We start from the raw sequence: 57,671 nt of genomic DNA on the forward strand, positions 1-57,671 counted from the left end.
GAAAGGAATTATGCCAGCATGTTATCGCTGGCATTCATGTTAATGTGGCTACCGATGTATTGTTGAACACGAAATGTACAGCAAAGATCAACACGCCCTAGTTATTCTACAATCAAAAAATCTAACGACGTTATCGAGATTTTTAACAAGCTAGGGTGAACAGTTATTTACTACGATTGGTATTAGACTTAGCCAATTAAGTTATCAAAGCTCTCGAACACTTGTGGGCACTTCATTACTCGCCCGTGGCCCTGTCCTTGAGTCGCAATTAAAGTAACGCGACCCATTTCATTAGCCGCACGCTGAGACACATCAAACTTAGTAAACTTGTCTTGCTCATCATGAACGATGATCGTCTGAGACTCACGAAGCGCTAGCTTTCCATAGGGATCAACAGACTGAATCGGGTAGTTAAACTGCTCTTCGACTTCTCCAACTACCGCCTCGAACAGTTTCATTGAGTAGCCAGAACGCGCAACGCTGCCAAATAGGTTTTCTAGATAATCCAGTACAGGTGCAATCAGCAATAATGGCTTGTTTTCCAATTTAACGTGCTTACATTCCAACGCAGAAGCCGTGCCCATACTGTGACCGACCAAACCTGCTACCTCACCCACCGAATCGAGAATCGCTTCAAGGCCGTTCACAAACGCAGGAATATGACCATGTACACCATCACTGCCACCATGAGCAGGGTGATCATAAGCCAGAGCCGTAAAACCTTTAGCGGCGATATGTTCCATCAGAGGGAAAAACTGACTCGCGGTGCCAGACCAACCATGAGTCAGCACCCAAACAGGCCCCGTACCCAAAGAATAGGTTTTTAAAACGCCATCACGACCTTTGATTTCACTCTTGATAAGCCCTTGGGGATCAGCATTTTTCTGCTCAGTACGCATTGGAGTGAGCAGCAACTTACGTGCTGTTTTCTTCGCATGACTCGGCGCTAGGATGTAATGAAGATTGGTTGTTGCGCCAATTAAGCTGCGCTTGAAGCTGAATTTGTTCGATGTATTAAAGTAGATTTTGTCACTCATGACCGGTCCTTGTATCGCCATCATCATTGGCGGATCGAGCTCGGCCCTGAAAATCGAACGACCGTGCTATTTGTTAGTGTAAAAAATGGCGATAGCGCTTTTCATGGCTGCTTGCCGCCACTTCTCTTAAAATTTCTTATAAGCCTTAGTTAAACAAAACTCAGATGCTTTGCGAGCTAAACCTCTTTCCAGCTAGCGATTAAGCGCTGTACACCACTCCAAAAGTGGGTGTGGCTCGCTTGTTGGCCTCGTAACGAGTAGAACAAGTTGGCACTCAAGTAGAGGCCGTATAACTCAAAGGTTGCCTGTTTAGGATCTAAATCGGCTCTGAACTGTTTGCTCTCAACCGCTTTTGCTACCTGAATCGTCAAGTAATCAATCCACACTGAAATGGTTTTCTGCAGTGCTTTCTGAATCACAGACGTTTCACTGCCCGCATCTTTCCATGCATCAATAAACATGCAACTGCCTTGGAATGAATGGTTCCAGCCCAACCAATTGTCGAGCAGCTGTTTCAATTTCGCTTCAATATCACCATCTCCCAGCTCTCTTGCGGGAATGATGACTCTTTCGGTGAATATGGCGTTGGAATACTCCAGTACAGAGAGTTGCAGGTTTTCTTTAGAGTTGAAGTGTGCAAACAAGCCACTCTTAGACATGCCACACTGTTTGGCTAATTCGCCAATCGTCAAACTCTCAAGCCCGTTTTCACTCGCAAGTGCGAATGCATGACTCAAAATATACTCTTTGGTTATCTTTCCTTTACTCATTATTCACCAAGGATAAATCTGATACGTTATTTTTAGCACGTTCGTTCTTTTTTTCAAAGATTTTTACTTATCTATTGGGATTCAATTTCTCTTCTCAAAGAATTGTGGAAAAATGCGACAGTATTCAAAGGAAATTGAAATCGACTAACAAAGGAAAAACAATGAACACACTTTGGGAACAGTTTGCGTTTTCGGCGTCAGTAACAGGCCCTATCTGTTTAATGCTGTTTCTTGGTGTGATGCTCAAACGAATCGGCTTAATCAACGACAATTTCATTGATGTCGCATCTAAGGTGGTCTTTCAAGTCACCCTACCCGCGATGCTATTTCTGAGTATTGTTCAATCGAATCACAACTTTTCAGCCAGTAGCGCGTTAGTTGCCTTTGGCGTCATCGCTAACTTTATCTTTTTCTTGTTCACGATTTTCTCGACCAAGTTAGTATTTAAAGGTTCGAAAGATCAAGGTGTGATTGTCCAAGGTGGATTCCGCGCTAATACCGCGATCATCGGCCTCGCCTATGTAGCTAATATTTATGGTAACCAAGGCGTGGCATTGGCGGCTATCTATGTCGCATCCCTAACCGTGCTATATAACATTCAAGCCGTAATTGCACTGACACCCAAAGGCGAAGACACAGGCGCGAAAGCGATTAAAGTGATCGCTAAGTCGATTACCAAAAACCCATTGATCATCGCTATTTTCTTAGCGGTCGTCTTCTATGCACTTTCGATTCCTATCCCAAAAATGGTCACTGATGCTGGTCAATATTTTGCCAACATGACGTTGCCTTTAGCACTGCTGTGTACCGGTGGGTCGCTCGATATCAGCTCGCTCAAACAAGAAAAGTTATCGACGTGGTTTGCCTCTAGCTACAAGTTAATTGCCTCACCTTTACTGATTACATTGGCTGCTGGGTACTTAGGGTTTGAAGGGCTCGATCTCGGGCTTATCTTCTTGATGAGCGCTGCACCAACGGCAGCGGCAAGCTATGTTATGGCTCGTGCAATGGGAGGAAATTCAACCCTGGCGGCTAACATCATCGCTCTCACGACCGTTGTTTCTCTTATCACTTGCACACTAGGTATTTTTGCACTCACCGCAATGGGTTTAATATAGCTGCGACAGGCTTCAAAAAACCGACACAAGCCCTGAAATAAAGGTCATAAGCCTTGATTTAGGACTAACTGATTGGGCAGAAAGGCTGCTAGATTTCGTAAAAATTTTACTAAGAGATCTGATATGTCTTCCGTTCAACATACGCCTTCACAACACATCGCCAGTATTGAGTTGGGTCGAGTGATTGCTATCTTGGCGATCATTGGCTTACATGGCCAAGTGGCACTTACTTATTGGCAAATAGATGAAGTGCCTTGGATCGGTTATGTACTCAACCAAACCGCTCGTTTTGCGGTACCTCTGTTTTTCCTAATTTCCGGTTATCTTATTCAGCCCAAGCTGACTGCCTCCCCGTGGCAAACCGTCATTAATTACTCTAAACCACTGCTTAAGGTTTGGTTAGCATGGAGCATCATTTGCTTAGTGATGCCATTCAACCTCGCGAAGGTAGAAGAGTTTGGTTACCTAGGTGAGCGCCAAGGCTATTGGGGTTTCTTAATGAACACGCCACTTAACTCTTTCTTAGAGGGTGGATTGGTTCATTTATGGTTTATTCCCGCTCTCGTATGTGCAGTTTTGATCATTGCTTTGATAGTCGAAATGAAACTCGACAAACTGCTATTACCAGCGGCCATTGTACTTTACGTTTATGGTGTTTTAGCGGGCAGCTACGCGAACTTGACCGAACTCTGCGCACCTTTCTTTACTCGTAACGGCCCGTTCTTTAGCACGTTAATGGTGACCTTAGGTTTCCTCATTCGTCAGAATCAATGGAAGGTGTCATCCGCTAAAGCGCTGGCGTTATTAGCGTTAGGCATGTTGATTCACTTTGCTGAGGCGGCGTGGCTCACCACGTTCGACGTCGGATTCAACATGAATGATTTCTTGTTTGGTACGGCACTATGGGGAATGGGCGTATTTATGTGGCTTTTGGCTAATCCAAACATCGGCGACTATGCGTGGGTTCGCGCGATCTCGAATCGTATGTTAGGCATCTACGTTTGCCATTTGCTGATCATTATCGTGCTGTTCAATGTCTGTGGAGTCTTAGGCATTACGGAATTGACAAAAGACGTTACGGTATTTTTTGGCACCGTATTGTTGAGCTTCGGGTTGGTTGTTGGAATCGAAAAAACACCACTGCGACGCGTGCTGCTTCGTTAGTGTTTGTGCCTAACATCATCAGCTAAATCAGTTTTAAAGAGTCACAAAAAATAAAGGCAAGATAACGGATTATCTTGCCTTTATTTCATCATGTCAGTAATGAGACTGTGTCACTCGTTGAAGTGTTATCGGAACGCCATTGCGCCCTTACCAACACCTTCATAAGCGACGATTTGTAGTGATTGGTTCTCTGCTAGGCTCGGTTCAACTTGATCCGCAATATAGCCAGCAAGTAATTCCACCGTAGTATCGGTCGGCAAAATTTCCGTCTCACTCTTAGCAATCGCTAGCTCAAATTCGCCTTGTGGCGCGGTGTAGCGGAAGCCATAGTGACTTTCATCATTCACACTGTTCGCATGTTCACTCAGGTTAAGTGATGAAACTGAAACTTGGTCTTCTTTAGAGCCTAAATAAATGTCTTCCCAACGCTGAGCAAATGCCTGCTCGCGTTGTTCGTCGCGTTGACCATCAACCAAAATTTCAACTGGAGAACGGTGACCATGCGCGATGCGCTGGCAGTTACCATCATGCTTTTTCAAACCGTGAGTATAGTGGTAGAACGCACCATTAATGTTTTCATGGCGAAGGGTAATCTCTAACCCTGTGACGTTACTTGGAAGGTTGTCGCGAAGAATATCATAAACATGAGCGGTCACACTCTCGATGGTGATCGCTTCAGCGTCAATCAGACAGTAAGCTTCATCAGGGCAGTGCAGGTGCAGGCTCTTGTCACCGCGCAACACATCTACCTTAGAGTAACCGGCTTTGCTTGCTTGATGCACGATTGCAGAGTTTTTCATTGGCAGCAGTAAGCGGTGGTCAACATGTTGATCAACCAACTGTTTGATCTGCTTTTTAACCTTACTAAAATCCAGCACCATGCTCATTTCATTAAGTTCACCAGACATGGTGACATCTAAAATCCAACTATCTCCTACGACCCCTCTGTGTTCACAGATGTATGAAGAATCGATAACGGTAAGGTCTCTTACAAATAGGTTCAAGTTGAACTCCTTAATACTTTAATGAGATACGGGAGGCTGAATAATGCTCAGCAGGCACTTCGTCTCATTGGTGTCTAGATAAAATAGGACGAGCAGGATGTTACGACAAGCTTAAAAAGTCCACCTTTTTAGACCCTCTTTTGAGAAAAGAACAAACTCTGCACAATTTCCGCTAAAACATAGACCAGCCCGATGCGAATAGCCATATCTTGGGTAAGGTTGCCGAGCGTTTCACGATACATTTTGCTTTAGCCAAAGGCGCGGTGACACCCCAGCAACATGCTGAAAAGCGCGTGAAAATCCCGAATAGCTGCTGTAACCCACTTCATCAGCGACCCAATTGATGGGCTTATTTTGCAATAACAGGGATTGAGCCACTGAGACTCGCCACTTTTGCACATAATCTCCGGGCGTCTCACCGACTTCTCGTTTGAACGCTTCAATAAACTGAGTTCGAGACATCGCGGCCAGTGACGCCATTTCGGCAAATAAACAATGCAAGGCTGCGACAAATGCCTGTGTTCCGTGTGAGCGCTAGACAAGCTCAACTCCCCCGCGCTCAATACATGAAGGTGGCCCTCTTTACCTTGTTGCGCGTTAAATGACGATACTCCACACAGGTTTCCAGAATAGAAAACGCCAGTGCGTATCGAGAAGTGTTCCATTAGTTGTGAAAGCAGATCCATGCATCCTCCGAACGATTCGCTTAGTTTTTAGTTCTTTTGTCCCTCTATAGACCGGACGAGTGGGCTAAATTATTTCAAACAAGATAACCAACACTGACAAGGAACTTGATATGTCACACATGAAATCGACCAGTCAAAAAATCACTCTAATGGCCGAGTTACTAGGCACCAGCTTTTCGTTAATGGCAGCAGACCTTGATATGAGTGTCGACAGCAATAACCTCGCAATTAAAGGCTATGATCCTGTCGCTTACTTTGCCAATGAAGGTCCAGTAAAAGGCACATCTGAGTTCACAGCGACCTATAAGAATGCGATCTATAACTTTGCGAGCAGTGAAAACAGAGATGAATTTCGAGCCAATCCAGAAGCCTATGCCCCTCAATATGGCGGTTACTGCGCGTTTGGAGTAGCCATGGGTAAGAAGTTTGAAACCGACCCTCTCGCTTGGAAGATGGAAGATGGAAGATGGGAAGTTGTATCTGAACTTAGACAAATCGGTTCAAAAACGCTGGCTGGAGAACACACAAGAGTTCATCCAAGACGCTAACAGCAACTGGACAACCATCAAAACCGTAGAAGCCTATAAGCTCTAAGCTCTCGCCTACAGCACTTATCCATTGCCCATGAATAAAACGGAAGCGACCGAACGCTTCCGTTTTCATTGTGATTTTTCCAAAAGAGGTGAACCCAAAGCGATAGGTAACACCTACCAAGCCCATTTTATTCTATACTCCTAGCAGATAAGCTTTTCTTTTTATGGAAGAATAATGACATTACCTAGGATTTTGGTACTCGGCCTCTGCGCCCTATCGACACTGAGTTATGCCAACCCATGGCAGTTCGTCAAAAGTGAAGATGGCATCATGATTGATAAAAGGCCACACCGTGAAGGCTTGGTCGAAATACGAGCGCAAATGCAAACGCCCACCACTTACTCCGGTTTTTTGTTGTTGCTTGAAGACAGCGAGAACGTGCCAAACTGGATAGATAATGTGTCGCAAAGCCGTGTGTTGATGCAGATATCTGAAGATGAAAACATCGTCTATACCCAATTCAAAGCACCTTGGCCTGCCAGAGATAGAGACATGGTGACTTACTCAAAATACAGTATCGAGGATGGGCAATTTGTCTTGTCGATAAAGGATGCGTCGAACTATTTGGCGAAAGAGTCGGGGTACATTCGAATCTATGATGTGGACGCACTTTGGACACTGCAACCGCTGACTAATGGCAATACCTACATCACCTACACCGCTTATGCGAACGCAGGTGGCATCCTACCGAATTGGTTGATGAACAAGTTATCGATAGGCAGTGCACTGAGCACGTTTAAGGGACTGAAAGAACAGTTACCAAAGTACCAAGGCCAACAGCATCCTAACCTGCCAAGTGAGTCTCGCTAACGGTAAAATTAGACAAGTAAATAGAGGAAATAAAGGTAAAGACTAAGGTCTTCTAGCGAGGTCACGAGCTAAGATAAGCGCCAAACCAAACACCTGAAGAAACAGGGCAATATTCTGATAGAAAGCCATTTTCTCATCAAGCCTTTGGATTAATTCAACTAAGGTCAGGTTATCCAAATAGTAGTCATCGATTCGAGTTCGTTGCGATTCTTGAGCACTGTTTATCAGCATCATCAGTTTCGGCAAGTTAGCCAAAGAGATATTTGGCACTTCGCTACTCACCCAACGCCTAAGTTGCCCGCGCAGTGCTTCATCAAGAACAGTGGTAGGCTGCACCGTTTCTGGTTTATCAAGGTGAATCAGAATCGCTTCGCGCTTGCGCTCTAGGGTTTCGATCGTATTCCAAGCAAGCTGTATTGAGTACACATTGCCGAATTTTCGATCGTTATATTCCGCTTTCTCAGCTTCAATTTTATCGAGCACCAAGCTCGACATGACAATCGCCATGATGTTGAGTATCAAGCCTGCGAGGACAATCGCCCAAGCAGGTGGAAGGCGCAACGCCATAATGCTTCCTAGAACATTTTATCAAAAGGTAGGTAAGCTAAGTTTAGGACAACTAAAGATACCATGCTGGCAAAGGTCAAATACATGCCTTGCTTTCTTCCCTTTAGACTGCGAGCAAGAATACTTTTTCCATGAACAATACGCCCAATAACAAAAGCAATACCAATAACATGGATCAGCCACACATTAGCACCGTTGAACTCTAGCAACGCCATCAGTATCACTGTAATCGGAATATAATCCATAGCATTACTTTGAGCGGAACGAGCCACTTGTAACGATTCAATACCACCATCTGCGTGTGCCACTTGATTCTTTCTTCTTTGCTTAATCACTTCAATGGAAAGCCATAGCATAACCAAAGTGAGCAACGCAGCATATAACGCTGTAACCATTATCATTTCCTACTGGTTAGTTTATTCGGCGGGCTACCTCATAGTATCTGTATTCATAAAATAATGAGCATTCACGCCCGCGCACGTGTAAGAGATCTCTCACAAAAAACGTAAGAGATTACAATCAAGCTTCGCAGAAAAATCCTAGATTACAAACCCAAGCCCTTGTTTTGTATGAGTCCGCACAGTTTTCTTTGGATAAACCTGCAGATTATCTGCTTGAGGTGGATTGTGAGTAAAGCCTCTGCAGTGTTTAATACACATGTCGACAGGGAGTTGGCAGGAACAGGAAAAAGCCTAACGGATTAGGTATCTTCAGGATGAAGATTTGATGGCTTAGGATGAGTTATCAGCAAGGAAGTTATGCTCTAGGATAGAGTCGCTTACCAGGATGATGAGTTTGCAAGGACACCGCTAGGACGGCGATGAATTGGATAGGTTAAAGGATTTAGCCACGTCAAGGAACGATGCAGGGAGCACCAGTTACCTATTGAAAGATAAGTAACGCGCAGTAGCAGGATGGCTACGAAAAGAATAGACCCCGTTTGGTGAAAGCCAAACGGGGTTTCCTTTTTTGTAACGTCTGAAAGCTGTTCGCAGCTAACCGTTCAAAGTCACGTTACAAAATAATGTTCATCAAGAACATTGCACCAAACGCATTCAATACCGAAATCGCGATCATCACCGGGATGTAGCGACCTTCAGTACCAATTGGTCCCATAATACGGCCCATGTATTGCACCTGAGAGCCCATCAAGTAGATAGCTGGCGCCAAGATAGCTATATGGTTACCGTTCAGAATACCTTGGTCAAACAGCGTGATAACCACGCCCACCGCGCCACCCATCGACATCCACGCACCGATCAATACCGCTGCCGCTTCGCCAGGTAAACCAAATACCGCCATAATTGGAGCAAATACACTGCCCATCAAATCCAGCGCACCCGTTATCTGCAATGCCTTGATGATCACAAACGCCATCAGAACATTCGGTACCGTAGAGGTAGTCGCAATAACCCAGCCTTTCTTAGCACCTTCAACGAAAATATCAGTAACCATTGGTTTCTTTGCTTTAACTTCGCTCATTATGCTACTTCCTCTTCCAGTTTTTGTTCTTTGTCTGATTTTGGTTTGTCTTCTTTGCCTTCAGTAATGTTGAGGTAAATACGGAACAGATTCGCGCCGACAAACTTAAAGATAAACATCACAGCGACAGCCAAACCAATTGACGATGTCACCGCTAAAGAGCCGTCCATCGCGGTTAGAGTGAACAGCACCGCACCTGAAGAGAAAAAGTTAACGATCGCCGCACCCGCCGTAAACTGGAACATGGTGAACACATCGGTTTCACGCTTAGTCAGATGTCCTTCGTCTTTCAGCTGACGTGTCATCGCTGCGCCAGCATCGGTACTTTGCAAAGAAGCGATCAGTGCCAAGCCTGAGTTACCCGGAATACCCATCAGAGGGCGAAGCAGAGGTGTCAGTAGTTTACGAGCCGCATCCAGTGCACCGTAGTGCTCAAGTACGTTGATCATACCCAGTGCAAACATCACGGTCGGAATAAGTGTCAAAGCAAAAATGAAACCGTCGCGAGCACCACTACCGCCTTTACCACGCAGTGACGTCGTTGCCGCTTGAATACCATCGGCCGTTTCACTCACATCGTAAGCGACCTTACCGAATGAACCGTTGAGCGTTGTAAAATCGAACACTCCATACCATTCATTGGACTGCATTAAGCCTGAAAAGAACACCATCGCGAACGCGAGTGCGATATAGCTGCCGATCGTGACTTTACGATCGGTTTTGGTTGGATTAGTCATAAGGACCTCTATACATCTCGTTTATGTGGAACAGAACACGTATAGATAGTGCAAACTAATGAGCGAAAGGTTAATGACCAAAATCAAATAGCGTATCGGTTTAAATAAAAGAAGCACAGCAACATATAAAACTGTGATTTGGATTTAAAAGCAGGACCATACGCTAAATAAATTAGAATATTTCACATACAAAACTAAAAAATCTTGCTTCAACAGCGCAACCAAAAACGCACACAATCGCCACACAAGTATGGCTTCTAGTGAGAAGTTTTTACCTAGTGCGATCTCTGATAATGCTGTAAGAGATCTCTTACATTGTTTTTCTGGTCAATTTTAATTCGATTATAATACAGAGACTTAAAAAGTGATTTTGCTTCCAGAACGCAACCGTTTTCCCTTAGTTGATTGAGTTTTGAGCCAAGCGCAAACAGTGAGCCATTTTATAAAGAATTTGAGCTTAATTCGAAATTTCAGCCCTCAGAGGTGCTATAGACTTCGCGCAGCCAATATAGAAGGAGAACGGTGATGACTATGGAAATGAGAACGCTTAAATATCAAGTAATGGGCAAAGGCATGTGGATCACTGCAACAGTATCTCGCGTAGTAGCGGACAAACTTGCGCTTGAATACCAATCCTATGGCTGGCCTGTTGAAGTATGTGCAGCAGAACAAACACTGACGTTTGATCTCAATGCTGCATAATGTTGGCAATTTCGAATAAGCTCTATCGGCACTGAGTCCGGTAGGGCTTTTTCTTTAGTCTTTAGTCTTTAGTCTTTAGTCTTTAACTTAAGTGTGGAAGACAGTAATTTTGAGTATGTAAGACCGTATTTCGTTCACATCACAGTCTATTCCTTTCATTATAATCTATTGAATTATTAAGATATCTATCACACTGCACATGGTTATTTAGGTCTACTCTTTTACCCGTGTTAATAACTTATTAACTTCGGAGCGTAATCCATGTTAGGTATCCAGCTTTCTGCTGTTCTCTCTTTGTTAGTCTTTTCTTCGGTAGCAGGTGCTGCCACTTCTCAGTTGGGAGAACCACTCAAGCTCACCAACTCATTCGCTGGCTACCTATCCCTGACCATTTTCGTTGTCGCCTACATCGTGGTGATGATGGAAGAGTACCTAAAGCTCCGAAAATCTAAGCCAGTGTTACTTGCAGCAGGACTGATCTGGATAATCATTGGTTTTATCTACCAAGAACACAACCTTGTTGAAGTCGCTAAGCAAGCACTCGAACACAACTTACTGGAATACGCTGAGCTGTTACTTTTCCTACTCGTCGCCATGACCTACATCAGCGCCATGGAAGAGAGAAGACTGTTTGATGCGCTGCAAGCGTGGATGGTGGGCAAAGGCTTTAATTTCCGCTCTCTGTTCTGGCTAACCGGTATTCTGGCCTTCTTTATCTCACCGATCGCCGACAACCTCACCACAGCTCTATTGATGTGCGCCGTGGTTCTGAAAGTCGCAGGATCTAACCCTAAATTCGTTAACCTAGCCTGTGTGAATATCGTGATAGCCGCTAACGCTGGCGGCGCGTTCAGCCCATTCGGTGACATCACAACGTTGATGGTGTGGCAGGCTGGTTATGTGAGCTTCAGTGAATTCATTCCCTTATTTATTCCTTCAGTGATGAATTACCTCGTCCCTGCAATGATCATGTCTTACTTTGTTCCCACAACCCAACCCGACACGGTGCATCAGCACGTTGAATTAAAACGCGGTGCAAGACGCATCGTGTTGTTGTTCATCATGACCATCGGCACTGCGGTTGCTTTCCATGCCGTACTCCACTTCCCTCCAGTAATGGGCATGATGATGGGGCTGGCGTATCTACAGTTCTTTGGTTATTTCTTGCGTAAGACCTTACCAAATTCACTGGCGAAGAAAAAAGCGGTGGCGATTGCCAACAATGATGGGGGGGCATTGAAGCGACTCGGTTCAGTCGTGCCCTTTGATGTATTTCGAAGAGTGTCCCATGCCGAATGGGACACTCTGCTGTTCTTCTACGGCGTGGTAATGTGTGTCGGTGGCTTGAGTCTACTGGGATACTTGGAGCTTGCCTCTGGCGTGATGTATAGCCAATGGGATCCAATTTGGGCCAACATCATGGTGGGGATCTTATCTGCGATTGTCGATAACATTCCGGTGATGTTTGCCGTGTTATCGATGGAACCTCAAATGTCGATGGGCAACTGGCTACTGATCACCTTAACCGCAGGTGTCGGTGGTAGCTTGTTATCTATAGGCAGTGCAGCAGGTGTGGCATTGATGGGGGCGGCGCATGGAAAATACACCTTCTTTGGACACCTGAAATGGATGCCAGTGATCATGATTGGCTATGCCGTCAGTATCGCCGCTCACCTATGGCTGAATGGCGATCTTTTCTAATTCGGAGATCTTTTCTAATTCGAACTGTCTTTCAAAGGCTTCTCAACCAGTGTCCAGACGTTACTTAATTGTATCGCTGGGCATTGGTTGCAAGTTAGCATCTCGCCCTGTTGTTGAATGCGCATCACTAGTCTAGAGTCAGTTCGACTGCTTCCAGAATTGAACTCAATGGTGATCAAGTCATCATCAACACGATAGGTTCGAGTAACGGAATTATCCGTTGTTTGATAAGTCACTTGCCCGGATTCAAAAAGTAGATAACTGTCATTATCTGCGTTCTCATACATACCTTTGAACAGAGCAAGTTGTGGTACTTCGAAGGGTCGACTAGTGTCGGTTAAACAGCCCGTCAGCAATAGTGCGCTGCTGCAGCAGAGTATAAGTGAATGATGGCTATTCATTTGGGCATCCTTGCCTAGAGAACATGGTTAAAGGATATGCAACCAAATTGGTATCTCCCAGAAAGCGTTGATTTTAATGCAAAGTCATATTTTAAGAACCACTCGCCTTCACCATTAAGTAGTACGAGATATTCAGCCAGCATCTCGACAGGCTCATGGCTAAATCGCTTGCTAGTCTTGCTCTCTTCCCTCTATCACCAATAAGTGCTGTTTACGTTCTACGCCACCTGCATAACCCGTCAGTTTGCCGTTTTTACCAATCACACGGTGACACGGCACAATCACTGAAACCGGATTTTTGCCATTCGCCAAACCCACAGCACGAACGGCTTTCGGATTGCCTATCGCATCGGCCAGTTGTGCATAGCTCCAAGTCTCTCCATAAGGAATGGTCGTCAGCGCCTGCCAAACCGACTGCTGAAATGGCGTGCCCTTGGCTGCAATCGGCACAGAAAACTGAATAGCTTCGCCCGAGAAATAGCGATTAAGCTGCTCGATAGCCAATGCAAAGATCGGAAAGCTATCATCTTGAACACCCAACGGTTCCGGCTTGGTGGTATGTGTCTCGAACCAAAGGCCGAGCAAGCCTTCATCGTTCGCCTGTAACGTCACGGTTCCCAATGGGCTCTCATAGTAAGTAAAACGGTTGTCCATGATATCTCCTAGCTTAGTATTCCGATTAAGACTGATTCCAACAGTGGAACGTGGCGTAACTACCCCAAGGCGAAACACTCTCCGTGTTGATGGCGGGGCGATGCTCAATAAACTTCTTCACCACCAAGTCACCAACCAACAGATGATTAGGTTCGCTTAACCCGCGAAGCAGTGCATATTGAATAGTCCAAGGCCCAATCCCTTTTAGCTCAATCCATTTGGAAGGATGCTCAGCTTCATTGTCGACCATGTATTCGGCAAAACGCTTTAGGGTCTCTTTGCGGCTTCCCGGCATTCTCAAGAAGCTAACATCAGCGTCCGCTATCTGTTTTGGTGTTGGGAAGCTGGCTTTCTCATGTTCATCAGAAAGCTCTTTGACCAATAAGTTAAGCTGACCAATCGCCGCGGTTACCGAAACTTGCTGTCCTAGAATCGCTCTCACGCCTGCCTCCCAAGCACTCCACACGCCAGGAATACGGATACCACTCTTAGCCACCAAGTTAGGATCGATAGTCGTAAAGAACGTCTCAACCTTGGCAATATCGACATCAAGATCAAACATACGGCGGATATTCGCAATCAAGCTTCTTAATTGGCTTATATCATCCAACTCGAATTCAATATCCAAGCGGTTATCTTTGGCTAAAGTCGCCTTGAACCAACCCTTTGACCCGTTCACATTTACCGTGCGCTTATAATAATCTTCGCCAACGCCTTCTAAGCCCTCAATCATTCTTCGTCGATAAAACCTCAACAAGTGGTTCCAATCTAAGGGTCCATGAAAACCAAGCTGAATATGATTACTCTGAGTGTCACTTGGCTTCGCTCGCCTAATTTGGCTTGGCGAAAGCTGCAGCTCTTTTTGAAAGGCATCATTAAAACGGCGCGTACTATTGAAGCCACTAGCAAAGCCGACATCAGTAATGCTCATGCTACTGGTGTGCAGCAACTGCTTGGCAAACATCAATTGACTGTACAGACTATATTGCTTGGGTGACACGCCGATGTAATTGTCGAATAAGGTTCGTAAATAACGATCTGAAATACCTAACCGCGTTGCAAGGTCGACGATAGATCCTGAATTCAGAGCGCCATTATCAATCAACTGCATCGCACGTAAGAAAGTGGTTTCGACGCCCTTCCAAGCCGGCGAAAAAGGTGCGCTGTCTGGTCGACAACGTAAACAAGGACGATATCCCGCTTTCAATGCTTGAGCTTGATGGGAAAAATATTCGACATTTTCTTCTTTGGGTGGTGTGGCTGGGCAAATCGGGCGACAAAAAATTCCTGTCGTTTTCACCGCTGTAAAAAACATCCCATCAAAGCGAGCATCTCGTGCATATCGAGCCAAATGGCACTGCTCACTGGTTAAGCTGCTGTTGTGATTGATCTTTTTCGACATGCCGTACTCTTCCCACTTACCATAGCGTTTGATCCGATACCTAAAAGTTTACCGTGAACCACCATTGTCGCTAGCCACTTTCGGAAGCGAAGGTCAGATAAATCACAAAAAAGAGTTTTAATTTTATTCAATTCGACTAAATTTAACCTAGAGAAGGCATTCTTCTCACAACGTCAACGATCGGTACTTAGCACGCCAAGATGCAGAGACCTATCGAATATAAAAAGGAAAAGGCTATGGTTCTACACACATGTCGTATTGTTTTATCAAATCAACAGGTTCTCACCAGTCAATCAGTCGAGCAGTCTCTAAGCTTTCTTGAAGACAAAGCGGACAACGGGATTTCTATGATCGAGATTGACGCAACGGATGGCAATCAAATCCATTCGTACATGTCACACTCTCTTGAAGAGTCTATTGAGAATCTAATGAACCTATAGGGCTTTTAATAAAGGCTACACATACCAGGCTTAAACGATATTTATGGAATTAGAAACGATCTCTAGTTCCGAAAAGAAGTACATTTCTGGTTTAAAACAAAAATGGCTCCCAACTATACAATTAGTTGGGAGCCATTTTTTATTGAATCTAATCAGCAAAGCCACTGCTTACCGCGAATGCCGTTACTCAGGTGCTTGTTCAGCGGCTTGCTGCAATGTGTAAGCCGTCGATGGGTCAATCTCATTAACCAACTTCTCAACCTGCATGATCGCATCAACCGAGGTACTGCTTTTACGGTAGCTCAGATAAATTGGGAGATACCAGTCTTCAACCCCTTTCACCTTGTGCAGCTGACCCGAATCGATAAAAGGTTCGACTAGAGACACCGGAAGATACGCACTGCCGCCTTTCTCTAAAATGAAATCGAGGGCGATACGGGCTGTAGAGGTACGTAGGTACGGTGCTGGCACTTTAGGGTGACGTTCTGCGTGTTCAGAACCAAAGCGCGTTCCCCAATCCACATAAACATACTTATGTTGAAATACAGATTCCAGATCATCTTGCTGCGTTGATACCAACACCAAAACCAAGTCAGCGACTTTTTTACAGTTCAGCTCTTCTGCTTTGATCTGATCGAACGCGAAAGCCATATCTAAGGTTCGTTCTAACAAATTACGGTTCAGTTGCTCGCGCCCCATCACCTCTGCCATAAAGCCGTAACCACCAAAAGAGTCGGTTACCACACTTAAACAGTTTTGCAGATACGCATCCCAAATATTCGGCGTGCCGCCCAGCGTTAACTGCAAGGCTTTACCACTCTCTAACGACAGCTCAAATTTGGCTTGTTGTAGGGTGGACACCATCACTTCGGCATAACCAATCAAACGTTCACCGGAAGATGTGAGTTTGATGTTATTGCGGTCACGAATGAAGAGCTGAGTATCAAAATAGCCTTCAAGCTGTTTGATCCGCGCACTCACCGCCGCTTGTGTTAAATACAAGTTTTCAGCTGCACGCCCAAAATGGCGCACCCTTGCAACCTCAAGAAAGGTTCTAAATACTTTCACATCCATCAAATACATCTCTGTAATAAATCTGCTAACTAGCCGATCTAGGATTGTTTATCGTAAAGGCAAAAACATTTTGTTTCCTATTTTAGCCTTTTAACAATATTTTCGCGTGAGCAATAAACACTAATTTCTATCTAACCACATTACTGAGGCTGATATGTCTGAGACCGAATTCCGACACGGAAAAAAACGTTTTTATGACACCATTAAATTCCCGAGAGGGTTCGCTAAGTCGGGTGATTTTACTCTTTCAGAAGAGGAAATCCTAACCTTGTTTGGTGACACTATGCTTGCACTTGAAACTGGTGAACTAGCACCAATCAATGCAGAAGAAAAACACTTCATTAAAGTGTTGTCTCACCCTCATAAGGCAAAGTCCAAGTTAGAGCGTGTTTGGTTGAAGTACATTCAACTGGCTCGTGGACGCCGTCGCTTTCACACCCTAAACGGCTGCAAACGCGGCGACGTATCTAGGGAAGAATACGAAAGTGAGTTAGTGTTAGAAGATTAGTAAAATCGCTCAAAGTGATACCTCATCACTTTGGGCTTTTTTTTTGCCTTCAAACACACATCTTCTTTGTAATTGGTAAGTTTAGCCAACCTATCCATTTTTACCAATATTTATATACAATTCATAGCGATAGCGTGACTAAAACACAGCTCTCGTTCAATCTTATGGGTATTCATCCCACTGAGATTCATCGTTCTTCATCCTGCCCCTGTCTTTTATCACGATAGCGCTCCATTGCCATCATTATTTTTCTAGTTTCAACTATACGCTCAACGCTTGTTTATACTCGAAACACGTTAATGCACCAAAATTCGTCAATGGTTCGAGCGATGTCATTATTGCAATAATCGTATCAAGGCATAGAAACACACCAACCCTTTCAGGTGCTGAATTAGATCAACATTGCTGTATATGACAAACGTATTAATCTTGTTTAACGCCACCAAATATCCATACAATAATTGTGCAATTTTGAGAGTTCCAGTCACAGTTACGACGAAAAAAGCAAAAACTTGACCTAAAACAATAGCGGAACCGGATAACTTATTTTATAATGCGAATTAATGTTTCAGAACACTATAAAATTTTATTTCTAGGGGCAAAATCAATGAGACTTATTCCATTAAGCAACAAAGCTAAAGTAGGTAAATGGGCTGCTCGTCATATCGCAGATTCAATCAACAAGTTCGCTCCAACGGCTGAGCGTCCATTTGTACTAGGTCTTCCTACTGGTAGCACACCTCTAACTACTTACGCTGAGCTAATTGAACTTTACAAAGCTGGCGAAGTTAGCTTCAAGCACGTTGTAACATTCAACATGGATGAGTACGTTGGCATCGACCCTAACCACCCAGAGTCTTACCGCACATTCATGCACGAGAACTTCTTCAACCACGTTGATATCCAAGCAGAAAACATCAACCTGCTAGACGGCAAAGCTGAAGATATCGATGCTCACTGTGCAGCATACGAAGAGAAAATCCGTTCATACGGCAAAATCAACCTGTTCATGGGCGGCGTAGGCATCGACGGTCACATCGCATTCAACGAACCAGGTTCTTCTCTATCTTCACGCACTCGTATCAAAACGTTGACTGAAGACACTCGTATCGCGAACTCTCGTTTCTTCGATGGCGACATCAACCAAGTTCCTAAATACGCACTAACTATCGGTGTTGCGACTCTTCTAGATGCAGAAGAAGTGATGATCCTTTCTCTAGGCCACAACAAAGCTCAAGCGCTTCAAATGGCTATCGAAGGTTCTGTAAACCACATGTGGACTGTTACAGCTCTACAGATGCACCGTAAAGCTATCATCGTTGCTGATGAGCCAGCTCAACAAGAGCTAAAAGTTAAGACTCTACGCTACTTCCAAGAGCTAGAAGCTGAGAACATCCAAGACCTATAATTCCTATAGTCTTGAATAGCAGGGCGTTTTTATAAAGAGAGCGTCTTGAATAGAAAAAGCCACTGAATGTGGCTTTTTTTTGTGCCTGCTGCTTTTGTATTTAATGGGAAGATATTTCGGATATTTTTTAGAAGCACAAAAACAACAAAGCGATTTCTCCAACGAGAGAAACCGCCATCATTTTAATCTTTGTATTGAAACGAACCAACAACTACAAGATATGTAGGGTGTGAAACAAGATAAGCAGGGCTGCAAACTAGAGCTAAGAGCTCAGCGCGTTATCTCGGCACAAGGTAGTGATAATGTCAGTGATAGCTAATACGATCGTCGACTTCACCTTTTGATTATGTCGCCCCAAGAACATTTCAAGCATTGGGCCAGACATCGTTTCCACCATCTCCGCGTCATATTCGATAGGCATAATACGCTGAATCGCGTGCACCTTGTTGAGCTCAAATATCACATCAACTTCTGTGAAGCTGGTGTCTTCACCCTGTATTTTCGCCCACTCTTTCAAGGTAACGAAAACCTCGAGATCGTCGTAGAGTTCTTTACTGATCACGCCAAGCCCGAGTAGCAACTTAGCACGAATCATGATCTCGCCTAACGGCCCACCACTGTTGAGAAGTGGCTCGACAACGAACTTAATTGCAGTGTCGTCTTTCTTAAAGATGTTTTTTAATACGGCATCTACCGTGTCGTCCAATGCATCATAAGCAGCCATTAGGCAGGCGCCAGCACTCTCAGCTTCCGAAAGGGCTTCGAGTAATTCAGTTTCATGGCTTGTTTGTATTGGCATAACGGCTCGACAATAAGAAAGTGCCACTGGTGTGGCACTTTGATGGTTTATCATTTCAATGCTAGATAAGCTTCTTCCGCTAGTTTAACAACTTCTGAGTCACTATTCAGCTCAGAATAATGCGCTAATGTCTCAGCAAAGCCTTTTTCTGCGAACATTGCTTGAAGTTCAACCGCTTGAGGGTCGTCTTCGTTCTTGTAATGGAACGCAGCAGCGATTGCTTTTACTAGGTGAGCATTTGGTAGGCCGTACTCTAATGTACCGTTTAGAGGCTTAACTAGGCGGTCTTGCGGGCTCAGTTTACGAATTGGCTGACGACCAACGCGGTCTACTTCATCACGTAGGAACGGGTTAGCAAAACGACCTAGAATCTTCTGGATGTAGGCAGCGTGAGCATCTGGATCAAAGCCGTAACGCTTAATCAGAACTGCACCACTCTCTTCCATCGTTGCCGTTACTTCAGCACGGATTACGTCATCTTCGATAGAGTCTTTGATTGTCTCGTGACCTGCAAGGACACCAAGGTATGCCGTTACCAAGTGACCTGTGTTTAGCGTAAACAGTTTACGCTCAACGAAAGCCATTAGGTTATCAGTGCATTCCATTCCTGGGATGTTTGGAATCTCACCTTTGAATTGTGTTTGATCTACGATCCACTCGCTGAACGTTTCAACCGTTACCGCTAGAGGATCTGTTTCGCCCGCTTCTGCCGGTGGAACAATACGGTCAACCGCAGAATCAACAAAGCCAATGTGCTCTTCAGTGAACGCTTTCATTTCATCAGAAAGGTGCTCTAACACGGCTGCTTTTAATTGGCTAGTACCGCGAACCATGTTCTCTGCCGCGATGATGTTCATTGGTGCAGTGTTGTTTGCTGCTGCACGCTTTTCAATGCCTTGAGCGATAGACTTAGAGATGATTTTAAGAACCGTAGGGCCCACTGCAGTCGTCACAAGATCAGACTCAGCAATGCAATCTACTACTGCGCTTGTCGCTGAGTTTACTGCTGTCACGTTCTTAACAACTTCGACAACACACTCTTCGCCAACAATCTTAACTGGGTATTCTTGGCGTTCAATTAACGCATTTACAACCGTTTCATTTACGTCAGCAAACGTAACCTTCATACCAGCATCAGAAAGAAGCTTACCAATGAAACCACGACCGATATTACCTGCACCAAAATGTAACGCTTTCATAATTTTGACCTTATAAATATTTGAATCTAGATAGCTAACTGCTCAACAACATGCCTTGACGATGTGCCCTAGGCATTAAGCAGTAAGCTATTCAGACTGAATCTTGTTAGAAAGATTAAGACCGAAAATGAGGCCAGTAGGGGGATACCGGCCTCCTTCACTCAGGAGCTTGACTAGAGCTTTTTAGTTTCCGTTGAGAATACGTAGAACATCAGCAGGGTTTGTTGTGTTCTGTAGGCATTCCACAGCTTCTTCATCATCGAGTGAATTGGTAATCGCCATCAGCACCATGTTGTGCTCATCGCCTTGTGCGGCAATACCGATAACCATCTTCGCGATATCATCTTCATCTTCGCCCCACTGAATACCTTCAGGGTACTGACAGAAAACGATGCCGGTTTTTTGTACGTACTGTTTCGCTTCGATTGTGCCGTGTGGTACTGCGATAGACTCACCTAGGTAAGTAGACACAAGCTCTTCACGAGCAAACATGCCATCTACGTATTCTGGTGATACGTTGCCAAGTTTTACTAATTGTTCGCCAGCAAACTTGATTGCGTCTTCTTTTTGAGTCGCTTTAAGGCCAAGGAAGATGCTGTCGTCAGTGAGTGCAAGCTTGTTGCCTTCTTGCGCTGGAGCTGCTGCAGGAGCCGGAGCTTCTACTTTCGCTTCACCACTTTGAGCATCGACAAGCTCGGCAACTAGTTGGTCGTATACGCCGCCGTCTAGGAAGTTGCTTAGAGACATATGCATCGCACCTGGCACAGTGCTACGAGCACGGTCTGTTAGGTCTTTATGCGTAATAACGATTTGCGAATCAGCCGGTAGGTTGTTGATTGCGTAGTTGGTTACTTCAATGTCTAGGCCAGCTGTTGCTACTTTCTTACGTAGTAGACCTGCACCCATTGCACTTGAACCCATACCCGCATCACACGCTACATAAACTGCTTTTACATCCGCTAGGTTTACGTTTGCTTCTGCTGCTGCACCTTTAGAAGACGCTTTCATGTCTTTCATTTGTGCAGAAGCTTTTTCTAGAGAGTCTTCGTCGTCATCTTGAGCTGAAGTTTTAAGCAGAATTGAAGCCACTAAGAAAGATACTGCTGTTGCTGCGATAACTGACAATACAACACCGATGTAAGAGCCTTTTGGCGTCATCAGTAAGACTGCGAAGATAGAGCCTGGTGATGCTGGAGAGATAAGGCCAGAATCGAACATTACGTTAGTGAATACACCCGCCATACCACCTGCGATTACCGCAAGAATTAGACGTGGGTTCATTAGAACGTAAGGGAAGTAAATTTCGTGGATACCACCTAGGAAGTGGATGATAGATGCACCAGCAGCAGATTGCTTCGCGCTACCTTTACCAAACACCATGTAAGCAAGTAGAAGACCAAAACCAGGACCTGGGTTTGCTTCGATTAGGAAGAAGATAGAGCGACCCATCTCTTCAGATTGCTGGATACCTAGTGGAGAGAAGATACCGTGGTTGATTGCGTTATTTAGGAATAGAATTTTCGCAGGTTCAACAAAAATAGATGCTAGAGGTAGTGCACCCGCTTCTACCATTGCGTTTACGCCAGCCGCAAGTCCGCCAGACAGAATCTTAACCGCAGGACCAATCACGATGAACGCGATGATCGCACAGATCATGCCGATGATACCCGCAGAGAAGTTGTTCACTAGCATTTCGAAACCACTCTTCACTTTACCGTGAACAGCTTCATCGAATTTCTTAATTGCGATACCACCTAGTGGACCTACAATCATTGCACCCATGAACATTGGGATATCAGTACCAACGATAACACCCATTGTTGTGATAGCGCCCACTACCGCACCGCGGTCACCACCAACCATTTTACCACCGGTGTAACCAATCAATAGTGGCAGTAGGTATGTAATCATAGGACCAACCATTGATGCTAACGTTTCGTTAGGCCACCAACCCGTTGGGATGAATAGTGCAGTAATGAAACCCCACGCAATAAATGCGCCGATGTTTGGCATTACCATATTGGATAAGAAACGACCAAAGTTTTGAACCTTAATCTTTGCTTCTGGTGATAACATAGGTAGAACCCCGTAATGTATTGGTTGGTCAAATGACCGAAAGTGTGTACTCAAAAGTCGATTAAAATGTATCACAACATTTCCAAAATGCACCTTAGCCCAACTTTCGTGATAGCCATCACACACGAAAAACACTTTCGGGTTAACAAGCACACCTTAGATCACAAAAACACCATGAATTTAAATTACAAAGCCAAATTAATGAGAATAGATATCATCAACACACGATCTAGATCACATTTTATTTTGTAATACTTAAAAATAAATAGTGATTAAAGTCACATTTAATAAAATACAGCATCTAAGATCTATATAAACCGTATAAAAGAACATCGTGTCACGTATATAAAATATGCACCCAGATGAGCAAAATAGCGATACCTGTAATTTAATTACAGGTTGAGCTACATTTTGCTAAACATACAAAACGAGACCTAACGCTCTACTAAAAACATAGACCACTGAACTGCAGTTAGCATTGATAGATGTGATATGGTATTTACCAACGCTATCGCATCATATATATATCCAACACCCATCAGCTGATCACTCCGCTATTTGAGAAAAGACTATGTCAGACAAAATTTCCACATCCGCACTCGCTAAACAAAAAGGCATAGAAGCTAAAGCTTTATTTAGCGATCTAAAAACAGCGGGCTATATAGTGCGTTCACAAGAGCGTTGGATTCTCACAGAACGGGGAGAAAGCTTTGGTGGGGAATATGTCGAACACAAGAAGTTTGGTGTCTTTATTGTCTGGCCAGAGAAACTGCTTATCGATTTGGACTCATTCTCAGGAAAAACACTCACCGCCACCCAGCTTGGCAGTGCCTTTCAACTCAGCGCAAAGAAAATCAACTTACTGCTCAACGAGCTTGGTTGGATAACAAAAGAAGAAGACGGTTGGCATGTCACCTCTACAGGCTTAAAAGCCGGAGGTGAACAAAGAGAAGACAAAGCGACTCAAAACTTATTCGTGGTATGGCACGACTCATTGGTTCGCAATAAACGTTTAAAGCAGTCTGTTGTTGAATTCCTAGGGCATGATGCTGAAAGCCACTCGACCGATGTGTCATTCTCCAGTTTTCGTCAGAAATTTGAGGCGAAGCACCGAAGCTTAGACGGGCATTATGTTCGATCAAAGGGAGAGCTGATCATTGATAACTGGCTTTATATGGCAGGAGTGGTCCATGCGTACGAGCGTCCGCTTCCGATATCAAAAGAAGTGATCAGCGATTTTTATCTACCAAGTGGCAAAGTATACATCCAGTTCTGGGGAACTGATTCTGCGCCAATCGCCGAAAATAAACGTGAAGCTACGAGAAAAATCTATGAAGAGCATGGTTTTGGTTTAATCGAAATCACGCCAGAAGATATCCCCAACCTAGACAGCGTACTTCCGCCATTATTGCGCCAATATGGTATCAAAGCGTACTAAGCTACTGAATCTAGAGATTCCACCTCCATTAAGATCACACTTATTGAATTATTATGGACATTATTAACCATAGTGATTTGATATGTTCGCTATTTTTCCCGAGTCATTCTTCTATTATCTTACACCCATCGACTTGAGCTACCGCAGATACTCGATTTATTGGGGCATGTTCGATAACTATTTAGACGTTCAATCTATTGAGATTCGTTTAAATTGGTTATCCGTTTATTGTTGACGTAACTGAACATAAAACCCTACAACATTTATTATTGATAGATATTAGGATTCAACATGACTCATCCAATCATTACTGATCTAAACACTCGTTACACAGCTAAAAAATACGATGCAGAAAAGCGCATCTCTGCGGAAGACATGGAAGTAATCAAAGAAGCACTTCGCTTGTCAGCTTCTTCTATCAACTCTCAGCCTTGGAAATTCATCATCATTGAGAGTGACGCAGCAAAACAACGCTTCCACAATACTTTCGAAAACATGTTCCAGTTTAACCAACCACATGCGAAAGAAGCGTCACACACGATCCTGTTTGCTCACGATCCTAAGTACACTAAAGAGAAATTCGCGAAGCGTGCTGATACAGAAGTAAGCTCTGGTCACTTACCAGCTGAAATGTACGAGCAATTCTTAGGTGCTTACGCATTCGCAGAAATGAACACAGACGAAACAGGTTTCAACGGTAACTGGACTAAGTCTCAAGTTTACATCGCACTAGGTAACACACTGCACACACTAGCTCGTCTAGGTATCGCTTCAACACCTATGGAAGGTGTAGATGCAGCTATGATCAGCGAAGAGTTTGCTGACGAACTAGAAGGTCACGTTGTTGATGTAGCGCTAGCTATCGGCTACCACAAAGACGGCGAAGACTACAACTACGGCAAACCAAAAGCGCGCCTAGCTCTTGATGAAGTCGTTACAACACTTTAGGGCGTGTTGACCTTTCGTGGTTAAATTTTGTTCGGATGGGGACGCCTAGTCAAAAGCGTTTTAATCGCGGTGAGGGAGAAGTAGCCTAGTCATTCTAAGCAAACCTCCCTCAACAAAGAGTAAAACGCTTTTTGCGGGGGCGCCCAGCTCGAACCCTTCGGGCAGCGTTTGCTGGTCATTTCTACTGCGTTATCGGCTTCTCATGTAGGCTAGCTACACATCGATGCCTCTGCCTTGTATAAATACCCTGCAACTCACTGCAAAAATCAGCTCGAAAGATCAACACGCACTAGTTATTGATGTGACAGAGCCCTAACCGCAGGGGTATCAGGCAAGAAAACCTCGATAAACAAGAACAAAAAAAGCCAGTCAACAGACTGGCTTTCTTGTGTTCATCTTAGTGCTATGAGCTCATCGCGTTTAAACAAAGGCGAACATTAACCGATAAACGAGATGTAACCTTGAAGGATAATCAGGTTAACGATATCGATAAAGAAGGCACCAACAATTGGCACCACCATGAACGCCTGTGGTGAAGGACCAAAACGGTTCACCAAAGAGCCCATGTTCATTACCGCTGTTGGTGTTGCACCTAGGCCGAAACCACAGTGACCACCCGCCATAACCGCTGCGTCGTAATTAGAACCCATTACTTTGAACGTCACAAAGTAAGAGAAGATACCTAACACAACCGCCTGAACCGCAAGGATAACCAAGAACGGAATCGCAAGGTCAAATATGTTCCAAAGCTTAAGGCTCATTAGCGCCATTGCTAGGAACAGTGATAATGACACCGTACCAAGAATATCGACCGTTTCGCTGTCAGTCTTATGCAGCTTAGTCACTTCAAACACGTTAGTGATGAACACACCGATAAACAACGCGTAAACGAAGTCAGGAATCATCAACCAAGAAATTTCAAAAGTCGCCACCCACTGCTCTAGGTACTTCGCACCCGTGATACAGATAAGAAGGATGAACAACACTTCAATCACCTTCTTCGCCGTCACTTTGTCTTCTTCATACTCGTTGTAAGTAACAAGTTCAGGGAAGCGTTCATGTGTTTGCGTGCCAGTGCCGTACTCAGATTCAAGCTGGTTTTTATCAATCAGCTTTTGCGCCACTGGGCTACCGATAATACCACCGATGATCAAACCAAAGGTCGCTGAAGCCATCGCGATTTCTAGCGTATTTGCAATGCCAAACGTGTCTGCAAAAGTTTGAGACCAAGCCGCGCCTGTGCCGTGACCGCCCGAAAGGGTGATAGAGCCAGCAATCAAACCCATCAAGGGTTCAAGGCCTAGTGCCGTAGCTAAGGTTACGCCTACACCGTTTTGGATAATGATGTAAACCGACGCTACCCCTAAGAATAGGAATACCTTAGCACCACCTTTTATCAGCTGCGTGTAGTTCGCCGCAAGACCGACCGTTGCAAAGAACATCAACATAAACGTGTTCTGCAGGGGCAAGGAAAACTCAAGATCAAGGCCGTTAAAGTGCAGGGCTGTAATAGCAAAAGCGACAATCAAGCCGCCGACAATGGGCTCTGGAATGTTGTACTTTTTGAGAATCGGAAGCTTTGCATTGACGAAATGACCTAGAAACAAAACACTAATCGCGATTAGGAAGGATTCTAGTGGTCCAATTGAAATTAATTGATTCATATAACCTCTATTTTTTTACGTTCTCATCTTCCCTAATGAGTCTAGTTTTATCTGTAATTATTTGTGCTGCTCTACCTATATTTATACAAACTGGAGAGAAAGTGTGGATTCGAAAAGCGAACACATTACTGCGATCGCTTAGTACCATGTTAGTAGCACGTTAACTTTTATAGGAGATAAAAGGATTTGTGACAACAATCACCTCCTAAAAGTTGAAAACGGCGTGAGTATCTATGCCGCTGACTCTGCTTTCTTAATACCTAAAAAAGCAAAAAGGAGCTATTTCTAGCTCCTCTTTCATCACCATCGCTGGTAATTAGAATTTTTTCGGTGCGTAACCAGTCATAACCTCAATGCGAAGTTCTTTACCGATCTTCGTCATTGGGTGAACAATTACGAGTCCTTTAACAGACTTTTTAAGTTTACCCATATCCGCTTGCTCAGCCTTAGTGATCTCACGGCTAAATGGCATATCAACCAGAGACTTACGCTCTTGGTTCACATCATAGCTTTCTTTGTGTTTAAGCTGGGCAATTTTCTTAGTTAGCTTCTTAATCTCTTCCTCGAACTGACGAACAACAGGACGATCATTACGAGTTTTAGCAGCATCTAACTTGTGGCGACACTTGTCTAGACGGTTGTTAATTTGTTGAAGTTCGTTTTTAACACTCATAATAATTTCCTAAGATTAAACAAGCCAATTCGGATTGGGGCGCGGAGTATAGCACAAGGGTTGTGTTGAACCGAAATTTATCTGTTAATTACCAATAGAAACGAATCACATCGACACCGCTCATTCAGCTTACTTATTCTTTGTGGCGAATCTCTAAGCGGATTATTCATTGATAGGATAGCGCCTACTTCAAAAATTGCAGTCCTCGATGCATCAAAATTCCGTCTAAACTTATACTCTAACGCAATAACTAAATAAGGGTACACAGCTTGGAGTTGTTACCCCCAGCACGACTCTGAATCGCAACGTAATCACAAGGATAGCCGATGACATTATTGAAACGAACATTGACCTGCAGCCTAGCCCTGAGTGCAATGTTTGCCACAACTTATGCATCTAGTGAACAAGCCACCCAAAGTAACCTAATCGTCGAGTACTCTACACCGCAAAATACCGAAGAAGAGCAGCTCAAACGAGAGATTCAAAGCAGTGGCGTTAATGACACCGTGGTCGACCTATCAAACCAACTCTTCATGTTTGAGAAGCCATTAACCATTCAATATGGCGGGGAAGAAGGACCACTCTACGATCCACAAACCCATCAAGTACTGATCCCTTACAGTTTTTACGCTGAGTCACTCAATTACTTTGAGAAGAACCAATACGAAAAAGAGTATGGGAAATCTGCGCAAACCGGCGCTATTGATACCTTGCTGCACACCCTGCTACACGAGACTGGGCATGCGTATATCGAAGATCAGAACATTGCCATATTGGGTAAAGAAGAAGATGCGGTTGATAACCTAGCAACCGTGCTACTGCTTAACTACGTAGAGCATGGGGCCGACGCTGCTATCAGCGCTGCAGACATGTTCGCTTTCGAGTCAGAAGACCGCCCAGAGTATTACGACTTGGGGGAATACATCGACGAGCACAGTTTCGACCTGCAGCGTTACTTCTCCACGTTATGCTTGGTGTATGGCAGCGATCCCGATGCCTATAAGAACTTGCTCGATGAAGTGGAAAACGACTATTTGAAAGACAGAAAAGAGTTCTGCGTTGAGCACTTTGACGTGATCAATGAAAATTGGCATCAGTATTTAAAAAAGAGTGACGATGCTTAGATGCTTAAAGGTTAGTGTCGAGAACTAGGAAAACGGCTTTGGCATCAAATTCCAAAGCCGTCACTCGATAGATTGGCTTAAGTCTTACGTGTTAAGAGTTAAGAGTTAAGAGTTAAGAGTTAAGAGTTAAGAGTTAAGAGCTTAAACCCTAGACGTTCACTTTGTACTTCAGATCTTGTGCTTCATCGCCCGTCATCCCTCGAAAACCCCAACAATGTGAAGGCTGCTCTTTAATGGTGATTTCAATATCAATCGGAGAGATAGAGAGCTGCTTTTCAATCTCAGAAAAGATCTTCTTGATTAGACGCTTTTTGGTGTTTACCGCTCGACCTTCCATCATGTTGATCTCAATGACGGTATAGGCTTCTGTTCTTCCTTCTGGGTAAAAGAAGTCATCCCGTTCCAATGGCACAAATCGATGTGCTCGCTTGTCATCGGGTAAACCCATTTCACTGTTCAAGCACTGCTGCAACACATTAGAGAGCTGCAACTTAATTGGATTTAAGCACTCTTTGATACCATAAATAACAATCATGACCATTCCTTTGATGCGATGTTAGGTATAGAAGAACGTCAGATATAAGCATCGTCTGGCGACTACCCATTCGCTTACTATTTGTACATATATTACATAATGACGCGTATGAAAAAAGGTAAAAACAGTGAATTTATGAACAGGTGCAACAAAATACCTATCCCTTTACGAACATAAGCCGAAGCGAATTGATCGAACACCACCCTCCCCGCGTATATCTTCTCAAATCACATTTGAACTAAGGAGTACTATGTGCCGAATTCACCTAGGAAGACCACGCGGACAGACGCCGAACCAGAAACACCCGTAGAGTCTTCTCTGGAGCTCGCTGTGTTTCCCCTCCCCATCTTCCTTTTACCGGGAGGCAGACAAAGACTGCGCATTTTTGAGCCAAAGTATCTCGCGATGGTCGCTCACGCAGCGCAGGGCGATGGTTTCATTATCGCCACTCAAGACAAATCTAACTCTGATCATCTCAGCTCTTGGGGAACAAAGGTGACCATCGTCGACTTCAATATGTCGGACGACCAGATATTAGAAATTGATGTCGAAGGCGAAAAGTTGGTGCAATTGCATGGGTCGTTTCGAGACGATGATGACCTGATTAAAAGTAAGTTCAGCTTGTTGCCTCACTGGCCTACCGATGAATATAAAGTGCCTAACGTGTTTACCGCTTTTTTGGTTCAGTTGTTTCGCGACCACGATTCGATAAGAACACTCTATCCCACTCCTGATTTTGAGAGCCCACAATGGATCTGTGCGCGATTGCTCGAAATGATGCCTATCCCACTGGAAAAGAAAACAGAATTTACTGAGCCAGCCAGTTTTCCGTCTCTAGTTCCTTTTTTGAATCAAATCATTACGGGGCAATAAGCACTTTTCTTCACTATAATTTTGTATAGTAGAAATTAATTTAAATTAAAGTGATCCCGACTTTCTCCTTTCACGTAGTGCCCATCAAATTCGCATGATGGTTAGTTACTATGCAAGTGGAAAGCAGAAGTTCAGGGAACGGCAAGGAGCATGTCATTATTCCCGATAACAAAGTACCTACAGACAACAAAGTACCGACAGAGCTCTCGAGCTGGCTGGTGTTGGTTGGTACAGACCGAGACAAGCAGGCGTTCACCTGTTTGTTCAAGTTCTTCGCTCCTAAGATCAAGCGTTTTGGTATCAGTAAGTTGGGTGGCGAAGCTGCTGCAAACGAGCTAGTTCAAGACACGATGACTAATGTTTGGAAGAAAGCACATCTCTACAATGTAGATAAAGGCGCTGCGACCACTTGGGTCTACACGGTAATGCGTAATGCAGCATTCGACATGTTGCGCAAAGTGAAAGCGAAAGCCGAACAAACGATAGCCGACGATATCTGGCCAATCGATGCGATGGTAGCCGAGTCTCAAAGCGAAGATTTGCCATTCGGTGACCATTTGATGAGCCGACACGTAATGACTCAAATAGAAAAGTTGCCTCTCGCTCAGAAAACCATCGTCAAAGGCGTTTACTTTCAAGAGCTCTCTCAAGAGCAACTCGCTCAGCAACTTGGCGTCCCACTTGGAACAGTGAAATCACGTCTGAGACTCGCTTTAGCCAAATTAAAAGTTCACATGGGGGAACAAGACCATGATTAAACATCACCCAAACGCGGCAATCTTGAAAGACTTCGTCGATGGCACGTTGGCTGATTCAGTTTCTTTGATTGTTTCTAGCCATGTAGAGCTGTGTGAACACTGCCAACAACAAGTCAAGCAGCTTACAGCTGTAGCAGCGAATAATGCTTTTGACGCAGAGCCAGTATTCTCAAATGAAGATCTAGACAGCTTCTCAATGGACGACATGGACTTTGATTTTGACGCGATAGAGCAAATCACAGCTGATACTTCTCAGTCTGTTGAAGTGACTCCAGAGGTTCAGAAAGTAACTGTTGCTGACACGACATTCACAATCCCTCGCGCTCTAAACTCAGTAGCGAGAAAGGACTGGATGAACCTAGGCAAAATTTCACGAGCAAGACTCGATTTTGCTGACGAAGCACACCACACCAGCTTGTTGCACATCGACAAAGATGGACAAGTGCCTTGCCACACCCACAAAGGCTTCGAGATCACGCTTCTTCTAGAGGGCAGTTTCGAAGACGAAATGGGCGTTTACAACAAAGGTGACTTCATCTGGTTGGATGGCAATCACACTCATCAACCGGCAACAAAAGAAGGTTGTGTCTGTTTAACCGTTTCAAGTGATGCGCTTTACTTCACAAAAGGTGTGAGCCAACTATTCAATCCACTTGGAAAATATATCTATTAACCCAGTTGCAGGCTATAAATATACAGGATGGCATAAAGCTATCCTGTATATCGTCAATACATCTGAATAAAAACAACTACGGTGTCAAAGTAAAAACACACCCAGCTCTGTAAATACGATTAGCAATGTTGAACTATAAGAAAAAGCTCAGAGCAAGAGCAAAGGAGTTGGCCAATGGAAAAGAAAATCAAAATCGGTATCAGTGCATGTGTTGCTGGACACAAAGTACGTTTCGACACAGGTCATAAACGCTCTCGTTTTTGTACAGACGACCTAGCAGACTACGTGGAATTGGAACCTGTTTGCCCAGAGATGGCTGTTGGTCTTCCAACCCCTCGTCCAACCATTCGTCAAACAAGAATGCTAGATGACATCATCCATGTTTCTCGCCCTGATGGCTCAGGTGATGTGACCAACGAACTGATCGAGTTCGGTCAAAACTACTCAAAGAAAAACCAACACATTGCTGGCTTTATTGTGTGTCAAAAAAGCCCAACCTGCGGCATGGAGCGCGTGAAGGTGTACCACCACCATGGTCGCGGCTCTGAATCGACAGGCATAGGCATGTTCACCCAACAAATTATGGACGGCAACCCGTTACTTCCCGTTGAAGAAAACGGCCGCCTTAACGATCCCATTTTGCGTGAAAACTTCATGACTCGAGTGTTCACTTACCAAAAATGGCTCGATCTTGTGGATGAAGGTGTGACCAAGCACAAACTGATTCAGTTCCACAGCGCCCACAAATATCTAGTCATGTGTCACCACGTTGAGGGTTACAAAAGCTTAGGCAAACTGCTAGCGGGTAATGATTTAGATATCGACGAACTAGCGGCTCAATACATCGAAGGCTTGATGACGGCGTTGTCTAATCACGCGAATCGAGGCAGTCACGCCAATACGCTGCATCATTTGCAGGGTTACTTTAAAAAACAACTGAGTAGCGCTCACAAGCAAGAGCTGACCAACCAGATCGCATCATTCAGAGAGGGCGTTGTTCCACTGCTAGTGCCACTGACACTGATCAATCACTACCTGATGGAATACCCGAACGAATACCTAGAATCACAGGTTTACCTAAACCCGCACCCTCAAGAACTTAAACTGAGATACGGATATTGAGCGACATACTATGGATACGACGAGACCTGCGGATTCACGATAACCCAGCGCTCGTCGCGGCAGTTGAAAACGGCGTAACGACCGCCGTTTTCATTTCAACGCCTCAAACGTGGCGGCAACACCACCTTGCGCCGATCAAAGCTGATTTCATCTATCGTCATCTAAAACAACTCGATTCCCAGCTCGCTGAATTCGGGATAACGTTGCTTCACCTGAAAGCTAGCGACTTTGACGACCAATCCAAACAGCTCATCGATTTGTGCCAGCAGCTTGATGCCAAGTGCGTCTACGCTAACTCTGAACCAGAGGTCGATGAACAAGCTCGCGATAAAAAGCTGATTTCAAGCGGCCTAAACCTGAAGATCAGCGATTGTGACGTTATGCTGCCACTCGGTAGCGTTCTCAACAAACAAGGCGAGATGTTCAAAGTCTTTACGCCCTTTAAGAACGCTTGGTTAAAAGAAGTTCAGGTGAAAGGCATCATCTGCAGTCCAGCTCCTGTCGAGTCAGCTGAACGTTCACAAACACAGCTTCCTGACGACTTACAAGCCTTAACCATCTCTGCTGACTATGATTTCGATTTTCCGCGTGTTGATTCGAGTCGCTGGCCATTAAGCCAAGATGTATTGGGCAGTGTGATCCCCAATTTCTTAGGCAATAAAGTCAACGACTACGCACGTCTGAGAGATATTCCCTCAGTTAAAGGAACATCGGGGCTATCACCTTATTTAGCGATTGGCGCCGTGAGCCCACGTTGGTTAGCGATTCAATTGATTCAGCAGCAACCCGATCTGTTATTTGATACGCAATTACCGGCCTTTTGTTGGCTCAATGAATTGATTTGGCGAGATTTTTATAAGCATTTGATGTTCCACCACCCTAAACTGGTCAAAGGTGCTAACTTTCAGCAAAAATACAATGGTTTAGATTGGTATCACGATCATCCTAGCTTCAAAGCTTGGTGCGAAGGAAAAACAGGATATCCATTGGTTGATGCCGCAATGCGTCAACTGGTTGAAACGGGCTGGATGCACAACAGACTAAGAATGGTGGTGGCAAGCTTCCTAACCAAGCACCTGCTTATTGACTGGCGTTGGGGCGAGCGTTTCTTTATGTCGCACCTTATCGACGGAGACTTTAGCGCCAACAATGGTGGCTGGCAGTGGGCTTCAAGTACTGGCTGTGATGCTCAACCTTACTTCCGAATTTTCAATCCAATCACTCAGAGTGAAAAGTTTGATCCAAAAGGAATTTTTATTCGTAAGTACATACCAGAGCTGCAAAATATCCCAGATAAGCATGTACATTTCCCACATGACTTTATCGCTAAAAACGGAATAGACAGCGAATACTGGCAACCCATCGTTGAGCATAAAGAAGCACGATTGAGAGCCTTAGCCTTCTTCAAATAATTAGAGTGAATATTATGGATAACTCTCTATGGCTTGATAACTTTCTCAACATGTATCGAGAACTCGGAACCGACAATTTCGACGTGCTTAAGACGGTTTATCACCCTGATATTGAATTCCAAGATCCGCTGCATCATGTCAGCGGTATTTCGGCGCTTACGCACTACTTCGAGAACCTCTACACCCAAGTAACCAGCTGTTACTTTCATATCGAACACACTTTCGAAGCGAACGACGAAGCTTCCGTTTACTGGACGATGCAGTTTGCTCACAAGCAATTAAATGGGCAAAAGCCAATCGAAGTACAAGGACACAGCCATCTCAAGATGCTCGACGGTCAAGTGATTTACCACAGAGACTACCTCGACGTCGGTTCTATGTTGTATGAACACATTCCAGTACTGGGCTGCGCGATAAAATCCATCAAAAAGAGAGCGAGTCGATAATGCATATTATGATTACAGGCGCGACCTCAGGTATCGGCCAATCCCTAGCTAAAGATTACGCTCAGCAAGGGCATCAGGTGATTGCTTGTGGCCGCAATCCAGACAAACTGCAAGCCTTAGTTGATTCTCACGATACAGACATCGCGCATTCATCAATTACACCGCTCTGTTTCGATCTGACTGATTACCACAACTTTCCAGAACTCGACCAAGACAAGCCGCTCGACCTGCTGATTTTAAATGCAGGTGATTGTGAGTACATCGACGACCCAGTGAACTTTGATGCCGAGCTATTCGAGCGCGTCATCAACATAAACCTAATTTCAATTGGCTACGCCCTTAAAGCTTGGTTAAAAAACATCAAGCCCGGCGGCCGTTTGGTTTTAGTCAGCTCCAGCGCCAGCTTTTTACCTTTGCCAAGAGCCGAGGCTTATGGCGCTTCAAAGGCAGCCCTCACCTACTTAGGCAGAACACTTTCGGTTGATCTGGCAACGCACAACATTCATGTCTCAATTGTACACCCTGGCTTTGTTGAAACGCCATTAACCGAGCGAAATACGTTCTCTATGCCTATGATTATTAGTAGTGAGGCCGCAACTCAGCGAATCGTAAATGGTATCGCTCAAGGAAAGAGTGAAATTGATTTCCCAAGACGATTCATCATGTTGATGAAGCTACTAAGAATGCTTCCAACTCCAGTTTGGCAAAAATTCGCTTCAAGGATGGTATAACAATGAAGAAAATCGCCATTATTGGTTCAGGTATCTCTGGACTCACTTGCGCGCATATATTAGATAAGCACCACGACGTAACAGTATTCGAAAAGAATGATTACGTTGGGGGGCACACCGCGACCGTTGATATTGAACATCAAGGCTCGGCGTTTTCGATAGATACAGGTTTCATCGTATTCAACGATCGAACCTACCCGAATTTCAATCAGCTTCTAGAACAACTCGATGTCGAAAGGCAACCGACTGAGATGAGCTTCAGCGTCCACAACACGACGACCAAGTTTGAATACAACGGCCACAGCATTAATTCGTTATTCGCTCAGAGGAGCAACATCTTCAAACCTCAGTTCTGGTCTTTAGTGTCTGACATTCTCAAGTTCAACAAGCTGTGTAAGGCTCAGTTTGAAAGCAATGAATTCACACCAGACGTTACCCTTGGCAGTTTCCTACGAGATAATCAATTTTCCGACTTTTTCAGCCAGCACTACATCTTACCGATGGGCGCGGCGATTTGGTCGACAAGCTTGGAAGAAATGGAAGAGTTTGAGCTCAAGTTCTTCATTCAGTTTTTCTACAACCATGGATTGCTCGATATCGCGAACCGTCCTCAGTGGTATGTGATACCAAAGGGATCGCGTTCTTATGTTGAAATCATCCTTTCACGCCTAAGTAAGACTGTTGCACTGAATACATCGATTAAACAAGTGACTCGCCAAGAAACAGGCGTCACGATTGAATTTGAAGATGGCAGCGCACAAGGTTTCGACGAAGTAATCTTTGCTTGCCACTCAGACCAAGCCTTACGCTTGCTTGGTGATGCAACAGAACAAGAGCAACAGGTACTGGGCGAGATCCCATACAGCCGCAATGAAGTGGTTCTGCACACCGATACTCGCTTGTTACCAGACAGAAAACTGGCTTGGGCAAGCTGGAACTACATGTTGGATGGCGACAGTAAACGACCTGCCTGTGTCACGTACAACATGAACATTCTGCAAGGCATCGAAAGCCAAGACACCTTCTGTGTCACCTTGAATCAAAGCGAAGCCATCGACCCAGAAAAAATTATTCGCAGCTTTGTTTATCATCACCCGGTACTTAATTCGAACACGGTCGAAGCTCAGCACAAGCGTGAGCAAATCTGTGGCAAAAACCAGACGCACTTTGCTGGCGCTTATTGGTATAACGGCTTCCATGAAGACGGTGTCCACAGTGCACTCGATGTGACCAAACGCTTCGGTTTAGATTTGAGTACGAGTTCCGCGCTATGAACAGTCAAACCCTGACACCCGAGATGGGGATCGCATCCGAAAAGAGTGAAGAGCTCAGCGGTATCTATTGGGGTAACGTCAGACATCGCCGCTTTGGCGACATCACTCATGAGTTCAGCTATCAGCTGTATATGATGGGGTTAGATCTTGATGAGCTGCCCCAAACCACAGCGCGCAGTGCGCTGTTCGGAACTCGTTGGTACAACCCGATTCGCTTTGTCGAATCGGATTATCTCGCTGAAAAAAAAGAAAATGTCACCACGGATGAACCAAAATCACTTAAGCAACGTATAGCTTCCAAAGTGCAACAACTTGGTGGGGTTTGGTCTGATTCAAACCGTGTGACGATGCTGGCTCAGTGCCGCTGTTTAGGCATCTACTTCAGCCCAATCAACTGTTTCTTCTGTTATGACGAGACTGGAGATTGTAAGTACATGTTGGCTGAGGTGAGTAACACGCCTTGGCGAGAAAGACACTACTATCTCATCGACATGCACCAAGAATTGAAGGTAAAAAAAGAGTTTCACGTTTCGCCGTTCATGGATTTGAACATGACTTATTTTTGGAAGATTAAGCCACCAGCGAAACGCACGTTAGTTCACATCGAAAGCCGCCGAGACGACAAGCTTTTCGATGCGACACTGGCTCTGACGAAGCAGTCAGTAACCAAGACAAACATTAGACGAACGGTATTCAAGATTCCGGCGATGACGATAAAAGTCGTGATGGGAATTTATTATCAGGCTCTCAAATTATTCCTGAAAAAAGTACCGTTTGTGGCGCATCCAGACTCAACGTCTTAAGCGCACATGAAAGAACTCAATTGAAGCTTGGGTTCGCTCCAATCAAGGAGCAGAACTCAGCTTAGTTGGCACAAAATATTAGAATGAGTTATCAGCGAGGTTTACATGGAACAGCTTGCCAAACAAAACAACAATATTGAACAACAAGCTAAAGCCGTTGCTGTTTCAAGCAACTGTAAATATCGAGCTTTAATCTTTAAGGTGTTAGAAAGCCTGCAATTCGCGACGCTCGAGATCATTGAGCGCGACCAGCATTCGGTGTTCGGTGATCGAGAAGCAGACTTGAAAGGTCGAATCGTGATTCATGATGCGACCTTTTTTAGAGATGTGGTCATCAACGGCAGTATCGGCGCATCTGAAGCCTATATCGATGGTAAATGGACCAGCCCAAATCTAACGCGTGTGATTCAAATCATGGCTCGTAACCAAGCCCAATTGGATGAACTTGATGACAAGACACAATGGATTTCTCGCATCAAAAACCTATTGCTGCGTCGTAAGAATGCCAACACCGAGCAAGGCTCTAAGCGAAATATTCTCGCCCACTACGATATTGGCAACGAGCTGTATGAGCGCTTCTTAGACAGCTCAATGCAGTACTCTTCCGCAATCTACAGCGAAGACGCAGAAACCTTGTCGAAGGCTCAACAAAACAAAATGAAAACCATCTGTGAGCGACTAGAACTGTCTGAGAAAGATAGCGTGGTCGAGATAGGCACAGGGTGGGGCGGCTTAGCCATCTTCATGGCGCAACACTACGGTTGCCACGTCACCACTACCACGATCTCAGATGCCCAACATGCACTTGCTGAACAGAGAGTAAAAGCGCTTGGTTTAACCGACAAAATCACCCTGCTCAAAGAGGATTATCGCAATCTCACTGGTGAGTATGACAAGTTGGTTTCGATCGAGATGATAGAGGCGGTCGGACATGAGTATCTACAAACCTTCTTTGAAAAATGTTCCTCGCTACTTAAGCCCTCAGGCAAGATGCTGATTCAAGCAATTACTATTGCTGACAGCCGTTACGACAAATACCGTAAAGGTGTCGACTTTATTCAGAAGTACATCTTCCCCGGCGGTTGCCTACCTTCTGTTTCAGTGATGACCCAACACCTTGCGACCAGCACCGACCTTGTGGTTCAAGAAATTGATGACATTGGCCTGCACTACGCTCGAACGCTGAATGATTGGAACATCGCCTTTGAAAATAGTTGGGAAGAGCTAGAGTCTCTCGGCTATTCAGAAGAGTTTAAACGCTTATGGACCTTCTACTTCTGCTACTGTGAAGGCGCATTCAAAGAGCGCGTGATCAGCACTCACCATGTAGTCGCAAGAAAACCTCGTTACTTTGGAGAAAAAGATGAAGCGGTTTTGGATTATTAATCTCGTACTGTTTCAAGCGACCTGGGTTTGCAGTGCTTTCTTTACCGCGCAAGCCCCGTTCGTCACACCACTGATTGTAGTGGTTCACTTCCTTCTATCACCGACTCGCAGTAGCGATTTGAAGATACTCATTTTATTACCATTGGGGCTATTGCTTGATAGCCTCTTACTCCACTTCGGTGTGTTTGCCGTCGACTCTGCAATTGCGAATCAATCGTGGTTCCCGGTGTGGCTTGTCTGCCTGTGGATCATGTTCTTAATCAGTTTTAACCACAGCCTAAATTGGCTTTTAAAATGCTCGAAAGTGATCTTGTTTGTCATAGGGTTCGTAGCAGGTACTAGTAGTTATTGGGGAGGCATCAAAGCAGGTGCTCTTCTTACTACTTGGCCAGATGCATCGGTAGTTGCTGCCCTTGCAATAAGTTGGGGGATTTTGTTGCCCTTACTGGTGGCCGCCTACTCCAACTTAATACAACCTAAAATGGCAATAACGAGGTGACTTATGGCTTATCCACGCAACCCGACACAAACGTTCAAACCTGAGCGAGGTATTGTTCGCGCTCATCAGCAAGCAAAAAACACACTTCTAAGCTTTATTACTCTCCCGTTAATCTTTGCTGCGCTGTTATTTGCCGGACACGCTAGAGCCTCTGCTGTCGATGATCTGAACAAACGTGGTGAGGGTGAAATGAGTTACCTGTTTTGGACTCTCTACTCGGCAGAATTCTACGCGACTCCAACCAACTCCGAACGAGCTTTGAAGCTTGAGTATTACCGCTCTATCGATAGCAAAGACCTCGTAGACGCTACCGAAGATCAGTGGAACAAGCTTGGCTACTCTGACAGCAACATTCAACGTTGGTTGAAACCCTTGTACGCGATGTGGCCGAACGTGGAAGAAGGAAGCACACTCACGATTCGTGTCGCTGAAGATAACGTAAGTCGTTTTTATTTCGATGAACAACCGATCGGCACCATCCAAGACAAGCAATTTGGTGAAGCCTTTCTAGCGATTTGGTTGTCTGAAAACACCTCTGAACCCGGTCTTCGTAAACAACTTTTAGGTTTGAACAAATGAATCCAAAAACAACAATAATAAAATTTGCTCTGGCATTTTTTTCACTCACTTGGCTAGTGGGCTGTGGCTCTGCAAGTTTAGAAGACCATGTCGACACTACGCCAGAGCTCAAGCTTGAAACCTTTTTTAATGGCGAGCTAATGGCCTACGGCATGGTGCTAGACCGCTCTGGTAACTTACTGCGCCGCTTTGATGCCAAACTGATCGCGACTTGGGACGGTGACAACGGAGAAATAAAAGAGTGGTTCTCTTTTGCTGATGGCGAGCGCTCAACTCGCGTTTGGAATCTGATCAAAACGGGCGAAAACACCTATTCTGGGACTGCCAACGATGTCGTTGGAACCGCTTATGGTGAAACCCAAGGTTCTGCGCTGTATTGGAAATATGATCTAGAAATTGAAGTAGACGGCAGCACCTATGAAGTGGTGCTCGATGATTGGATGTTCTTAATGGACGATAAACGCTTGTTCAACAAGACTGAGATGTCTAAGTTTGGCTTTAAAGTCGGAGAGGTCATCTTATACATCGAGAAGATTTGATGTAACTGCCGTTTCTGATTCTTAGTTTTAAAACGATGACTACATCTACAGTACGTAACAAAACAGCCCACAACGAAAATTGTGGGCTGTTTTGTTTGATCCCTCGAATAGCATACCTGCATGCTCAAGCCATTGTGCTAAGATGCGCCACCAGTATACAAATGGACTAGACTGACACTAAGCAGTCCCCATTTGTTTCGCTAAGCGTAGATTCCCTACCATGAATAATTGAAAAGGCTTTAAAGCATGAGCAAGTTGACCTCAGCGGAGCGTAAAGCTCGCGACAATGAACGTTTCTCACAACGCGTAAACGACCGCAGAGAAAAAGGTGAAGACGTAGTTGCTTACGCACTGACCAACAAAAAAGCTGTAAAATTCCTGACTAAGTCAGAGAAAAAACGTTTCAACGAAACGAGAGCGACTCTGCAAGAAGAGAAGCGAGTGAAAGAACAAGAAGAGCTTAACCGAATCGAAGACGCGTTCACGATCAAACAGTTCGACGACGAATAATCACTTATGATTACTCAAAAGCGCTGGCTCTATGCCGGCGCTTTTACTTGTTAGTTCTGCTACTTTTTGGCTGTGTTATTTCTGACCAAACCAGTCGATTCTTAACGACTTTCCCCACACTCTTATTCCCCTACGGCTCAACCGATCACCCAAGCTATCAACCAGGCTATCGATCAACTTTAGCCATAGATCTCAGAAAATCTTAGCCTAGCCCCTTACTATCTCGAATCAACTCTACAAACTTAAGACAGTATGATTTTAATTACCGGATCAAGCAGCGGTTTAGGCGCAGCGCTCGCGATACAATACGCTAACACTGCAACAGACGCTCAGCGTGTAGCCATTACAGGTCGCAACGCACAACGTTTAGCAGAAGTAGCGCAAGGCCTACCTGCGAATACCATTAGCCAAGCGTGTGATCTCTGTGACCCGCACTCAGTGAGTGAGTTATTGGATGCGTTACCTGAAATGCCTAAACTGGTGATCCACAGTGCTGGCAGTGGCTACTTCGGTAAAATAGAACAGCAAGATCCAACCACCATCAGCGACATGCTGAAGAACAATATCGAGTCTTCGATCTTTTTGATTCGCGAGCTTGTGCAGCGCTACAAAGATCAATCGGTCACCATTGCAGTGGTGATGTCGACGGCGGCCCAAGGTGCTAAAGCGGAAGAGTCCACCTACTGCGCGGCAAAATGGGCCGTGAAAGGCTTTATCGAATCGGTGAGGTTGGAGCTAAAAGGTCACCCGATGAAAATCGTGGCGGTTTACCCTGGAGGAATGGCGACCGAGTTTTGGAATACAAGCGGTAAAGACATGGATACCTCAAGCTTTATGACCGCGCAAGAAGCCGCTCAGATGCTACAACAGGCGTTGACCAGCACAGAGCATGGCTTCGTATCAGACATCACGATAAACCGCGGCTAGTGCTTAGATAGAGCTACAAGGAAATAGAGCCGCGAGACAATTATTTGTGAGGGTGAGCATGAAAGTGTGCGACAATGCTCGGCGTAAATTCATATTCAAGGTTTATTATGAAACTTCTAGTTCGTAACCTATCGCGCTCTACATCTGAGCAAGACATCCGTGTGCTATTTTCTGAGTTTGGCTCAGTAAAAGAGTGCAGCCTAGTTTTAGACCAAGAAACTGGCGACTCAAAAGGCTTTGCTTTTGTTGAAATGCCAGAGCAAGAAGAAGCTAAAGCGGCACTAAACAAGCTGAACTTGTCAAAGCTTGGCAAAAACACGATTCGTGTAAAAGTAGCGAACTCTTAATCGATTCAATGCTTCATAAGCCGCATGGCTTAGCTTAACAGCAGCACAGATGATAAAGCCCGTAACGATATGACGTTTTCCAGCGCAATATCGTTACGGGCTTTTTGCTGCTCGCAATTCTCTTTTCACACGATTTGAATACGCCTACAGACCTTCATGTTCATCAATAGCACGTCTTGCTTCGGCCATTGAACATCCAGATTCCATCACTAGCTGAGCCACAGTCATTGAAGGTGTAGCAGCCAACAGAGATGCCAAACACACCACCGGTTTAGGCAGCACTTTGTCGATTGCAATTGCTATCCAACCGTCTTTTTCATGGGTTAACATCGTTTTAAATTCAACGAGTTGATACTCTTGAGCGACCAACAGCCAATTACGCGAACGACGAACTCGTTTCAACTGACATCCACATTCCGCAGCATTCACCATCACTTGGCTTTTATCACTCACACGATGTACAAAACTATTCAATGGGACGCTAAACATAACTCTCTGCTAATCAATCTATTCCTACCATTCAAGAGCTCTCTACCTATCTCTCAAAACTTTCTAACTGTCACTCAATTAAAACCGTACGTAGGATTACACAGACACAAAAAAACCGCCAGTGATGCACTAAGCAACCTCGCGGTTTTTGGATGTTAACGTGTGTGGTTTACGCTTTAGTTTCTACCACAATGTCCGTTTTTACCGAGTTCGCGATAAAGCAGTTTTTGTGCGCCAAGTGGTGCAGTTTGTCGAGCTGCTTGGCGGTGGGCTTTTTGGTACCTAAAAACACAATTTTAGGGCGCAGAGTCACCTTAGTGACCGATGAGCGGCCAGATTCATCTTCTTCCAGCACACCAATCGCATCATCGACATAGGAGTCGATCACGTACTTCTGCTTTGCGGCAATGCCCAAAAACGTCAGCATATGGCAGCTAGAAAGTGCCGCGATAAACGCTTCTTCTGGATCAACATTCGCTTCCACCGAAAACGGCAGTGGCACAACATGTGGAGAGGACGAAGCAGGCACAGTGACACCACCATCGAACTCCCACGTATGACCTCGACTGTATTGATTGTCGCTAAAGACTTCATCTTCTGCTTTTTTCCAGCGAATGATCGCTCCGTATTCAGACATAATTCCTTCCTTTTTTATGCTCAATAAATTAACGATCAGCTGGATGATTGACACCATCGTTGGTCACCACATCACCAATATCAAAAGGGTTCACCCCTTCCAAACAACCAATATTGAACCCGTATTCATTTGGGCTAGAGCGACGTTGATGGTGGGTATAGATACCGCAGTTCGAGCAAAAGTAGTGCTTCGCGGTGTTGGTATTGAATTGATATAACTTGAGATGCTCGGCACCTTTGAGGATCTTGATGCCATCCAGCGCAACAGAGCCCACAATCGCTCCCCTGCGACGACAGATAGAGCAATCACAGCGGCGTGGTTTTTCTATCCCGTTAGGTAAGCTGAACTCTAGTTCAACCGCACCGCAATGGCAGGTTGCCTTGTGAAAAGGTTGGATAACCGTATCTCCGACGACTTTCATTTTTCTCTCCAATCACATCCTTATGTTGGTCGTATCATAACCAGTTCAATGTTCTCTGTCCGTACCCGGGTGTTGAGTTCGAGAGATCTGTCATGCGCTGCTTCTCGGCTAATCTAACTAGACTTTTCAACCAAATCGCCAAACCGCTCAAACAAGAAATCAAGAAACAACCGGATACGCTTGGGCTGATATTTCTTGCTGATGTACACCACATTCAAATCGGCACTCGACACCGACATCGCGGTGTTGAAGTTCTTCATGTAGCCATTAAGTAGCGTCACAAGGCGTTGGTTATTGATGTCATCTTGCACATCGAGTACCGACTTCAACGCAATCCCTTCTCCTTGCAATGCCCAGTATCGAATCACTTCACCATCGTCTGAAAAGCGCTTCGGCACAACCGTCACAGCCTTCTTCATATCATGATCTTGAAAGTGCCATGTCTTGAGCTCTTCATTGCTACGCAGCATAGCCAAACAGTCATGTTCAACCAAATCTTGTGGCTTGATCGGCGTGCCGTGTTTGGCGAGATATTCTGGTGAAGCACATAGCACACGGCGGCTTGGTGATAAGCGTCTAGAGATCAAACTACTATCAACCAATTCGCCGTAGCGGATCACGATGTCCATGCCTGATTCGGCGATATTCGATAGGTTATCGTTCAAATACAGATAGGGAATAACGTCTGGATACTGCTGACAAAATTCCGACAGAATAGGAAGGATGTACTGCTTTCCAATGTCTTTAGGTGCTGCAATCTTTAGTGGGCCTTTAACCTCTTTAACGCCATTTTGAATCAGGTTTTCAGCCTCGCTGACGTTATCCAATATCTCCAGACACGCCTTGTGATACAGCTCCCCAGAGTCAGTTAAAGACACGTGTCTTGTGCTTCGGTTCAGCAGCTTCACACCATAACGCTCTTCCAACGCCTGAAGCCTTGCTGTCATGGTCGCAGGAGAAAGCCCTAACTCTCGCCCCGCCGCAGCTAACCCATGATGCTTAACAATACTGACGAACATCGCCATATCTGAAAACTTGTCCATCCACCTCTCCTACTATTCAGTTAATCCGAATAATGATTTTATATTTTAGCCAATTATCAAATTTAGTCGAATAAATATAATGACAACCATCAGCAAAACACGCAGGAATTCAGAACATGAACAACGAAATTACAAACCAAGAAAAGCACACATTCGTCATCATTGGTGGAACATCAGGTATCGGCAAAGCATTAGCAATGCAATTGAGAAACGAAAACAACACAGTACACATTGCCAGCCGACACACCGGCGTTGATATCAGCAATGAGAAATCGGTTTGTGAATACTTCGAATCGATCGGTGCATTTGATCACTTGGTGATAACCGCGGGTTCATACGCCCCCGCAGGAAAAGTGACAGACGTTGCGATCGCAGACGCAAAAGCAGCATTTGATACCAAGTTTTGGGGAAGCTTAAACGTAGCCAAGCACGCCGCACGTTACATGACTCCAAACGGCTCAATCACGCTAACCACGGGCATGCTGTCACGCAAAGTGGTTGCTGGTACTTACGTAAAAACCGCGATTAATGCCGCGCTAGAGAGCGTAACTAAGGTACTTGCCAAAGAGCTATCACCGATTCGAGTCAACGCGGTCAGCCCCGGCCTTACGGTGACCGAGGCTTACAAAAACATGGACGATTCAGCTCGCTCAACCATGTACGACAACGCGAAAAGCAACCTACCAGCAGGCAAAGTCGGAGAGGCTAAAGATATCGCAATGGGCTATCTATTCGCGATTAACAACCCATACGTAACGGGGTCAATCATCGACATCGATGGCGGTGCTCTACTCGGCTAACACTTCGCAAAGAAGCAAAGAAGCAAAGAAGCAAAGAACAATCGTTAGGGCGTGTATCTAAACGTCCTAACAAACAAGAATTAACACAGGTATTTCACTATGAAACCAGAAGCGATCCATAAAGAAAAGATCCCATTCCAAGTTTGGATACTGACACTCGCAGCTTTTGCCATCGGCACCGCTGAGTTTGTTATCGCAGGCATCCTTCCACAAATTGCCACATCCCTTTCGATCACCGAAGGTCAAGCCGGCTACCTAATTAGTGCTTACGCATTGGCTATCGTTATTGGTGGCCCGATCTTAACCATCTACCTCGCACGTTTTAACAAGAAGATGGTACTGATTGGCTTAATGGCTTTGTTCATCATCGGCAATATCTTGTCAGCCTTAGCTCCTAGCTACCCACTTCTACTTGCAAGCCGCGTTATCGCAGGTTTAGTGCAAGGTCCTTTCTATGGCATAGGTGCAGTTGTCGCGACCAATTTAGTGTCTGAGAAAATGGCAGGTCGTGCTGTTGGTCAGATGTTCGCTGGCTTAACGCTCGCTAACGTTCTTGGGGTTCCCGCAGGAACTTGGGTGAGCTTGCAATTCGGTTGGCACACCACTTTCTTTACCGTGGCAGCACTTGGCACCATCGCCATGATTTCAATCTTAACGTCAATAAAATCTTCAGGTCACAGCGAAGCGAAAGACATCAAAACTCAGCTGTTGGCATTCAAAAATCCAATGCTTCTCATCAGCTTGGCGATCACCGCTTTTGCTTGGTCTGGCTTCATGACGCTTTACGGCTACCTTGCGCCTATCGCCATGCACATCACGGGTTACGGTCAAGAGTCTGTTACTTGGATCTTAGTGATTGTGGGTGTCGGCTTAATTATCGGTAACACCTTGGGCGGTCGCTCTTCAGATAAAAATCTAGGCAAAGCTTCAATGTATTGGGCAGTCGCGATGATCGCTTCACTGATTGTGGTAGGCCTAGTGGTAGACAACAAAATCCTATTCGTTGCAGCTGCATTTGTCTTTGGTATTGCATCATTTGCGAACGTTCCCGCTATGCAACTTCGAGTGATGAACCACGGTGGCGAAGGCCAAGAGTTAGCAGCAACCGCCAATATCTCAGCGTTTAACCTAGCGAATGCCTTCGGTGGATTCCTTGGTGGCATGGTACTCGACAGCCAGTTAGGCGCTGGAATGATTCCATTCGCAGCCGTTGTTGTCCCAGTGATTGGCTTGCTACTTATCGCCAAAGCTAACCGAGCTGAAAAGCCACAGAGCAACTCTATTTTCAGCCCAGCAGAAAGCAAATAACGCGACTTATAGCCCCAATACAAAAAGAAAGATCACAGCATTAAAACAAGGTAGAAACCATGAACAAATTATTCGAAGCATCAGAACTGAAAGGCCTAGCACTACAAAACCGCGTGGTTATGGCACCCATGACACGCGCTCGTACTAGCCAACCTGGAAACGTGCCAAACGACATGATGGCAACCTATTACCAACAACGCGCAAGTGCAGGGCTGATCATCACGGAAGCAACGCAGATCTCTGATGACTCTCAAGGTTACTCATTCACACCCGGCGTTTATACCGATGCACAAATCGAAGGTTGGAAGTCAGTAACAACAGCAGCAAAAGCACAAGGTGCCGCGATATTCTGCCAGCTATGGCATGTAGGCCGAGTATCACACCCTACCTTTCAAAAAGGCGAGTTACCGATTGCACCTTCTGCATTAGCTCCAATAGAAACGCAGGTTTGGATCTCTGATGAGAATGGTAACGGCAACATGGTGGATTGCATCCAACCAAGAGAGATGACCCAAGCAGACATCGATCGTGTTGTTCAAGATTTTGCTAACTCAGCGAAAAAAGCAGTCGAGGCAGGGTTCAACGGAGTGGAAATCCACGGTGGTAATGGCTACCTGATTGACCAGTTCCTAAGAACCAACTCAAACAAACGCACCGACAACTATGGTGGCAGTCGTGAGAATCGACTTCGCTTTCTAATTGAAGTCGTGGATGCGGTAATTGAAGCGATTGGTGCTGACAAAGTGGGCGTACGTTTAGCCCCATTCATCACCTTCAAAGACATGAACTGCCCAGACATAGTGCCAACGATTTTAGAAGCGTCGAAGGCACTTCAAGATCGAGACATCGCTTACCTGCACCTATCAGAAGCCGACTGGGATGATGCTCCAGTTATCCCTGAAAGCTTCCGTGTCGAACTAAGAGCCTTGTTCTCTAACACCATCATCGTTGCCGGCAGCTACACACCACAACGCGCCGAAGAAGTGTTGAGCAAAGGCTACGCTGACCTTGTCGCATTTGGTCGCCCATTCGTTGCTAACCCAGATCTAGTTTCACGCCTACAAAACGGCAGCGAACTATCAGAGCTCGACGGCGCCACCCTGTTCGGTGGCAACGAAAAAGGCTACATCGATTATCCAGTGTTGTAGTGAATCTTAAATTGATAGAACTGCCTTAGATTTTCCTTCAGGCAAAAGAAAGGCTCGCATGACTAGTGCGAGCCTAATGCAGTTTAGGGGGTAAACCACAATCTGATATTAATCTGGGACTAATTATTTAACTTATGAGCCATTATGCACTTGTGCGCATTGATATTCTATTTTTAAATGATTCACTGCAATTAATCAATCGATAAAAGTTAGCGTTTGGTCAATTTAAACCACATAGGTAACAGTGATTTAGTGAGTGATGTCTAGAAAACCATCATAAAACCCATAAAAATCAGATCTATAAACTTCTCATTTGCCAATACCCTTCACCATTTGTCGCGAGTTGGCTGTGTAAATAATCAAGCGTATCCGCGACCGTTCCCGCAATGCCTTGGGGAGGATTGAACAACAGTAAACCACTACCGATCAGGCGATCATCCCCCTTAGGATCACGAAGGCGAAGCTCCGACTTAATAGGACTTGGCAGCAAACCATCTTTCACTGCGGTCACACAGTGGTTCAAAATCAGTGAGCTCTTGTCATCCGTGTAGAGCGGGTACCAAATTAGTGCAGATACCTTCTCAGATTGCTGATACGCCTTAACCAAGGCATCAACCACCGCGAGATATTCTGAATCGGTTTCATAGGGTGGGTCGATAACAATCAGATGGTGGTTGTCATGTTTAGCAACGTCATCAGGTAACGCTTTAAGCCCATCACCTGCGCTAATCGTAAGCTTGCTTGAAATATCTAAGTTACATTGTAACTTCTCAATATTGGTTTGCAGTAAATCAGCTTCATCTTGCTGAATGTCTGAAAAATAGAAGCTATCTTGGCTGCGACCTTGTTGGTAAGTGATGGCAGCAGAACCCGGATACAAAGAGATAAGTTGATTCGGATTGTAGTATTCCAGTACCGACATAAAAGAAGCGAATGCCGGAGGAAGATAAGCCTTATTGCGCCACAAGTACCCGACCCCTTCAGCAAACTCACCGGCGTGATTACTTGGTGCGGTGGTGAGGTCATAACACCCTGTACCTGAGTGCGTGTCGATAACGTTGAGGCGTGAATGCTGCTGCATTAATGACTGAACAAGTGCACTCAATACTGGATGCTTCAGTGCATCACCATGGTCGCCTACATGACATTGATGTCGATATTCCATTCCCTTGCCTCATTTCTACTAACGTCATCTAAACATACTTCATATCATGAGGACTTGCCTGCTCAATCCATCGTTTTTTGAAATAGGCTCTCTTTTCTGTAACTGTTTGACTCTTATAAAAAATAAAGCCCCTCGTTTTACTATAAACGAAGGGCTTTGTTGACGTTACTGACTAAGTTGTACTGTTAACCAATAGATAACCTAAGGGTACTCACCCTCAACTTCTACCGGCGCTTTCACTTGGTAGTGACAAGGCTGTAGACCAAGTAACTTAGGCAGTGTGATACCTACTGAAACTGAAGACCACGTACCGCTGACAATACCTACAACCAGTGCAATCGCGAAACCTTGCAGCGCAGCGCCACCAAGTAGCCAAAGTGCAGATACGGTGATTAGCGTTGTACCTGAGGTCACCATGGTGCGTGAGAAGGTCGCTTTAACCGATTCGTTAAGCAGGTTATCAGTGTCACCATTTGGATTGCCACGCAGCATTTCACGAACACGGTCGGCAATGATGATCGAGTCATTCAACGAGTAACCCAAAATCGCCAACACAGCTGCTAACACAGTCAGGTTGAACTCGAACTGAGTAAAAGCGAACAGACCCAAGATAAGCGTCACGTCATAAATGATCGCGGCAAGGGCGCCGAGCGCTAAACGCCATTCAAAACGTACACTCAGGTACAGCATGATCATTAGGAAACACACCAATACCGCCAAGCCACCTTGGTCAACCATATCTTGACCGACTTGAGGGCCAACCACGCTGCTGTTAAGCACTTTTACTTGGTCACTTACAGAAGACAAAGCATCCACTAAGTTTGGCTGTGGAGCGTCTGTCAGTTGGCTGTAACGGATTGTCCAGCGATCCTGTTCTGCCATACCAACCACTTGCACGTCTTGTTGGAAAGCCGTATCAAGTTTTGTTTTTAACGCATCTTTGGTGACTTGATCAGAGAGCTGAACCTCAGCAACCACACCGCCAGTAAAGTCCAAACCCCAGTTAAAACCTTTCACTGCCACCAGCATCACAGAGCTCATGAACAGCACAATAGAAATCACAGACATCACCTTACGAAGGCGAGTCATATTGCTATTTGAAAAATAGCGGTCTGAAATAGTCATTTTTGAAGTACTCATGCTTAAATCCTTACATCGTGGCGTTGGTCACGCCCCCAAACCAAATTGATGATCGCTCGTGAAGCAAAAATGCCCGTGAACATACTGGTTAGAAGACCTAAGCCTAGAGTCAGAGCGAAGCCCTGAATCGGTCCATTACCAATGGTGTATAGAGCCACAGCAACGATCATGGTGGTGACGTTAGCATCGAAAATTGACGAGAATGCGCTATCGAAACCACGATCGATAGAGCTAGCAAAGCTGCGCCCTTCTTTCATCTTGTCTCGAATACGCTCGAAGATAAGCACGTTGGTGTCCACCGCCATACCAACGGTCAGTACTAAACCCGCAATACCCGGCAGAGTTAAAACCGCACCCGGTAGCAGCGCAATCAAACCAAACAATGTGGTCATGTTAACCACCAATGCACAGTTCGCGACCCAACCAAGACGGCGGTACCATAGCGCCATAAACGTTAGCGTAAGGCCAAGACCAAGTGCCAAAGCAGCAAAGCCGTTGGTTACATTTTCAGCACCCAGAGATGGGCCAATGGTACGTTCTTCAATGATGGTCACAGGCGCAGTCAATGACCCCGCACGCAGCAGTAACGCAAGCTCTTGTGCATCAGCTAAGCTGCCAGCGCCTGTGATTCTGAAGCGGCTACCCAGTTGAGATTGGATGTTTGCCACACTAATCACTTCGCTGTCTTGCTTGCTGTTGCCTGCTCTATCACGGCTGTATTCGCTGTACACCGTTGCCATTGGCTTACCGATGTTATGACGTGAGAACTCAGACATTTTCTTACCACCAGAAGAATCTAGCGTAATGTTGACTTCTGCACTGCCCATCTCACCAATGCCACTGCGAGCATCAATAATGTGTTCGCCACTCAATACTGCCTTGCGGTCGACTACCACACGGTTGCCGTCTGAATCTTTCAGGGTTTGAGTACTGCGAGTGGCATTGTCGTACACCGAATAGAACGCCAATGATGCCGTTGCACCAATCACGTCTTTCGCTGCAGCAGGGTCTTGTACACCCGGCAACTCGATACGGATACGGCTTTCACCTTGGCGTTGAATCGATGCCTCCGTGATGCCTAGCTCTTCAATACGGCTGCGCATGATTTGCAGGTTTTGTTGAACCGTAAGGTTGCGTAGCGTTCTTTGCTCTTCTTCAGACTGAGTTAACGTTAGCGACTTGTCTGAGCGGTTACGTAGCCATTGTGGGAACTCTTGACGAATCAGCTTCTGGGCTTTTTCGAAATCGGCGTCGGTACGGAAATCAAACTGAACTTGGTTGTTCACCACTTTACCGCGGGCATAACGCACTTCGCTGGTGATCTCGTCGACCATCGCTTGAGCTTGCGCGTGATAAACTGGCTCCATATCCACTTCTAATAAGAACTGCACACCACCACGTAAATCAAGGCCTAGCTGAATCGGTGCGAAGCCCATGTCAGTCAGCCATTTCGGAGCTGCTGGCTCCATCGCTAGCGCAACTGTCGCGTTGTCCAATAGGCGCTCATTCAGCACCTCTTTAGCCTTCGCTTGTTGTTCTGCGTCTTCCAAGATTACGACTAAACGTTGGTCTTTTTGAAATGCCGATTTGGCTTGAATGCCTTCGCTCGCAAGGTATTGGGTAATTTGGCTAGCATCGATGGTCTGTTCAGAACGGTTGTTAATTTGAACCGACGCATTCTCGCCATACCAAGAAGGTAAAGCACTCAGAACCATGATGATGATAGTGGCGATAAGCACCACGTATTTCCACTTTGAGTAGTGGTTTATTTGTTTTCTTTGAATGCGTTTTTTCACAGTCAAGATCTCTTCTTTCTACCAATCACCGTAAATACGTGCTCAAAAATAGCACCAGAAAAAAGCAGTGATCGAGCATTTTAACCAGCTAGGGTGACCAGTTATTTACTACGATTGGTATGTCTAATATTTTGCGAACACGAGCGATGGCTAATCACGACCAGAACAAGCTGATTGAAAGATAGTGATGCTAAAGCTGATGTCGCTATGTTTGTTTTGATTAACTGGCGAGCTCAACGGGCACAAGTGACCATCGATACGACCAATTTAGGGTCAAACGATTAGCTAAGAAGTTCTCGGAAATGCGAGTATTGGATGTTGCCCTCTTTCCACCCAGCAAGCCGGGAGGACGGAGAACTCACAATGCTGGTCCAGTGCTGCTTGGAATCCAACAATGGTGTGTTGAAAAGCAGAGAAGCCAGTAATGAAGGGGGAGAGAAGTCGATCAGTAGGTGATAAGCAGGCTCAAGATCGGCCACGCTTTCTTGCTCATTACTGAGCATACGTCTGAAGTTTGCTGCTTGAAGGCTTGATTCGGTGTCGTGATAGTTGGAACTGTCACCAGAAGGTACTGTGCCAAACTGAGCCTTATCGCACTCTAAGTAGCTCGACGGATTATCCGTATCAGCTTGTTTACAAAGATCATTTTGTGAAGATTGCTCTTGAGCCGAGTATATTTGAAATGGCTTAGAAGGCAACGAATAGCCGTTAGAATTCACTAAGCCAAAGCTCAGTAAAAACAACATTAAGACTAATCGGGTACCTAATTTAAGCAATCTAATATCCAAACAACATTCTCGTAGATCGTCAATCTACAATACAAATGAAACGCTGTCTTGATTTAAAACATTTTTTTAGAAAATGATACGATGCAACCGATTAGGCACTCACGGCATTTAGATTTATATACCTCAAAAAGAGCGCAACAAAGCTTGGTGCATAGATATTATGAATGGTGTAAAAACAAGAAAGCCAAGCGGTGTGCGCTTGGCTTTGGGTTAAGTGTTTCTGTCTGCTTTAGGCTTTAGGCCGCATGATGTTCTTAACCTTACGGCTATTTTCACCAAAGATGCGTTGGACAAGTTGATTCATGTCTTCCGCAGTAATCGACCTCGCCACTCGCTCAACTTGAGACAAAGCTTCGATATCGTAACCATGAAGTAAATAACGAGACAGGTACCATGCTTGGTCAATAGAGCTCGTCTCGAGAGGCGTGAAGTCCGCTTCAAACTGTTTCACGACTGCGTGCATTTCCTTTTCAGAGACGCCTTGTAAAAGGTCTGCAATCACTTTATCGATCGCCACTTCGACTTGGTCAACGTTCTCCGGCGCTACCATCGCCCCGATAACCCACTCACCACTCAGCTCACTATCTGCGGATGCTGAATACACATATGGCGAGTAATCTAAGCTCAACTCTTCACGAATATAGGTATCTAAACGAGTCGCCAGCAAGCGCTGCAGCAAGTCTTCCATGAAAACATCTTTTGCCGACATTTTAACTTCAACGCTAGGCTCAGAGATAACTCGTAGGATGTACTCTGCACTATTCACATTGTTGATCGCTAAATCAATGCGTGATTCAGATGGCTGCTTGTAAGCCACCTTAAATTCAGGAACCTCAGCTTTTTCTAATGGAATCGAAGCCAAGTATTGCTCAACCAAAGGCTTTAATTCACTTGGGTCGATGTCACCCACGATCACCAATTGGTTATGCCTCATTTGACCAAACAATTGCTGATGAAGATTAGCGACGTCTTCCACAGAAACCGCTTCAACACGTTCTTTATCAACAAAGAGGTGGCCACTGTCTTGACGATAGATATTCTGGTTTCTTGCGCGCTCAAACTGACCGACAGGGCTGCTCAAGAAAGATTCTTGACCTTGTACAAACTCCTGTTTCACTGCCTCTAACTGCTCGGGAACAATTTTAGGCGCAGTTATGAAGGTATAAAGCGCAGCAAACGTATCTTTAAGTCCGTCTTTATTGATATTAAATTCAATACCATGACGAGTATTACCAATGAAAGAATCGGCGCTAATATTTTCACGATCAAAGTACGCTAAAAGCTCAGAGCCCGTAAACTCACCGACACCACTTCGAGCGAAGGTAGGTAACGCAACCTCAACAGCTGGGTACAAGCTCGGATCCAAAGCGGCTTTTCCGCCGAGGCTCATGTACATCACCCCAACATCATCACCTGCCTCATAATCACGCAGGTACCACATGTCGATGCCATTGCTTAACGTCCACTTTTGGATGTATGGGTCAATAGACATTTGTTCAGCAAGTACAACCTCGCCTTGCGAGCTAGGTACAGCAAAAGCGCTGGCTGTTCCAATCGCAAGCGGCGCAACTCCCGCCTCGCTATACGTGGCTTTTAAACTATCGAGAGAGTTGATGATCGCGGTTCTGTCTTCGGAGTCATCCATCCCAATAACAATAAAGTAATCATCAGAAAGTAGATTCTTGATGTTGTCGTTAATCACTTCAAGGCTCAAGTTAGCGATGAAAGCTTCCAAGCTTGCTTGATAATCTTTCTGTGATTGGACTATTCGATCATTGACTAACGCACTCACTTTGTAATTCGCGTGTTCAACACTGTCCATTTTATCCCAGTTATGCTCGATGTTATCCAGCAAGTCTTGGTAGTAGTACAGTTCGCCAGCAATATCCGTTTCCGAAACACCAAAATCACGCAATGATGCCAATGTAGAAAGCAGATCTTGTTGGATAACTTCACGACCGCCAGCCGGAAACCCAACACTTATTGACGAATAGTTCAAAGAGCCCATTCGATAGCTATCAGACGCTATCCATTGAGTCGGCAGTGCGGCATCATTGAATACCGCTTCTAATCGTCGTTGAATCAATTGCTGAGCGGTTTCATCTAACCTGCGTTGATTCTGCTGAGCATGATTTTCAACTCTATTTAAACCGCGGTTAAACGTCAGAGTGATGCTTGGCGCTTCTCTTCCTGCGTACTCAACATAATCATCTTCATTGAATGAGGTCGTTTTCTGTTTCTCTGGTCTCGGCGTATCGCCACGCTCCCAGCTAGAAAACTTTTCTTCAATAAGTGGAATCACAGTTTTGATGTCCACATCACCAGAAACGACCAGCTCAACTATTTGAGGTTGATACCAAGTCTGATAAAAGTTGGTGATGCCTTGAGGAGTAGCATTCACGATCGACGATTTAGTCCCTAATGCATCTTGCGATTCGTACGGGCCGCCTTCAACGAAGTAATCATAATATATATCTCCGAATGACTTATCATCGAGGCGAGCCATACGGAACTCACCAAGAACCACGCCTTTTTCTTTTTCGACTTCTGAACTTGATAGATCCAGGCCATCACCAATGTCACGCATCCACGTCAAAGCAGACTGCAATTGGATGTTATCTGGCAAATCTAACTGGTAGACCGTCTCTTCATAAGAAGTGTAGGCATTAATATCAGCACCAAAGCTAGCGCCTGCGTCTTCGAATAGACGAATCACATCGTTCTGAGAGAAGTTTTTACTGCCATTGAATGCCATGTGTTCCAAGAAGTGCGCGTAGCCTTCTTGTTGAGAAGTCTCTTGAATCGAACCGGCGTGCACGACTAAACGAACAGATACGGATTCTTCATGATCTGGATAAACATGATAAGTAAGGCCATTTTCTAGTTGGCCTGAAGTCCATGCCGGATCCGGCTGGATTAAGGTTTCGGTGATACTTGATGTTGAACTACAGCCAACCAAGGTGAGGCATACAGCCGCCGCTAAATAATATGTTTTCATAACAACCTCTTAATGTCATTCATCGACAATATACAGATTGAGTTAACGATTATTATTTAATATTGAACCGGATGAGTATCTTTGTGATCTAGATCTTTATTTTATAAATCACTATACGTTATGTAAGATCGACTGTGCTCGTTTAAAGCAGCGTTTTGATAGAGCCTAATACATCCATTTAAAATCAATGGCTACATACCTTTAAGCTTGTTCGCTACATACCCTTAAAGAGCGCTTGCGAAGCGCGGCTGATCGGTAACTTCTCTCCTGACACATACGCAGACATCTGGCCTGAGAGCCCTTTCTTCACCTTATCAATGGCCGACACCTTAACCACCACCGAGCGATGGATCTGCCAAAACTCATCTGGGTTAAGCTGCGCAATCAGCTCTTTTAGAGACACGCGAAGAATAAATTCCTCTAGCAAACCGCCTTGGCCTTTTTTGAATATAGACACGTACTTGTCTTCCGCTTTGAAGTAAGCAACATCATCGACGGCGATAAGGTGAATGTCTTCTCCAACGCTAGCCTTGAGCCACGTTAGATGTTTCTTCTGCTGTTGATAAAGGGGCTGCGATAGATAAGGAGGCTGCGTTTGCTGGGAAGTCGATTGTGATAGCTGTTGAAGCTGAGCCATTAACGCTGTGATATCGGGCTGTTCCGGAGTGCTACCTGTTTGCGTTTGGTTGCTCGACAAACGCGCTTGCACCTTCTGACATGTGGCCAGTAAGCGTTCTTCATTAATGGGTTTCAGCAGGTAATCCATCGCATTATGTTCAAAAGCTTTGACTGCGTATTCGTCATAAGCCGTAATGAACACAATCAATGGCGGTGAATCTAGCTTGTTGAGTTGCTTCGCCAGCAAGATTCCATCCAGCTCTGGCATACGAATATCGAGAAAAGCCACGTCGGGCTTAAGCTGCTGAATACTCTCCATCGCCTCCAAACCGTTTTGTGCTTTACTGACGATTTCTAACTCCGGCCAAACCTCAGCAAGGCTCTTGTCTAAGTGGTGCCTTAACAGTGCTTCATCGTCTGCGATTATCGCCGTTACGCTCGGCTGTACTGTTGGGTTGTTCATGGTTAGTCCTTTAAATTCACACTGTAAATCGTCTATTTTGCGTCACTGTTCGGTGTTTTCTGATCTGTAATTCTAGGCGGCTGCCTCAGTCAACGGTAACAAGATCGTCGAGACTACCCCGCCTTCAGCGTGTTCAGTAATCGTTAGGCTCGCCTTATCACCATAAAGGGTTTCGATTCTTTGACGAATATTGCTTAACCCAACACCGTGACCCGTATTCGCAGAAGGCGTTTTCAGCCCTGCGCCATTATCAGCCACTTCAATTTTTAGCTGCTCGGCTTGTTGAGTAATACGAATATTCACTTGGCCACCCGCCGCTTTGGGTTCGATACCGTGCGTAAGTGCATTCTCGACCAAAGGTTGAATCAAGAACGGTGGAATCACCTGCAAATCGCTAATCTCGTGTGTTTCAATCGAGAACGCTAAGCGCTCCCCCAAGCGTATCTTCTGAATATTAAGATAAGCGTCTAACAAGTCGACCTCTTGTGCGATGGTCGATTGCTCAGTGCGGCTGTTTTTCAGAGTTACACGTAATAAGTCAGTCAGTTTTTCGAGCATCAACTTGGCTTTCGCGCTGTCACTCTCAATCAATACATTGATGGTCGCAAGCGTGTTGAACAAGAAGTGCGGTTCAATTTGGCTTTGCAGTTGTTTAAGCTGGCTTAGCACCACCACCTTTTCTTGGTCGGCCTGACGACGCTTGGCCACTTCCAATTCGTTATCGGCACGTAACTGCTGCTCCCGAGTATAGAAATAGTAATAGCAAACCGAACAGAAGATCACACCGAGCAAGACTACAGATTTAAGGTCCGAGATATTAGCCCCGAAATACCCGTTCAACCAATAGTGTGCGTTCAAGGTACCAAAGGTCATCGCGATCACCATTGAGATACCCACCTCAAGCGTTCGAGATGTCCTCTTAAACAACTTCACCAAGATGAAAGAAGAACCCACGGCGCTGTAGCCAAAGCCAAAACTGATTGCCAGGTTAACCGTTAATCCGCCGCCCCAAATCGTATGGGTTGTAATCGCAATAAGAACACAAAATAGCGTGGTGAACGCGAAACTCTTAATCCATGGAAACTTACTGTTTGAAAAAGTGTTCATTAAAATCGTCCTTTGATATTTAAAAGAATCATATGACTATCGGGTAAGTTGGCGTAAGCAGAATCACTTTTACCGCCTAGAAAGCGTGCAGCAAGTTCCAAATCCAACGATGAATTGCCATTATCTAAAGCCTGATAATTGAGCCACTGAGTCGCA

At 45.1% G+C, this 57,671-nt stretch carries 59 protein-coding genes and 2 pseudogenes (1 of these 61 running past the window's edge); 31 read left to right on the forward strand and 30 right to left on the reverse strand.

What is annotated here, in order from left to right:
• Positions 1-188 precede the first annotated feature (188 nt).
• The gene (locus F0229_RS08475) at positions 189-1,037 is read right to left on the reverse strand and encodes an alpha/beta hydrolase (protein WP_017065066.1); all 849 of its coding nucleotides are present in this window, start codon (positions 1,035-1,037) and stop codon (positions 189-191) included.
• A gap of 176 nt (positions 1,038-1,213) precedes the next feature.
• Positions 1,214-1,807, reverse strand: coding sequence for a TetR/AcrR family transcriptional regulator (locus F0229_RS08480; RefSeq protein WP_017072389.1), 594 nt, complete (start codon positions 1,805-1,807; stop codon positions 1,214-1,216).
• 161 nt (positions 1,808-1,968) lie between these two features.
• On the opposite strand from F0229_RS08480, the gene F0229_RS08485 reads away from it, so the two are divergent.
• Both F0229_RS08485 and F0229_RS08490 read left to right on the forward strand, forming a co-directional pair.
• Complete coding sequence (locus F0229_RS08485) at positions 1,969-2,925, forward strand: AEC family transporter (protein ID WP_065583559.1); 957 nt, start codon at positions 1,969-1,971, stop codon at positions 2,923-2,925.
• A gap of 123 nt (positions 2,926-3,048) precedes the next feature.
• Complete coding sequence (locus F0229_RS08490) at positions 3,049-4,089, forward strand: acyltransferase (RefSeq protein WP_171732634.1); 1,041 nt, start codon at positions 3,049-3,051, stop codon at positions 4,087-4,089.
• Positions 4,090-4,214: 125 nt separating this feature from the next.
• On the opposite strand, the gene F0229_RS08495 is transcribed toward F0229_RS08490, so the two are convergent.
• Positions 4,215-5,093, reverse strand: a complete 879-nt coding sequence (locus F0229_RS08495; RefSeq protein WP_171732635.1) for a 6-carboxytetrahydropterin synthase — start codon at positions 5,091-5,093, stop codon at positions 4,215-4,217.
• Between the two features lie 231 nt (positions 5,094-5,324).
• A pseudogene (locus F0229_RS21870) lies at positions 5,325-5,779 on the reverse strand (helix-turn-helix domain-containing protein).
• Between the two features lie 110 nt (positions 5,780-5,889).
• Here F0229_RS21870 and F0229_RS08505 point away from each other — a divergent pair.
• Positions 5,890-6,373: pseudogene (locus F0229_RS08505) on the forward strand (YHS domain-containing (seleno)protein).
• Between the two features lie 174 nt (positions 6,374-6,547).
• Positions 6,548-7,183 carry an START domain-containing protein gene (locus F0229_RS08510; RefSeq protein ID WP_048663921.1) on the forward strand — a complete coding sequence of 212 codons (636 nt, stop codon included), beginning with the start codon at positions 6,548-6,550 and terminating at the stop codon, positions 7,181-7,183.
• A gap of 42 nt (positions 7,184-7,225) precedes the next feature.
• On the opposite strand, the gene F0229_RS08515 is transcribed toward F0229_RS08510, so the two are convergent.
• The 4 genes from F0229_RS08515 to F0229_RS08530 form a co-directional block, all read right to left on the reverse strand.
• Complete coding sequence (locus tag F0229_RS08515; RefSeq protein WP_171732636.1) at positions 7,226-7,750, reverse strand: DNA mismatch repair protein; 525 nt, start codon at positions 7,748-7,750, stop codon at positions 7,226-7,228.
• An 8-nt stretch (positions 7,751-7,758) separates the two neighbouring features.
• Positions 7,759-8,145, reverse strand: a complete 387-nt coding sequence (locus F0229_RS08520; RefSeq protein WP_048660615.1) for an MAPEG family protein — start codon at positions 8,143-8,145, stop codon at positions 7,759-7,761.
• Positions 8,146-8,764: 619 nt separating this feature from the next.
• Positions 8,765-9,232, reverse strand: coding sequence for a YjiG family protein (locus F0229_RS08525; protein WP_004737023.1), 468 nt, complete (start codon positions 9,230-9,232; stop codon positions 8,765-8,767).
• A complete protein-coding gene (locus F0229_RS08530) occupies positions 9,232-9,969 on the reverse strand; it encodes a nucleoside recognition domain-containing protein (protein ID WP_017061525.1) in 738 nt (245 codons plus the stop codon). Before F0229_RS08530 ends, F0229_RS08525 begins: the two co-directional genes overlap by 1 nt.
• 525 nt (positions 9,970-10,494) lie before the next feature.
• Here F0229_RS08530 and F0229_RS08535 point away from each other — a divergent pair.
• Both F0229_RS08535 and nhaD read left to right on the forward strand, forming a co-directional pair.
• On the forward strand, positions 10,495-10,671 hold the full coding sequence (locus F0229_RS08535) for a hypothetical protein (RefSeq protein ID WP_017061524.1): 177 nt from the start codon (positions 10,495-10,497) through the stop codon (positions 10,669-10,671).
• Positions 10,672-10,932: 261 nt separating this feature from the next.
• Complete coding sequence (gene nhaD / locus F0229_RS08540; protein ID WP_171732637.1) at positions 10,933-12,372, forward strand: sodium:proton antiporter NhaD; 1,440 nt, start codon at positions 10,933-10,935, stop codon at positions 12,370-12,372.
• Positions 12,373-12,386: 14 nt separating this feature from the next.
• Here nhaD and F0229_RS08545 read toward each other — a convergent pair whose 3' ends face one another.
• The 3 genes from F0229_RS08545 to F0229_RS08555 form a co-directional block, all read right to left on the reverse strand.
• Positions 12,387-12,773 (reverse strand): hypothetical protein, encoded by a 387-nt coding sequence (locus F0229_RS08545; protein ID WP_108161139.1) that lies wholly within the window; start codon positions 12,771-12,773, stop codon positions 12,387-12,389.
• Positions 12,774-12,944: 171 nt separating this feature from the next.
• Positions 12,945-13,427: a methylated-DNA--[protein]-cysteine S-methyltransferase gene (locus F0229_RS08550; protein ID WP_017061521.1), complete on the reverse strand. Its 483-nt coding sequence runs from the start codon at positions 13,425-13,427 to the stop codon at positions 12,945-12,947.
• Positions 13,428-13,452: 25 nt separating this feature from the next.
• Positions 13,453-14,829 (reverse strand): AlkA N-terminal domain-containing protein, encoded by a 1,377-nt coding sequence (locus F0229_RS08555; RefSeq protein ID WP_017061520.1) that lies wholly within the window; start codon positions 14,827-14,829, stop codon positions 13,453-13,455.
• 236 nt (positions 14,830-15,065) lie between these two features.
• Between F0229_RS08555 and F0229_RS08560 the strand changes: the two genes are divergently transcribed.
• Positions 15,066-15,269, forward strand: a complete 204-nt coding sequence (locus F0229_RS08560; protein WP_017061519.1) for a hypothetical protein — start codon at positions 15,066-15,068, stop codon at positions 15,267-15,269.
• 183 nt (positions 15,270-15,452) lie between these two features.
• On the opposite strand, the gene F0229_RS08565 is transcribed toward F0229_RS08560, so the two are convergent.
• Positions 15,453-16,343, reverse strand: coding sequence for a LysR family transcriptional regulator (locus F0229_RS08565; protein ID WP_017061518.1), 891 nt, complete (start codon positions 16,341-16,343; stop codon positions 15,453-15,455).
• Between the two features lie 154 nt (positions 16,344-16,497).
• Here F0229_RS08565 and F0229_RS08570 point away from each other — a divergent pair, with 154 nt between their 5' ends.
• Both F0229_RS08570 and nagB read left to right on the forward strand, forming a co-directional pair.
• Positions 16,498-16,851: a DUF413 domain-containing protein gene (locus tag F0229_RS08570; RefSeq protein WP_017061517.1), complete on the forward strand. Its 354-nt coding sequence runs from the start codon at positions 16,498-16,500 to the stop codon at positions 16,849-16,851.
• 607 nt (positions 16,852-17,458) lie between these two features.
• Entirely contained in the window at positions 17,459-18,259 is an 801-nt protein-coding gene (gene nagB / locus F0229_RS08575) for a glucosamine-6-phosphate deaminase (protein WP_017057618.1), read from the forward strand.
• A 262-nt stretch (positions 18,260-18,521) separates the two neighbouring features.
• Here the strand turns inward: nagB and F0229_RS08580 are convergent, their stop codons facing one another.
• From F0229_RS08580 to F0229_RS08590, 3 genes are all read right to left on the reverse strand, one after another.
• The gene (locus F0229_RS08580; RefSeq protein ID WP_017065079.1) at positions 18,522-19,058 is read right to left on the reverse strand and encodes an MltR family transcriptional regulator; all 537 of its coding nucleotides are present in this window, start codon (positions 19,056-19,058) and stop codon (positions 18,522-18,524) included.
• Between the two features lie 50 nt (positions 19,059-19,108).
• Positions 19,109-20,257 (reverse strand): mannitol-1-phosphate 5-dehydrogenase, encoded by a 1,149-nt coding sequence (locus F0229_RS08585; RefSeq protein ID WP_171732638.1) that lies wholly within the window; start codon positions 20,255-20,257, stop codon positions 19,109-19,111.
• Between the two features lie 183 nt (positions 20,258-20,440).
• Entirely contained in the window at positions 20,441-22,333 is a 1,893-nt protein-coding gene (locus tag F0229_RS08590; protein WP_171732639.1) for a PTS mannitol transporter subunit IICBA, read from the reverse strand.
• A gap of 571 nt (positions 22,334-22,904) precedes the next feature.
• Here F0229_RS08590 and F0229_RS08595 point away from each other — a divergent pair.
• Positions 22,905-23,771, forward strand: a complete 867-nt coding sequence (locus F0229_RS08595; RefSeq protein ID WP_017070219.1) for a hypothetical protein — start codon at positions 22,905-22,907, stop codon at positions 23,769-23,771.
• Positions 23,772-24,062: 291 nt separating this feature from the next.
• The gene (locus F0229_RS08600) at positions 24,063-24,719 is read left to right on the forward strand and encodes an NAD(P)H-dependent oxidoreductase (protein WP_017061511.1); all 657 of its coding nucleotides are present in this window, start codon (positions 24,063-24,065) and stop codon (positions 24,717-24,719) included.
• A 437-nt stretch (positions 24,720-25,156) separates the two neighbouring features.
• Here F0229_RS08600 and gltS read toward each other — a convergent pair whose 3' ends face one another.
• Positions 25,157-26,383 (reverse strand): sodium/glutamate symporter, encoded by a 1,227-nt coding sequence (gltS, locus tag F0229_RS08605; RefSeq protein WP_017060972.1) that lies wholly within the window; start codon positions 26,381-26,383, stop codon positions 25,157-25,159.
• Positions 26,384-26,699: 316 nt separating this feature from the next.
• A complete protein-coding gene (locus tag F0229_RS08610) occupies positions 26,700-27,056 on the reverse strand; it encodes a YibL family ribosome-associated protein (protein WP_017060971.1) in 357 nt (118 codons plus the stop codon).
• Positions 27,057-27,382: 326 nt separating this feature from the next.
• Between F0229_RS08610 and F0229_RS08615 the strand changes: the two genes are divergently transcribed.
• Entirely contained in the window at positions 27,383-28,180 is a 798-nt protein-coding gene (locus tag F0229_RS08615) for a DUF4344 domain-containing metallopeptidase (protein ID WP_017060970.1), read from the forward strand.
• A 148-nt stretch (positions 28,181-28,328) separates the two neighbouring features.
• Here the strand turns inward: F0229_RS08615 and F0229_RS08620 are convergent, their stop codons facing one another.
• A complete protein-coding gene (locus F0229_RS08620; protein ID WP_017060969.1) occupies positions 28,329-28,715 on the reverse strand; it encodes a tautomerase family protein in 387 nt (128 codons plus the stop codon).
• Positions 28,716-28,967: 252 nt separating this feature from the next.
• Between F0229_RS08620 and F0229_RS08625 the strand changes: the two genes are divergently transcribed.
• The 16 genes from F0229_RS08625 (at position 28,968) to F0229_RS08700 (ending at position 41,594) form a co-directional block, all read left to right on the forward strand.
• A complete protein-coding gene (locus tag F0229_RS08625) occupies positions 28,968-29,588 on the forward strand; it encodes an LON peptidase substrate-binding domain-containing protein (RefSeq protein ID WP_017065084.1) in 621 nt (206 codons plus the stop codon).
• Between the two features lie 110 nt (positions 29,589-29,698).
• Positions 29,699-30,346, forward strand: coding sequence for a sigma-70 family RNA polymerase sigma factor (locus F0229_RS08630; protein WP_017060967.1), 648 nt, complete (start codon positions 29,699-29,701; stop codon positions 30,344-30,346).
• Positions 30,339-31,019: a ChrR family anti-sigma-E factor gene (locus F0229_RS08635; protein ID WP_017060966.1), complete on the forward strand. Its 681-nt coding sequence runs from the start codon at positions 30,339-30,341 to the stop codon at positions 31,017-31,019. The genes F0229_RS08630 and F0229_RS08635 overlap by 8 nt, the downstream gene beginning before the upstream one ends.
• Before the next feature lie 174 nt (positions 31,020-31,193).
• A complete protein-coding gene (locus F0229_RS08640; RefSeq protein ID WP_171732640.1) occupies positions 31,194-32,141 on the forward strand; it encodes a DUF523 and DUF1722 domain-containing protein in 948 nt (315 codons plus the stop codon).
• Positions 32,138-33,553 carry a deoxyribodipyrimidine photo-lyase gene (gene phrB, locus F0229_RS08645; RefSeq protein ID WP_171732641.1) on the forward strand — a complete coding sequence of 472 codons (1,416 nt, stop codon included), beginning with the start codon at positions 32,138-32,140 and terminating at the stop codon, positions 33,551-33,553. Before F0229_RS08640 ends, phrB begins: the two co-directional genes overlap by 4 nt.
• 14 nt (positions 33,554-33,567) lie before the next feature.
• Positions 33,568-33,999, forward strand: coding sequence for a nuclear transport factor 2 family protein (locus tag F0229_RS08650; protein ID WP_050647550.1), 432 nt, complete (start codon positions 33,568-33,570; stop codon positions 33,997-33,999).
• Positions 33,999-34,730, forward strand: coding sequence for an SDR family NAD(P)-dependent oxidoreductase (locus F0229_RS08655; protein ID WP_171732642.1), 732 nt, complete (start codon positions 33,999-34,001; stop codon positions 34,728-34,730). The genes F0229_RS08650 and F0229_RS08655 overlap by 1 nt, the downstream gene beginning before the upstream one ends.
• 2 nt (positions 34,731-34,732) lie before the next feature.
• Positions 34,733-36,004 carry an NAD(P)/FAD-dependent oxidoreductase gene (locus F0229_RS08660; protein ID WP_102428126.1) on the forward strand — a complete coding sequence of 424 codons (1,272 nt, stop codon included), beginning with the start codon at positions 34,733-34,735 and terminating at the stop codon, positions 36,002-36,004.
• On the forward strand, positions 36,001-36,807 hold the full coding sequence (locus tag F0229_RS08665) for a DUF1365 domain-containing protein (protein ID WP_017061280.1): 807 nt from the start codon (positions 36,001-36,003) through the stop codon (positions 36,805-36,807). The genes F0229_RS08660 and F0229_RS08665 overlap by 4 nt, the downstream gene beginning before the upstream one ends.
• Positions 36,808-36,912: 105 nt before the next feature.
• Positions 36,913-38,193 (forward strand): cyclopropane-fatty-acyl-phospholipid synthase family protein, encoded by a 1,281-nt coding sequence (locus tag F0229_RS08670; protein ID WP_017061279.1) that lies wholly within the window; start codon positions 36,913-36,915, stop codon positions 38,191-38,193.
• A complete protein-coding gene (locus F0229_RS08675) occupies positions 38,171-38,692 on the forward strand; it encodes a DUF2878 domain-containing protein (protein WP_171732643.1) in 522 nt (173 codons plus the stop codon). The genes F0229_RS08670 and F0229_RS08675 overlap by 23 nt, the downstream gene beginning before the upstream one ends.
• 3 nt (positions 38,693-38,695) lie before the next feature.
• Positions 38,696-39,271 (forward strand): chalcone isomerase family protein, encoded by a 576-nt coding sequence (locus tag F0229_RS08680; protein WP_017061277.1) that lies wholly within the window; start codon positions 38,696-38,698, stop codon positions 39,269-39,271.
• On the forward strand, positions 39,268-39,810 hold the full coding sequence (locus tag F0229_RS08685; RefSeq protein ID WP_017061276.1) for a DUF3833 domain-containing protein: 543 nt from the start codon (positions 39,268-39,270) through the stop codon (positions 39,808-39,810). The genes F0229_RS08680 and F0229_RS08685 overlap by 4 nt, the downstream gene beginning before the upstream one ends.
• Positions 39,811-40,056: 246 nt before the next feature.
• Entirely contained in the window at positions 40,057-40,320 is a 264-nt protein-coding gene (locus tag F0229_RS08690) for a hypothetical protein (RefSeq protein WP_017061275.1), read from the forward strand.
• A 252-nt stretch (positions 40,321-40,572) separates the two neighbouring features.
• Entirely contained in the window at positions 40,573-41,247 is a 675-nt protein-coding gene (locus F0229_RS08695) for an SDR family NAD(P)-dependent oxidoreductase (RefSeq protein ID WP_171732644.1), read from the forward strand.
• A 107-nt stretch (positions 41,248-41,354) separates the two neighbouring features.
• Positions 41,355-41,594, forward strand: coding sequence for an RNA-binding protein (locus tag F0229_RS08700; RefSeq protein WP_017061273.1), 240 nt, complete (start codon positions 41,355-41,357; stop codon positions 41,592-41,594).
• A gap of 144 nt (positions 41,595-41,738) precedes the next feature.
• On the opposite strand, the gene F0229_RS08705 is transcribed toward F0229_RS08700, so the two are convergent.
• The 4 genes from F0229_RS08705 to F0229_RS08720 form a co-directional block, all read right to left on the reverse strand.
• Positions 41,739-42,083: a ribosome recycling factor family protein gene (locus tag F0229_RS08705; protein WP_017061272.1), complete on the reverse strand. Its 345-nt coding sequence runs from the start codon at positions 42,081-42,083 to the stop codon at positions 41,739-41,741.
• Between the two features lie 169 nt (positions 42,084-42,252).
• The gene (locus F0229_RS08710) at positions 42,253-42,720 is read right to left on the reverse strand and encodes an OsmC family protein (protein ID WP_017065091.1); all 468 of its coding nucleotides are present in this window, start codon (positions 42,718-42,720) and stop codon (positions 42,253-42,255) included.
• A 28-nt stretch (positions 42,721-42,748) separates the two neighbouring features.
• On the reverse strand, positions 42,749-43,141 hold the full coding sequence (locus F0229_RS08715) for a GFA family protein (protein ID WP_017061270.1): 393 nt from the start codon (positions 43,139-43,141) through the stop codon (positions 42,749-42,751).
• Between the two features lie 113 nt (positions 43,142-43,254).
• A complete protein-coding gene (locus tag F0229_RS08720) occupies positions 43,255-44,184 on the reverse strand; it encodes a LysR family transcriptional regulator (RefSeq protein ID WP_171732645.1) in 930 nt (309 codons plus the stop codon).
• A gap of 116 nt (positions 44,185-44,300) precedes the next feature.
• On the opposite strand from F0229_RS08720, the gene F0229_RS08725 reads away from it, so the two are divergent.
• The 3 genes from F0229_RS08725 to F0229_RS08735 all read left to right on the forward strand — a co-directional run bounded on the left by F0229_RS08725 (position 44,301) and on the right by F0229_RS08735 (position 47,440).
• Positions 44,301-44,984 carry an SDR family oxidoreductase gene (locus F0229_RS08725; RefSeq protein WP_171732646.1) on the forward strand — a complete coding sequence of 228 codons (684 nt, stop codon included), beginning with the start codon at positions 44,301-44,303 and terminating at the stop codon, positions 44,982-44,984.
• 99 nt (positions 44,985-45,083) lie between these two features.
• The gene (locus F0229_RS08730) at positions 45,084-46,292 is read left to right on the forward strand and encodes an MFS transporter (protein WP_171732647.1); all 1,209 of its coding nucleotides are present in this window, start codon (positions 45,084-45,086) and stop codon (positions 46,290-46,292) included.
• Between the two features lie 59 nt (positions 46,293-46,351).
• Positions 46,352-47,440 carry an alkene reductase gene (locus tag F0229_RS08735; protein WP_171732648.1) on the forward strand — a complete coding sequence of 363 codons (1,089 nt, stop codon included), beginning with the start codon at positions 46,352-46,354 and terminating at the stop codon, positions 47,438-47,440.
• A gap of 298 nt (positions 47,441-47,738) precedes the next feature.
• On the opposite strand, the gene rlmJ is transcribed toward F0229_RS08735, so the two are convergent.
• The 8 genes from rlmJ to F0229_RS08775 form a co-directional block, all read right to left on the reverse strand.
• Positions 47,739-48,605, reverse strand: a complete 867-nt coding sequence (gene rlmJ / locus F0229_RS08740; RefSeq protein WP_171732649.1) for a 23S rRNA (adenine(2030)-N(6))-methyltransferase RlmJ — start codon at positions 48,603-48,605, stop codon at positions 47,739-47,741.
• Between the two features lie 201 nt (positions 48,606-48,806).
• On the reverse strand, positions 48,807-49,745 hold the full coding sequence (gene secF / locus F0229_RS08745; protein ID WP_004732672.1) for a protein translocase subunit SecF: 939 nt from the start codon (positions 49,743-49,745) through the stop codon (positions 48,807-48,809).
• A 2-nt stretch (positions 49,746-49,747) separates the two neighbouring features.
• Positions 49,748-51,547, reverse strand: a complete 1,800-nt coding sequence (gene secD / locus F0229_RS08750; RefSeq protein WP_171732650.1) for a protein translocase subunit SecD — start codon at positions 51,545-51,547, stop codon at positions 49,748-49,750.
• 275 nt (positions 51,548-51,822) lie between these two features.
• A complete protein-coding gene (locus F0229_RS08755; RefSeq protein ID WP_171732651.1) occupies positions 51,823-52,287 on the reverse strand; it encodes a hypothetical protein in 465 nt (154 codons plus the stop codon).
• Positions 52,288-52,558: 271 nt separating this feature from the next.
• Positions 52,559-55,327, reverse strand: a complete 2,769-nt coding sequence (locus F0229_RS08760) for a pitrilysin family protein (protein WP_171732652.1) — start codon at positions 55,325-55,327, stop codon at positions 52,559-52,561.
• Positions 55,328-55,541: 214 nt separating this feature from the next.
• Complete coding sequence (locus F0229_RS08765; RefSeq protein ID WP_171732653.1) at positions 55,542-56,408, reverse strand: LytTR family DNA-binding domain-containing protein; 867 nt, start codon at positions 56,406-56,408, stop codon at positions 55,542-55,544.
• A 72-nt stretch (positions 56,409-56,480) separates the two neighbouring features.
• On the reverse strand, positions 56,481-57,515 hold the full coding sequence (locus F0229_RS08770) for a sensor histidine kinase (RefSeq protein WP_171732654.1): 1,035 nt from the start codon (positions 57,513-57,515) through the stop codon (positions 56,481-56,483).
• Positions 57,515-57,671 carry the 3' portion of a hypothetical protein gene (locus F0229_RS08775; protein WP_171732655.1) on the reverse strand. 1,136 nt of this gene lie beyond the right edge of the window, so the window shows 157 of its 1,293 coding nt (coding positions 1,137-1,293); its start codon lies off the right edge, out of view; the stop codon is at positions 57,515-57,517. The genes F0229_RS08770 and F0229_RS08775 overlap by 1 nt, the downstream gene beginning before the upstream one ends.

Source organism: Vibrio sp. AIC-3 (genome assembly GCF_013114515.1).
Taxonomy (GTDB): Bacteria; Pseudomonadota; Gammaproteobacteria; order Enterobacterales; family Vibrionaceae; genus Vibrio; species Vibrio crassostreae_C.

Excerpts from the sequence above, each read along its gene's own strand:
- F0229_RS08770 (WP_171732654.1), bottom strand. The coding sequence starts at position 57,515 with ATGAACACTTTTTCAAACAGTAAGTTTCCATGGATTAAGAGTTTCGCG.
- F0229_RS08715 (WP_017061270.1), bottom strand. The coding sequence starts at position 43,141 with ATGAAAGTCGTCGGAGATACGGTTATCCAACCTTTTCACAAGGCAACC.
- F0229_RS08720 (WP_171732645.1), bottom strand. The coding sequence starts at position 44,184 with ATGGACAAGTTTTCAGATATGGCGATGTTCGTCAGTATTGTTAAGCAT.
- F0229_RS08730 (WP_171732647.1), top strand. The coding sequence starts at position 45,084 with ATGAAACCAGAAGCGATCCATAAAGAAAAGATCCCATTCCAAGTTTGG.
- F0229_RS08655 (WP_171732642.1), top strand. The coding sequence starts at position 33,999 with ATGCATATTATGATTACAGGCGCGACCTCAGGTATCGGCCAATCCCTA.
- F0229_RS08640 (WP_171732640.1), top strand. The coding sequence starts at position 31,194 with ATGGAAAAGAAAATCAAAATCGGTATCAGTGCATGTGTTGCTGGACAC.
- F0229_RS08595 (WP_017070219.1), top strand. The coding sequence starts at position 22,905 with ATGTCAGACAAAATTTCCACATCCGCACTCGCTAAACAAAAAGGCATA.
- F0229_RS08760 (WP_171732652.1), bottom strand. The coding sequence starts at position 55,327 with ATGAAAACATATTATTTAGCGGCGGCTGTATGCCTCACCTTGGTTGGC.
- F0229_RS08675 (WP_171732643.1), top strand. The coding sequence starts at position 38,171 with ATGAAGCGGTTTTGGATTATTAATCTCGTACTGTTTCAAGCGACCTGG.
- rlmJ (WP_171732649.1), bottom strand. The coding sequence starts at position 48,605 with ATGGAATATCGACATCAATGTCATGTAGGCGACCATGGTGATGCACTG.
- F0229_RS08755 (WP_171732651.1), bottom strand. The coding sequence starts at position 52,287 with ATGTTGTTTTTACTGAGCTTTGGCTTAGTGAATTCTAACGGCTATTCG.
- F0229_RS08520 (WP_048660615.1), bottom strand. The coding sequence starts at position 8,145 with ATGGTTACAGCGTTATATGCTGCGTTGCTCACTTTGGTTATGCTATGG.
- F0229_RS08515 (WP_171732636.1), bottom strand. The coding sequence starts at position 7,750 with ATGGCGTTGCGCCTTCCACCTGCTTGGGCGATTGTCCTCGCAGGCTTG.
- F0229_RS08550 (WP_017061521.1), bottom strand. The coding sequence starts at position 13,427 with ATGGACAACCGTTTTACTTACTATGAGAGCCCATTGGGAACCGTGACG.
- F0229_RS08480 (WP_017072389.1), bottom strand. The coding sequence starts at position 1,807 with ATGAGTAAAGGAAAGATAACCAAAGAGTATATTTTGAGTCATGCATTC.
- F0229_RS08765 (WP_171732653.1), bottom strand. The coding sequence starts at position 56,408 with ATGAACAACCCAACAGTACAGCCGAGCGTAACGGCGATAATCGCAGAC.
- F0229_RS08725 (WP_171732646.1), top strand. The coding sequence starts at position 44,301 with ATGAACAACGAAATTACAAACCAAGAAAAGCACACATTCGTCATCATT.
- F0229_RS08560 (WP_017061519.1), top strand. The coding sequence starts at position 15,066 with ATGGTTCTACACACATGTCGTATTGTTTTATCAAATCAACAGGTTCTC.
- F0229_RS08590 (WP_171732639.1), bottom strand. The coding sequence starts at position 22,333 with ATGTTATCACCAGAAGCAAAGATTAAGGTTCAAAACTTTGGTCGTTTC.
- F0229_RS08530 (WP_017061525.1), bottom strand. The coding sequence starts at position 9,969 with ATGACTAATCCAACCAAAACCGATCGTAAAGTCACGATCGGCAGCTAT.
- F0229_RS08600 (WP_017061511.1), top strand. The coding sequence starts at position 24,063 with ATGACTCATCCAATCATTACTGATCTAAACACTCGTTACACAGCTAAA.
- secF (WP_004732672.1), bottom strand. The coding sequence starts at position 49,745 with ATGAGTACTTCAAAAATGACTATTTCAGACCGCTATTTTTCAAATAGC.
- F0229_RS08615 (WP_017060970.1), top strand. The coding sequence starts at position 27,383 with ATGACATTATTGAAACGAACATTGACCTGCAGCCTAGCCCTGAGTGCA.
- F0229_RS08690 (WP_017061275.1), top strand. The coding sequence starts at position 40,057 with ATGAGCAAGTTGACCTCAGCGGAGCGTAAAGCTCGCGACAATGAACGT.
- F0229_RS08610 (WP_017060971.1), bottom strand. The coding sequence starts at position 27,056 with ATGAGTGTTAAAAACGAACTTCAACAAATTAACAACCGTCTAGACAAG.
- F0229_RS08565 (WP_017061518.1), bottom strand. The coding sequence starts at position 16,343 with ATGGATGTGAAAGTATTTAGAACCTTTCTTGAGGTTGCAAGGGTGCGC.
- F0229_RS08685 (WP_017061276.1), top strand. The coding sequence starts at position 39,268 with ATGAATCCAAAAACAACAATAATAAAATTTGCTCTGGCATTTTTTTCA.
- F0229_RS08490 (WP_171732634.1), top strand. The coding sequence starts at position 3,049 with ATGTCTTCCGTTCAACATACGCCTTCACAACACATCGCCAGTATTGAG.
- F0229_RS08555 (WP_017061520.1), bottom strand. The coding sequence starts at position 14,829 with ATGTCGAAAAAGATCAATCACAACAGCAGCTTAACCAGTGAGCAGTGC.
- nagB (WP_017057618.1), top strand. The coding sequence starts at position 17,459 with ATGAGACTTATTCCATTAAGCAACAAAGCTAAAGTAGGTAAATGGGCT.
- F0229_RS08630 (WP_017060967.1), top strand. The coding sequence starts at position 29,699 with ATGCAAGTGGAAAGCAGAAGTTCAGGGAACGGCAAGGAGCATGTCATT.
- F0229_RS08510 (WP_048663921.1), top strand. The coding sequence starts at position 6,548 with ATGACATTACCTAGGATTTTGGTACTCGGCCTCTGCGCCCTATCGACA.
- F0229_RS08680 (WP_017061277.1), top strand. The coding sequence starts at position 38,696 with ATGGCTTATCCACGCAACCCGACACAAACGTTCAAACCTGAGCGAGGT.
- F0229_RS08525 (WP_004737023.1), bottom strand. The coding sequence starts at position 9,232 with ATGAGCGAAGTTAAAGCAAAGAAACCAATGGTTACTGATATTTTCGTT.
- F0229_RS08710 (WP_017065091.1), bottom strand. The coding sequence starts at position 42,720 with ATGTCTGAATACGGAGCGATCATTCGCTGGAAAAAAGCAGAAGATGAA.
- F0229_RS08535 (WP_017061524.1), top strand. The coding sequence starts at position 10,495 with ATGACTATGGAAATGAGAACGCTTAAATATCAAGTAATGGGCAAAGGC.
- nhaD (WP_171732637.1), top strand. The coding sequence starts at position 10,933 with ATGTTAGGTATCCAGCTTTCTGCTGTTCTCTCTTTGTTAGTCTTTTCT.
- F0229_RS08545 (WP_108161139.1), bottom strand. The coding sequence starts at position 12,773 with ATGAATAGCCATCATTCACTTATACTCTGCTGCAGCAGCGCACTATTG.
- F0229_RS08580 (WP_017065079.1), bottom strand. The coding sequence starts at position 19,058 with ATGCCAATACAAACAAGCCATGAAACTGAATTACTCGAAGCCCTTTCG.
- F0229_RS08735 (WP_171732648.1), top strand. The coding sequence starts at position 46,352 with ATGAACAAATTATTCGAAGCATCAGAACTGAAAGGCCTAGCACTACAA.
- F0229_RS08660 (WP_102428126.1), top strand. The coding sequence starts at position 34,733 with ATGAAGAAAATCGCCATTATTGGTTCAGGTATCTCTGGACTCACTTGC.
- F0229_RS08585 (WP_171732638.1), bottom strand. The coding sequence starts at position 20,257 with ATGAAAGCGTTACATTTTGGTGCAGGTAATATCGGTCGTGGTTTCATT.
- gltS (WP_017060972.1), bottom strand. The coding sequence starts at position 26,383 with ATGAATCAATTAATTTCAATTGGACCACTAGAATCCTTCCTAATCGCG.
- F0229_RS08620 (WP_017060969.1), bottom strand. The coding sequence starts at position 28,715 with ATGATTGTTATTTATGGTATCAAAGAGTGCTTAAATCCAATTAAGTTG.
- F0229_RS08705 (WP_017061272.1), bottom strand. The coding sequence starts at position 42,083 with ATGTTTAGCGTCCCATTGAATAGTTTTGTACATCGTGTGAGTGATAAA.
- F0229_RS08635 (WP_017060966.1), top strand. The coding sequence starts at position 30,339 with ATGATTAAACATCACCCAAACGCGGCAATCTTGAAAGACTTCGTCGAT.
- F0229_RS08670 (WP_017061279.1), top strand. The coding sequence starts at position 36,913 with ATGGAACAGCTTGCCAAACAAAACAACAATATTGAACAACAAGCTAAA.
- F0229_RS08570 (WP_017061517.1), top strand. The coding sequence starts at position 16,498 with ATGTCTGAGACCGAATTCCGACACGGAAAAAAACGTTTTTATGACACC.
- F0229_RS08475 (WP_017065066.1), bottom strand. The coding sequence starts at position 1,037 with ATGAGTGACAAAATCTACTTTAATACATCGAACAAATTCAGCTTCAAG.
- F0229_RS08650 (WP_050647550.1), top strand. The coding sequence starts at position 33,568 with ATGGATAACTCTCTATGGCTTGATAACTTTCTCAACATGTATCGAGAA.
- F0229_RS08665 (WP_017061280.1), top strand. The coding sequence starts at position 36,001 with ATGAACAGTCAAACCCTGACACCCGAGATGGGGATCGCATCCGAAAAG.
- F0229_RS08700 (WP_017061273.1), top strand. The coding sequence starts at position 41,355 with ATGAAACTTCTAGTTCGTAACCTATCGCGCTCTACATCTGAGCAAGAC.
- F0229_RS08695 (WP_171732644.1), top strand. The coding sequence starts at position 40,573 with ATGATTTTAATTACCGGATCAAGCAGCGGTTTAGGCGCAGCGCTCGCG.
- F0229_RS08485 (WP_065583559.1), top strand. The coding sequence starts at position 1,969 with ATGAACACACTTTGGGAACAGTTTGCGTTTTCGGCGTCAGTAACAGGC.